The following is a 57,671-nucleotide window of genomic DNA, read 5'->3' on the forward strand; positions in this document are numbered from 1 at the left end:
TGGCTATGAGTACAGATTCCTATGTAGTGACACCACATATTTTCCCCGGTGGCAACATTGGTAAGTTAGCTGTATGCGGTACAGTAAATGATTTAGCTATGATGGGCGCAGTGCCTCAGTATTTGTCGTGCGGGCTCATCTTAGAAGAAGGATTGCCTATTTCGACATTAGAAACTGTGTTGCAAACCATGTCAGATATGGCACAACTTTCAGGGGTATCCATTGTGACAGGGGATACGAAGGTAGTAGAAAAGGGGTCTGTTGACGGCATCTACATCAATACTGCCGGCGTAGGTATCGTACCAGACTATGTACAGTTAGGTACTTCCTATATTGAAAGTGGTATGAAAGTTATCATTTCCGGCACCTTGGGGGACCATGCGATTGCTGTCATGGGAACTCGGTATGGATTGGATTTACCAGATACGATACAAACAGATTGTGCGCCTTTACATAAAATGGCTCACAAGTTATTAGAAACCTTTGGTAAAGATATTGCATTCTTTAGAGATCCTACTCGTGGTGGCTTAGCGACGACGCTCCAAGAGATTGCCAACTCCGCACAAAAAGGGATTCGTTTGCAAGAGTCTGCCATCCCTATTAGAGAGGAAGTACAAGCTGTATGCCAAGTGTTAGGGTACGATCCATTGTATTTGGCAAATGAAGGTAAGATGATTGCCATTGTACGTGCTGATGTGGCAGATGAGGTAGTGCAGGTGATGCGTACTTTCACAGAAGGTCGTGATGCGGTGATCATCGGCGATGTGGTGAATGGCAATGCCGGCAAAGTAGGGTTACAAACGGCAGTAGGTGGAATTCGCCTCTTGGATATGCTGGGAGAAGACCAAGTGCCACGAATTTGCTAGAAAATTGTAATAATTCATGAAAAAATCATACATATCCCGTATACTTTGTATAGAATAAAAATGTATTTTTTGATACAATGGAAAGGAAAAGGAGGATATTACGATGAAAAAACAAATCGTAGCTGCTATGGTAGCATTCTCAGTAGCCACTGTAGGTGTTGTTGGCGTTCAACAAGCACAGGCATTTAATTTAGGCAGTCTAGTAGGGGGCGTATTGAAAGTAGGAGGCGTGGGCTTTCTAGTGGATAAGTACGGTGACTCCATCAATAATTTCTTGAACAATTTATTAAAGCAAAATAATTTGAGTACTACGTACTCAACAAAAGTAGTTCCTATTGTGAGTCTAGGTAAAGGCGGCCATATTGGTGCGGCGCAGGTAACAGGCCCTAGCAGTGAAGTGGAACGTGTTGAGGCGGTAGCGCAAATAGAGGCTAGTTTTAATTCCGTAGCTCGCGTAAAAGGACTAGTACCGATTGATAGCACAAACCCAACGACTGCTAATCGCATTCAAGGGGTCGGTGTATCAGCAATTATAGATTTGAAGATTTAATGGATTAGCACGGGCTTGCCCGTGCTATCTATGTGTTAGTAGAGATGAGGAGATACTATGAAACGTTCTGCTGTATTGGGAGCCGTATTCGCTCTTTTAACAACAAGTGTATGGGCTGCACCAGACACTGTTTTAGAAAAAACAGAAGCCTTAGAAAGTACTGTATATGGTAAAGTGCAAGTAGGGGCCTTAACAGATCGAGTGCATCAATTGCAAGATACTATTTTGGGAGCCAAACAACAAGGCAGTATTACTGGTCAAGTGGAATCTTTGTACAAATCTGTAGAAGGGCAAGGTACAAAGGTAACGTTACATCAGGAAGTGAATGCTTTGGAATGGATGTATTTCGATGAAGTTCATAGTGGATCTCTTGTAGAGCGCATTGGGGAAATGGAACGCAGTGTGAATGGGCTAGAAACAAAAGGCTCCTTACAAAGTCGTGTACAAAAACTAAAACAATCTATTTTTGGCACACAAGTAGCGTTAAAAACTAAGACTGGCACAATTGGAGCAGATCAAGTATTTACTCTAGAGTTGACAGAACCTGTGACATCTCAAAAAAATGTAAAAGATGATGTGGTACATGTCAAAGTAGCCGAAGATGTAATGGATGGAGAAACTTTGTTGATTCCTAAAGGTACGGTAGGAACTGGGCATATTACAGAAATTACAAAAGCTCGTTCCTTTGGTCGTAATGCCAAATTGAACATTGTATTTGATCAATTACAAGGTATTGATGGCACAATTTTCACAGCTATCCAAGGGGAAGAAGCAAAAGCGAAAACAAAAGGCGAATTAAAAGCGGCTGGTGCCTCTGTAGCGGGAGCTGTGTTATTGGGGCCAGTGGGCTTAGTAGGTGGTTTCTTTGTAAAAGGTAAATCCATTGATTTGCCAGTAGGAACTCTTGTATATGTACAACCGGAATCTTCTGTTACTATTTCTGGTATAGAAATACATGGTGTGGATACCGGTGTAGCTCCTAAAGCTCCAGTGGAGCCAGTGGTGGCGCCAAAAGCAGCAGAGCCAGTTGCTACACAAGTAAAAGCTGCAAAAGCAGAACCAGTACAAGTAGTACCAGATGATACATTAACAGAAAAACCTGTTATTATTGTAAAACGCGAGCAAAACTAGGAGATGGGCATGAAAAGATATTCTGTAACAGCCGCTGCCATTTTGACGGCATTGGCATGTACACAAAGCCATGCACAAGCAGTAGATACGACAGCTCCAGTATTTGAAACGGAGCCCCAAGTAGCTACGGTTCAGTATGTGCAAACGCCTATGGGTTCCACTGTATCTACGGATACAAAGTATGTACCAAATCTGCAAGTGAAGCCAGTATCTCCTAAAGAAAAACAAGAGGTACAGAAGCCAGCTGTGCCAGTTCGTATTGATGCAGATAAAATGTATTATAATGATACCACTGGTCGTGTATGGGCCAATGGCTCTGTAGAAGTTGAACGTGGCAATCAACAATTATTGTCGCAAAACATAGAAGGCAATGTGAAGACACAACAGTATGAAAGTACATCAGACTATCGCTTTTTAGAAGATAAAGGGGACACAAAAGATTTAAAAGGTTCTCATATTACCTACAATGCGACTACTGGTGAAGCGCATACAAAGGATGTATTTGGCTATGCGGATCCCTATTGGGTGAAAGCTGAAGTGGGTGACTTTGATGGTAAAACAGGTCGTATTGAAAAGGGTTGGTTAACTACAAAACATGCGATCGCTTTCAAAGGAGCCCCTGATTATCGTGTGGAAGGGGATTATATTGAAGTATTCCCTGGCGATAAAGCAGTCATTCATAATGCAAGCTTTTATATTAAAAATAAACGAATTATTTCTGTAAAAAAATATACCGTGTCTTTGCGCCAAGATAAACAAGGAGAAGTCAGTGTATTTTCCTTTGTACCAAGACCAAAATACAATTCTTCTGATGGATTGAGCTTACATGGTAAGATTGACTATCCTGTATCTAAGCATGGAGAGTTATTCTTGCATTATACTTGGGGTACCAATATTGGGTTTAAACCGTCTTTTGGGTATGTACAGTTCTTGCCATGGGGTGAAGCAAAGATTGCATATAGTCGTGAATCAGCTACATTAAATGCTAAAAAGGTATGGGTAGAAAAGAAACCTGAACTGTCCATAGATACGCATGCCTATCATATAGGTACTACGCCGTTTACCATTCGTGGTGGTGCTAGCTATGGTAGATGGGTAGAAGGCCATATCAAGGGCTCACATGCTAAGTATTTTGGGGAACTTTCTCATGACCCAGTTCACGTTGGACCAAAGACAGAGGTAAAATTCTATGGTGGTTACCAACGGGACTATTATGGATATGATTCATCCGTACGGTCTATGCCATATTGGGGCGTAGGAGCGACTACAAAATTAGGACCACGAGTGGATGCATGGGCTGGATATCGTCAAAGTAATGTATCGGTTTCAGCAGATTCTCCATATCCATTTGACCAAATCGATGTGAAGTATAATCTGTACTATGGTTTAAGTGTACAAGCTACACGATTAGACCGTTTTAGTATACAAATGCAACGAGACTTGCAAACCCATGAATTACGCTATGTAGATTTGACGTGGCATAGAGATTTGCATTCCTTTGAGGGCTCTTTGACATATCGCACGAAACAAAAGAAATGGGAATATACATTGGTAGCGAAAGATTTTTAATCTAAGGGGACGCCATGAAAAAAGTTAGAAAAGCAGTCATTCCAGCGGCAGGCTTTGGAACGCGCTTTTTGCCAGCCACTAAGGCACAACCAAAAGAGATGTTGCCTATTGTGGATACACCAACTATACAATATATTGTGCAAGAGGCCATCGATTCAGGTATTGAGGATATTCTAATTATTACGGGGCGCAATAAGCGGGCTATTGAAGATCATTTTGATACTAGTGTGGAGTTGGAACAACTATTACAACAACAGGGAAAACAACAACATCTAGAGATGGTACGAAACTTGGCGAGTATTAAAGTTCATTACATTCGTCAGAAAACAGCCCGTGGCTTAGGTGATGCGATTTACTGTGCGAAGTCTTTCATAGGGGATGAGCCATTTGCTGTTCTCTTGGGGGATGATGTGGTGTATAATCCACAAAATCCATGTTTGAAGCAGTTGATTGATTGTCATTACGCCCATGATGGCGTAACAATTTTAGGTACTCAATTTGTAGCTCCCGAAAAAGTTAGCTCTTATGGTATTGTGTCGGGACATGAAATTGAACCGAATGTGTACGAGGTAGCTGGGCTAGTGGAAAAACCACCACTTGAATATGCCCCATCGAACTTGGCCGTATTAGGTCGTTATATTTTGACTCCAGACATATTTGACGAGTTAGAAAAAACGCCTCAAGGAGCGGGCAATGAAATTCAGTTGACCGATGCTATTGCGAGACTTTCATCGAAAATTCTAGCCTATTCCTATGAAGGGGTACGCTATGATATAGGTGATCGCTTAGGCTATTTAAAAGCAACTGTAGAATACGGCTTGCGAAATCCACAGTTGGCAGAGGCTTTCAAAACCTATTTACAAGAACTAGACATCGATTCTGTTATGAATCTTAAAGCGTAGTTGTATATATGTAAGTAACGGATGTTATGAGGTGCATACCTTGTGATATCCGTTTTTGCATATCTACTCACTGCATAGCAAGAATGCGTTGTGATACATATCACAGATGCTTGGATTTACTAAGGCTAATGCAGTGTATATGATGAGGCTCATATTGTGAAATACTTAATTAAATGTTAGAATATAAGAGAATATACATAAGTATAATAAGTTACAACGAATGAGGAAACTATGGCAACAAGATTAAAATGGAAACAGTCCGAAATTAAAGAAAACCCGCTTTTTTCTAAATTGAGAAGTACGATAGAAACAGCGTTTTATGGAAATAATGTAACACCTGTTAAATCCATTGCACAGGCCTATGAGTTAGCAGCTAAGGAACCTGGTGTCATTGTATTAGATATGCCAATCTACCGTGCGGAAGAGCAAGGTTTACCACAAGATGCAAAAGTATTAGTTACTAATAATGGTAAAACTACAGGTCGTTATGCAAAAGCACGTCGTATCATCGGTGATGAAGGTATTAACGAAGTAGAATTATGTGATATTGCTCGTGAAGCTGTGTATGATAGCCGTCATAAAGAGTGGATTTCTGCGCAAGCTATTGTAGGCTTGGATGAAGCTTTCACCGCTCGTGCACATTTAATGATTCCTAAAGAACATGCTTCTATCTTGTACTCCTGGGCTATCAACTTCCAATTTTTCAATGAGGAAGTAAAGGCTTTTTACAGAGAGAGTAAGGAAATTCCTGAAGGGGATATTTTTATCTATTCTGATCCAGATTATGTGGTAGAAGGATACCCTGGAGGACTAGCTATTTTTGACCCTGCTCATAACTGCGCTATGATTTTAGGCATGCGCTATTTTGGGGAACATAAAAAAGGCACTCTTACATTAGGATGGTCCTTGGCAAATCGTTATGGTTATGTGGCATGCCATGGTGGTATGAAGCGATATAATTTACAAGATGGTTCTTCCTATACAATTGGCGTATTCGGATTATCCGGATCGGGTAAATCTACCTTAACCCATGAACAACATGATGGACGATATGATATTTCTGTGTTACATGATGATGCGTATATCATTCATACAGAAGATTTATCCTCTATTGCTTTAGAACCAACATATTTTGATAAAATGCAAGACTATCCGGTGGAACATCCTGCTAATAAATATTTATTAACATTGCAAAATGTTGGGGTCACCTTAGATGAAGATGGCAACAAAGTTGTTTTAGCAGAAGATGTGCGTAATAACAATGGTCGTGCTATTAAATCGCAATTCTGGACAGACAATCGCGTGAACTTTGTGAAAGACCCAGTGAATGCTATCGTGTGGTTGATGAAAGATAAAACGTTACCACCGATTTTAAAAATTGACGATCCAATTTTGGCGGCTACTATGGGTGCTACGCTAGCAACACGTCGTTCTACAGCGGAAAAATTAGATGACAATGTAGATCCTAACGCATTGGTCATTGAGCCTTATGCAAATCCATTCCGGACCTATTCCTTGCGTACCGATTATGAAAGCTACAAAAAATTGTTCACTCAATCTGGTGTAGATTGCTATATTATGAACACTGGTTTCTTCTTGGATAAAAAAATTCCAAAAGAAGTCACATTAGGCTTGTTAGAGGGCTTAGTTGAAGGTAGCCTTAATTTTGAACCATTCTATAAATATGAAAACTTAGAATATGTAAAAGTAGAAGGTTTTGAACCAGATTTTACAGTTCGTGAGTATCATCATATTCTTCATAAAGCATTTGAGTTCCGTTATGATTACATTGAAAACTTAAAAGGAACAAAAGATGAGTTGCCTGACGAAGTATTAGATGTGTTAAAAATCATTATGTAGGGGGACTGACAATGAAGCAAACATTATCTTGGGGTTCCGTAGCCTTTATTGGAACTATGCTGTTCGGCATGTTCTTTGGGGCAGGTAACTTAATTTTCCCAGTTCACTTGGGGCAAGAAGCAGGTCAAGCCTTATGGCCAGCTATTATAGGTTTTTTAGTAACAGCTATCGGGCTACCATTCTTGGGTATTGTTGCTATGGGCGTGTCTCGTAGTAATGGCTTACAAGATTTAGTGAGTCGCGTACATCCAATGTACGGAAAAATCTTTACCTTATTATTGTACATTACCATTGGTCCTGCATTTGCCATCCCAAGAACGAGCACAGTATCCTATACTATTGGATTTGAACCATTTCTTGGTGGTGTCAATCCAGAGCTTGCATTAGGAGTATTCTCTGCAGTGTTCTTTATCATTGCTATTTTGTTCTCTTTGAACCCAGGCAAGTTGATGACCTACATCGGCAAGGTATTAACACCATTATTCTTAGTATTTCTAAGTATTTTATTGATCACTGTAGTGGTTATGCCAATGGGCGATTACACATCAGTGGCGCCACAAGGGGAATATGCGACTCATCCGTTCTTTAAAGGTTTCACTGAAGGTTACAACACGTTAGATGTATTGGCATCCTTAGCATTTGGTATTATTGTCATCCGTGCTCTACAAGGAGTAGGAGTGACAGAACCTAAGGATATTGCTATGGGGCTTGTGAAAGCTGGACTTATTGCGTGCTCCATTATGGCTGTTATCTACGGTTTCTTAGCCTACAGTGGTGCTACTAGTGTAACCACATTAGGCCTTGCGAAAAATGGTGGTATCACCATGGCGCAAATGAATGCGTTCTACTTCGGCAATATAGGGGCTGTGTTATTGGCGATTATCGTTACCTTAGCTTGCTTAAAAACCTGCGTAGGCTTAATCGGTGCTTGTGGTGAAACATTTGATGAAATGTTCCCGAACACATTGGGCTATCGTGGCTATGCATACTTAACAACAGCAGTGGGTTTCTTAATTGCTAATGTGGGATTAACAAAAATTATCGAACTCGCCATCCCTGTATTGATGTTCTTGTACCCATTGTCCATTACGATCATTTTGTTATCCTTTGCAGCACCAATCTTCAAAGGAAGACAAGCGGTATATGCTTGGACAACAGCTTTTGCTTTATGGGCGGCACTAGGCGATGCTATGGCAACGGCGCCAGCATTTATCAATCAATCTGGATTTGTCCAATGGGCATTACCATATTACGGAATGCTTCCATTTGCCTCTATCGGCATGGGCTGGATTGTGCCATCCATTATCGGTTTCTTTGTGGGTATGGTGCATATTGGTATTGTGCGAAAATAATAGTATATGCTTGTACATACACTAGTTGATATGTTTAGTGTCGCGGTGTAAGTATCTTGTAAGACAAATTAATAGTGTAATATAGATAAACGACTAGGTTGTAAGAATCTAGTCGTTTTGTCTATCTTGACAAGTATGTTTCTATGTTCATTATTATAAACATGGGCATTAATTTTCCGGGCCTTAAATATATTTTACATAAAAATATTGGATTCTATAGAAATTTCAAATTATATATTTTCTATTACTTTCACATGTGGTATAATCTCTATATCTTTCCCATAGAAAGACTGTAGGAGGTAGCGCGAGGCTACCAATGTAGTATAGTAGAAAGGAGATTTTTATGTGGAAAAAAGGACTGGCCCTGTTGGTGGTCTGTCTGGTGGGGTTCTCGGTATGGCATGAATCTTCACTAGAAGCACCAGGAGGAGGCAAGATGTACCGAGTAGGTATCTTGCAATTAGCGGAGCATCCCGCATTAGATGCAGCAAACAAAGGTTTCGTAGATGGATTACGTGAAGAGGGATTTGTAGACAATGTGATTCTTGATCACCAAAATGCGCAGGGAGATCAATCCAATCTAAACACCATTGCCCAGCGATTTGTGGCACGTAATTCCGATTTAGTGGTGGCCATTGCGACCCCAGCGGTACAGGCTATGGCGAATGCGACGAAGGACATTCCTGTATTAGGCACTGCGGTGACGAGCTTTACTACAGCACGACTTGTGGATAGTGATGAACATCCAGGTGGTAATGTGTCGGGCACCACGGACATGGTACCTATGGAAAAACGGGTCGAACTAGTGCATCAATTATTACCGAATGCGAAAAAAATCGGTACTATCTATTCATCTAGTGAAGTGAATTCACAATTACAAGCAGAGAGTTTTCGAAAAGAAGCACAGAAATACGGTATGGAATTAGTGGAAATTACCGTATCTAATGTGAACGATGTACCGCAAGCAGCGAACCAATTGGCGATCATGGGCATCGATGCAGTGTACTTTCCAACGGATAATATCATCGCTTCATCTTATGCGAATATCGTCACCATATTTAGTAGCGCCAACTTACCAGTGTTCCCCTCTGATGAGACATGGTTAAAAACAGGTGGACTTGCAGCCTATTCTGTAGACTTTTATAGATTAGGGGTTCAAACCGGACATATGGCGGCCCGTGTACTTCGTGGTGAAAGTACGCCGGATAGTATGCCAATCGAGATGCAAGAGCCTATTAAATTTGTATTCAACCAAGACGAAGCGGATCGCTTACATATCCAAATTCCAGAGTCATTGCGACAACAGTAGTATAGTAGTGGGGGCAACCCCGAGTAGGAGGATCTATGACAAACTTAATTATTAGCACCATTGCACAAGGCCTATTATGGGCATTGTTGGCATTGGGTGTATTTATTACTTTCAGAATTTTAGACGTAGCTGATTTAACAGTGGAAGGTAGTTTCCCTATGGGCGCTGCTATTTCAGCGGTATTGATTACCATGGGTGTGAATCCTTGGCTGACAGTTGTGATAGCAGGTATTGGTGGTATGGTTGCCGGTGCTGTGACGGGATGGATACATACAAAATTAAAAATCCCTGCATTACTAGCTGGTATCTTAACCATGATTGCCTTGTATTCTGTGAACTTACATATTATGGGGAAAGCAAATATCTCCTTATTGCGCATGGATACGGTGTACTCCGCCATTCATAGCATGGGTATTTCCAATGCGGTAGCATTGACTATCATTGGTGTAGTGGTAACTGTGGTAGTGGGATTATTCTTATTCTGGTTCTTTGGTACTGAACTAGGCACATCTATCCGCGCTACTGGGGTAAATCCACAAATGATTCGTGCCCAAGGGGTAAACACAGATTCCATGATTGTTCTTGGATTACTATTATCCAATGGTTTTGTAGCTGTATCTGGGGCGTTAATTGCTCAATCCCAAGGTTTTGCAGATATCGGTATGGGCGTAGGAACTATCGTTATCGGCCTCGCATCTGTTATCATCGGGGAGGTACTATTTGCTTCTTCTTCGGTAGTGCGCAAACTATTTGGTAATTCTTCCTTCGTGTTGAGCTTAGTAGCCGTTGTATTCGGTTCCATTATTTACCGTATCGTTATTGCTACTGTACTATACCTAGGTATGCCTCCAAATGATTTGAAATTATTTACCGCTATATTAGTAGCTCTTGCCCTATCTTTACCAACGTGGCAAGGTAAATTTCGTCGTGGTTAAGAGGAGGGTGCGCACATGTTAGAATTAAAAGGAATTGTGAAAGCCTTCCATAAAGGCACTGTGAATGAAAAAATTGCTCTTCGTGGCATTGATTTACGATTAGAAGATGGAGATTTCGTGACTGTTATCGGTGGTAATGGAGCTGGTAAAAGTACATTGTTGAACTCCATTGCCGGTGTATTCTCCGTCGATGAAGGTTCATTGCATATTAATGATGTAGACGTCACTCACATGGCGGAATACAAACGGGCCAAATACATTGGTCGTGTCTTCCAAGATCCTATGTTGGGCACAGCTGGCAATATGCAAATTGAGGAGAACATGCTCCTTGCCTTACGCCGTGGTAAACAAATGGGATTGTCTTGGGCTTTTAAAGAAAATGAAAGAGAATTATTTAAACAGCAATTAGCTCGTTTGGATTTGGGTTTAGAAAATCGTTTGTCATCCAGTATGGGATTATTAAGTGGTGGTCAACGTCAATCCATTACTTTGTTGATGGCCACTATGTTGAAACCGGAAGTGCTGTTGCTAGATGAACATACGGCAGCCTTAGACCCGAAAACGGCAGAAAAAGTATTGCAGCTCACAGATGAACTAGTAAAAGAACATCATTTGACTACCTTGATGATTACCCATAATATGCGTGATGCCTTACGATTCGGCAATCGTTTGATCATGATGGATAATGGTAAAGTTATCTATGATGTACGAGGAGAAGAGAAGGCTAGCTTAACCGTACAAGATTTATTAGAGCGCTTTGAAGTAGCCAGCGAAAATACCCTCAGTGACCGCATGATGTTGGGCTAAGTACTTTACTTTTACCACAAAGTATAGTATTATAGATACCGATGTATTAACCTAGGCGAGGTAATTGAGTCTCCGCCCATTACTTTGGCCTATGGAATTGTAATTTTTAGGAGGACATGAAACATGTTAACTACAGAAGCTAAAGCAGCTATTATTAAAGAATTCGCTGTTCACGAAGGTGACACTGGATCCCCAGAAGTACAAATCGCGATTTTAACTAACCGCATTGTATACTTAACAGAGCATTTAAAAGAGCACAAAAAAGATCATCATTCCCGTCGTGGTCTTTTAAAATTAGTTGGTCAACGTCGTAACATGCTTGACTACCTTCGTCGTAAAGACATCGAACGCTACCGTGCGATCTTAGAAAAATTAGGCTTACGTAAATAATTTTACGTACTTACAAAAAGCGGCTTCGGCCGCTTTTTTGTTATATATGAAGATATTTTCACAAAATGATTTGCAATATTGAAAATGAATGGTATACTAATAGAAAACTTAATGTTTGTTTTATAGTAAGAAGGGAAGTACTAATGAAACAAGTTAAACGAAATGCAACGCGGTTACTATTATTATCTATGGTTACGGTAGCGCTGGGCAGTTATACAGGGTATGCTCATGATGCGCAAGCGGTAGAAGAAACGGTGACCTTGCCAGATGTAACGGTAACGGCAACGAGAACCTTACAAGATATTTCAAAAACGCCTAGTTCTGTGTCTGTGGTGACAGCGAAGGATATTGAAAATCGCAAGGTGGATACGGTTGCAGATGCGATACAATTATTACCAGGGGTGTATAAAAGTCAAGCTTCGGCAGGTGAAATACAAATCCGTGGATTCGATTCTAAAAATATATCGGTACTCGTTGATGGCGTGCCGATGAATAATTCTTTCAATAATAAGGTGGACTGGGAAGTGATTCCCGTGCATTCCATCGATCGAATTGAATTGGTGCGTGGTGCTAGTTCCTCCTTGTATGGTGGTAAAGGGGTAGCAGGTGTATTAAGTATTACAACGAAACAAGTGGCACCGAAGGCAAATCGTCAAGGGATTCGTTGGCATGGCAAGGTCAATGGCGGGACTTATGGTACTTGGAACAACGAACTAGGATTTGATGCTCGAGTGTCTGATATGGTAGCCATTGGTGTATCTGCAGAAGAGCGTCGCACAAATGGATTCCCAGGATTTTTTGTGACCGATAAGAGCAAAGCAATTACTAGTAAGGTAAAAGCGATTACACCAGATATGCCGTTGGAACAATTGAAAAGTGGCAAATATGTGTTAGGGAATCGTGGGGATAAATCACTTCATAATAAAAATCTATCAGCGTATGTGACGATGAACTTAGGTGAGAAAGAAACATTAACCTACCGCTATACTTACGCTAATAATAAGTATTCCTATCATAATCCAATCACTGCCGTTACAGTGAATGGTAAGACTATTTTTGATGGGGATATAAAAGTAAATGACAAACAGTATGTGAAACTAAATGGCAATAGTTTCTTAGGTCATGATGCAGAGCGAGAATATCATTCTCATAGTTTGCAATATAAAAATGAAGCGAACAAATTACAGATTTCCTTGGGTTATTTAGATAAAAAGAAAGATGGCTATTCTGTGCCAACAAAAGCAACTTCAGGAGATTATGAAGGTCCAGGGACGCACTCCTTCTATCCAGGCAAAGCGTACAATCTAGATGTGCAAAAAGCATGGAAACCTGAAGGAAAACATCAAATTGTAGGGGGATTGAATTGGAAACAAGAGCGGTTTGATCAAGAAAAGATTTCTTTGCAACATTGGCGAGATAAAAACTCTAAAGATACTAAGGTATTCCCTAACGGTGTGAGTGAAACGAATACAGGGGCATCTCGCACGATGGCAGTTTTTGTACAAGATACGTATCGCCCTAACGATGATTGGGCTATTTATGCCGGACTTCGTTTAGATCATTTTAAAAAGTACGATGGGTCCCACGGGGAGTACAATAAGAAAACAAAGTCCTACGATGTTGCACATCATAATGATGGATCTTACACAGAGTTGAGTCCTAAGTTGTCCGTAGAAAGATACCTTGATGATTCTACCAACGTCTATGCATCCTATGGTCACTCCTTTGCACCGCCAACCTTGTACCAAGTGTACCGCTTCGGTCAAACATCTAAAACTCCTATTCATGCAAATCCAGAGTTAGATCCAGAACATTCCGATACCTTTGAACTTGGTTTGAAAAAATCTTGGAATGAAAGTACAAAATTAAACGTAGCAGCCTTTTATGTGAATACAAAGGATAAAATTCAATATGTTACATTTAAAAAGACAGATGGTACTGAGGATTACAAAAAGTATATCAATATAGGATCAGAAACACGTCGTGGTGTAGAATTAGAACTTCGTCACAAGTTGTCTAACAAATGGTCTGTCTTTGGAAACTATACATGGCAAATGGGATATATAGAAAGTAAAGCTTTGGACAATACAGATCAAAGTGATGGAAAAGAACAAAACTTTGAAATTCCAAGGCACCTATTCCATGGTGGTTTGGAATACAATAGTGGCAAGTGGAATGTGTTGTGGGATATGCAATACGTAAGCTCCCGCAACAGCAAAGATACCGCAGGTGGCGAGCCAGAGTCAGAAGATGCGTACTTCTTGACTAATGCGTCCGTAAATTATAAAGTATCCAAAGAAGCGACATTGCAATTCGGAGTACAAAATATCTTTAATCGTGAATACTATGCGAGAGAAGCAACAGGCGGCCGTACGTATAATGTAGGCATGAAATTTAAATTCTAATATAGAAATCTGTAAAATGAGACGTTCCGACGAGGGGCGTCTCATTTTGTTACCTACTAGATGTTGTATGACCAATTGGAATAGCACTACCATAGGCAATGGCTCTTACCAATGGTATACTAAAGAGGATATAAAGATATTCATAGTAGAGGTCCAAGTGATTCGTAAGGGGAGTATGTATGAATTATAAGCGAAATGTACTAGCAGGACTTGTTATGGCATGTTTGAGCACTGTACCATTTGTGTATGGAGCGTCGGCAGAGGTAGGCTTTCAACAGGTTGTGACGCAACCAGAGCTCATTGAGGTAAGCACAGCGGGGCGAGCTGTGGCGATGCGCAAATACCACGAGGTACTCAACTATCCAGAGGGACTGCATATTAAGGTAAATGGTGTAGGGTATGACACGGTGCAGCAGAAGCACCATAATGTAACTGGTATTTATGTATTGGATGGTACTAAGTTAACTGTCCACAAGGGCTTGCAAGTAGATCTAAGTAATGCTCACCCTTATGACCAAGCCGATGAAATGGCACATTATTACATGAGCGGTATCTATGCCGGCTTTGGTCGAAAACATGTTGATGACCCGAAATATGATACAAAGGTGGTCGTTCATGGGCCCACGGTGATTCAAGCCGTTGGCAATGGGGTACAAGCTAATAAAGATAGTTATATTACGTTAGACGGTCCTGTGAAAATTGAAACTGTGCCATTTGAGCAAGCAGATGTGTATGCTGCTATTGTCGAAGAAGGTAGCATTGGTATTGGCACTAGTCGGTTGGCTGATACCTATACGGGTACAGCCCCTGCATCTACTCCGAAACCATCCCAGTATGCAACGGTACAAGTAACAGGCAATGTAGGGATATTGAATAAAAACTATGGATTGAATCCTAATCCTGGACGTCATGGTTCGTATATTGTGATGAATTTAGGGACGAAGGACTCCGTGTGGACTGGGGCGGCATTAAATGAATTTGCTGAAAGTGGAAATAACCCTCACCAGTCTGGCGTTACACTAGAATTGAAAAATCAGGCAACGTGGCATAATCGATGGATAGGAGCTAAGCGACATCGCAGTGGACATGAAGAATTACTGCTAGCAACTGGCAAAGGATATACTTTTACAGGTAGTCATATTCAAACATTAATCGGCGGTGATACGCCAGAAACGGCAGGTATTATTTACCAAGAAGATACAGAACCTATTGTAGTAGATGTATTGCAGGGGTATGTAAAAATAGTAGATCGTAGGCCTAATGCAACAAATACAACTGCGCCCATTCGAGTGATAAGCAATAGAGGACAACTTACCATTCTCAAATAAGTATGCATATTTTGCATAGGAATCAAGAAAAGCTTGCATACTATTATCATTTTAGAGTATAATTGTATGGAAGTATTATTACTTGGTCATAAAAGGTGGTTATATGAGTCGTATAAAGAAGGAAGAACGACAACAGTTATTGCGCGAAAAACTGAATATAAGTCCCTTCACGACGGATGAGGAATTGGCCACATATTTTGGAGTTAGTGTTCCGACCATTCGATTGGATCGTTTGGCATTAGGCATTCCTGAGTTACGTGAACGGATTAAGGCAATGGCACAGGAGCATTCTGATGACAGACAGCATATTGATCGGGCAGATGTAGTAGGAGATGTCATTGATTTAGCAGTAGGACAATATGGCATCAGTGTTCTTCGCACTACAAAAGAGATGCTAGATCGATCAGGCTATGTGGAGGCACAATATTTATACGCCCAGGCTAACTCGTTGGCAAGAGCTATTGTAGGGGTTCCTACAATGATTGCTGGAGTTGGAAATATTAAATATAAGAGTCTCGTTAAAAGCGATGTTAATTTAGCAGCAAAAGCTGAATTAGTGCGACAACGAGGAGAAAAATTCTTTATAAAAGTAACAATCAAAGATACCATAAAAGAAGTGTTTCGCGCTAAATTTATTATGGAATCTGTGATAGAATAAGGGTGAATTATGAAGATTGCAGTAGATGCTATGGGTGGCGATTTTGCCCCCCTCGAAATAGTCTTAGGCTCTATTGCCGCTGTGCACGAATACGATACTATGGATATCGTGCTTGTCGGTGATAAAAATAAAATAAAAGAAATTTTGGAAGCAGAAGGTGAACTGGATAATCCAAGAATCTCCATTCATCATGCTAGTGAAGTCATAGAAATGCATGAGCATCCCAGTATTGCCTTGCGCAAGAAGAAAGATGCGTCCATTGCAGTGGCTACACGTTTAGTTCGTGAAAAGGTATGTGATGCGGTGATTGCACCAGGTAGTACTGGAGCAGCTGTAGCATCGGCTCTATTAGGTTTGGGAAGAATCAAAGGGATTGAGCGCCCTTGTATTGCTACACCATTACCAACAGCGAATGGCGTGACAATTATGCTAGATTCTGGTGCTAATGCGAATAGTAAGCCAAAACATCTAGTGCAAGGGGCTATCATGGGATATAACTATGCGCAGTTATTACTTGGTAAACCTAACCCAACTGTGGGCTTGTTAAATATTGGTGAAGAATCCACTAAAGGAAATGAAGTTGTCTTAGAAACCTATCCGTTACTACAAAAACTGAAAACAATCCCTTTTAAAGGAAATGTGGAAGGCCGTGATATTCCAAAAGGAACGGTAGATGTAGTAGTATGTGATGGATTTGTAGGTAATGTGGTGCTTAAATTTGCAGAAGGTCTTGTATCTGTGGTACAAGATATTCTAAAAGAAGGCATCAAACAAAGTAGCATTATCTCTAAACTAGGAGCCTTATTGATTGTTCCTGTGTTTAAGAAAATAAAAAAACGACTAGATCACACAGAAAATGGCGGAGCACCTCTATTAGGGGTAAATGGTGTATTTATCATTTGCCATGGTAGCTCCAAATCTAAGGAAATTATGACAGCAATTAAAATTGCTGGAGATCTAGTAGAACGGAAATTAATTGAACATATTTCCTCAAGTATTGAAGAAGAAGGGACCCTAACATATGACAATGCTGAATAAGCCAGTCGGAATTATTGGTACCGGTAGCTATGTGCCAGAAAAAGTTCTTACAAATGCAGACTTAGAAAAAATGGTAGATACTAGCGATGCTTGGATTCAAGAAAGAACCGGCATTAAAGAACGTAGAATTGCACCAGAAGGTGTAAATGCTTCAGATATGGCTACAGAAGCGGCAAAAAAAGCCTTAGAAGCTGCTAAGTTAACAGCAGAAGATATCGATTGTATCATTGTTGCCACATTAACAGGCGATATGGCAATTCCATCTACAGCATGCTTAGTCCAAGCTAATTTAGGCGCTACAAAAGCAGCAGCCTTTGATTTATCTGCAGCTTGCTCAGGATATGTATACTCTTTGATTACAGCTAGTTCTTATATCAATGCTGGATTGTTTAAAAATGTGCTTGTAGTAGGCGTTGAAGTATTATCTCGTGTGGTAAACTGGGAAGATCGTAATACATGTGTTCTTTTCGGTGATGGTGCTGGAGCCGCTGTAGTATCTTCAGTAGAAGAAGGCTATGGTATGCTCGGTATGGATATGGGGGCTGACGGAAGTGGCGGAATGCATCTATGTATTCCATCTGGAGGTACGGCATTGCCACCAACCACAGAGCGTCGTGAAGAGGGGCTTACCTTCATTCATATGAATGGACAAGAAGTATATAAATTTGCTGTAAAAACGATGGGTAAAACTGTATTGAAAGCTCTAGAAATGGCAAATATGGAACTGGAAGAATTAGATTTCTTCATTCCACATCAAGCGAATACTCGCATTATCAAATCTGCAGCAGATCGTTTGCATCTGACAGAAGATAAAGTATTTATTAATTTACCTAAGTATGGAAACACATCAGCAGCATCCATTGCGATTGCTTTAGATGAAGCAGTGCGTGCAGGAAAATTGCAAAAAGGTGATAATCTTGCCGTTGCTGGATTTGGTGCAGGATTAACTTGGGCAAGTCTAGTAATGAAATGGTGCTAAGGAGGAAAAGATGATTAAGACTGATATTTGTGATTTGTTAGGGATAGAGTATCCCGTTCTTCAAGGTGGTATGGCTTGGTTAGGTACAGCTGAATTAGCAGCTGCTGTATCTGAAGCAGGTGGTTTGGGAATTATTGGTGCAGGACATATGCCTCCTGATGTATTCCGTGCAGAAATTCATAAATTAAAAGAACGCACAAGCAAGCCATATGGTTGTAACATTATGTTAATGTCTCCATTTGTGAATGAAGTTATGGAAGTTGCTTTAGAAGAACGCGTACCAGTCATCACAACTGGAGCAGGTAATCCATCCGCATGGGTACCAGCTTTCAAAGAAATCGGTACAAAAGTAATTCCTGTAGTAGCTTCTGTATTATTAGCGAAACGTTTACTTCGTGGCGGTATCGATGCAGTCATTGCAGAAGGTACTGAGTCTGGCGGTCACGTAGGAGATATTACAACTATGTGCTTAATCCCTCAAATCGTAGATGCTGTGGACGTACCTGTTATTGCAGCTGGTGGTATTGCAGATGGTCGCGGTATGGCAGCAGCCTTAGCATTGGGCGCTAGTGCAGTTCAAATGGGTTCTCGTTTCGTAGTATCTGAAGAATGTATTGCCCATGAAAACTATAAAGAAGCTGTATTGAAAGCAAAAGATCGTTCCACAGTGATGACAGGCTTGACAACAGGTCATCCAGTTCGTATCATTGAGAATTTATTAGCTCGTAAATATCAATCCCTTGAGTTCAGTGGCGCACCAAAAGAAGCTCTTGAAAATCTAGGTGCTGGTACACTTAGAAAAGCTGCCATTGAAGGGGAAACTAAAAACGGTTCCGTTATGATTGGACAAATTGCAGGTATGTTGACTGACATTAAACCTTGCGCAACAATCATTCAAGATATTGTTCGTGAAGCAGAAGAAGTAATGTTGAACTTAAAATCTGTTATCCGATAAGCAGGAGGAAACCTTATGAAAACAGCATTTGTATTCCCTGGTCAAGGGTCTCAAAAAGTGGGTATGTTGAAAGATTTGTACGAAGCGTATCCTATCGTAAGAGAGCGTTTTGCACAAGCAGATGAAGCATTGGGATATTCTATTTCACAATTATGTTTTGAAGGTCCAGATACGGAATTAGTAAAAACAGCAAACACACAACCTGCGATTTTAACAGCTAGTGTGGCATGCTATGAAATTTTAAAAGAAAAAGGCTTTACACCTGATATCGTAGGTGGTCATAGCCTTGGTGAATATAGTGCCTTAGTAGCAGCAGGTGTTCTTGATTTTAAAGATGCTGTGTACGTAGTGCATAAACGTGGAGAATATATGCAAGAAGCTGTACCATTGGGTGAAGGCGCAATGGCTGCGATCTTAGCATTACCTCGTGAAGACGTAGTTCGCATCTGTGGAGAAGTAAACGATACTGTAGGCTCTGTGCAAGCGGTTAACTTCAACTGTCCAGGACAAATCGTGATTGCTGGTGCTACAAAAGCCGTAGAAGTAGCAGCTGAAAAAATGAAAGAAGCTGGTGCTAAACGTGCTGTTATGTTGCCAGTAAGCGCTCCTTTCCACAGTCGTTTAATGGAACCAGCAGCAAAACGTTTACAAGAAGAATTAGACAATATTGAAGTGAAAGATGCTCAAATTCCAGTTGTAGCGAATATTACTGGGGAAATCTTAAAAGATGGAGCTGCTATTAAAGCGGCCTTAGTAAAACAAGCAGCAGCACCAGTACTTTGGGAAGATTGTGTAGCTACAATGGTAGACTTTGGTGCTACAAGATTTGTAGAAGTAGGTCCTGGTAAAGTGTTAACAGGATTCACTAAAAAAATTAACAAAGCAATGGAATTAGCCAATGTTGAAGATGAAGCATCCTTAGCAGCAGCGATTGCATTCTTACAAGGAGAATAAAATGAATTTAACAGGTAAAGTAGCTTTAGTTACAGGTGCTTCCCGTGGTATCGGACAAGCCACTGCTATTGAATTAGCAAAAGCTGGAGCAGATGTAGTTGTAAACTTTATTGGTAATGAAGCAGTAGCACAAGAAACTGTTGAAAAAATTGAAGCATTGGGCCGTAAGGCTATCAAAATTAAAGCTAATGTAGGCGATGCAGACGATGTACAAGCCATGGTAGATGAAGCAATTGCGACATTTGGTCATATAGATATTCTTGTAAATAATGCAGGCATCACTCGTGACGGATTATTGATTCGCATGAAAGATTCCGATTGGGATGAAGTATTAAACATTAACTTAAAAGGTGTATACCTTGTGACTAAAGCAGTTGCTAAGCTTATGGTAAAACAACGTGCTGGTCGCATTATCAATATGACATCTGTATCTGGTGTTACTGGTAATGTGGGTCAGGCCAATTATGCCGCTGCTAAAGCAGGGGTAATTGGCTTTACCAAAACTTGTGCCAAAGAATTAGCAGCTCGTGGTATTACTGTAAATGCAGTAGCACCAGGATTTATTGAAACAGCAATGACAGATGTGTTACCTGAAAAAATTAAAGAAGGTATTGCAGCTACTGTGCCGTTTGGTCGCATGGGTCAACCGGAAGAAATTGCTAGTGTAGTAACGTTTTTAGCGTCTGACTTTGCAAGTTATATTACTGGCCAAGTTCTCAATGTAGACGGCGGAATGGTGATGTAAACGCAAGATTCTATACATAGACTACATGAAAGGAGGTGTACGTAATGAGCACATTTGACAAAGTAAAAGCTATTGTTGTTGAACAATTGGGCGTTGACGAATCTGAAGTGGCTATCGATTCCACTTTCATCGATGATTTGGGCGCTGACTCTCTTGACATCGTTGAATTGATCATGGCATTTGAAGAGGAATTCAATATTGAAATCCCTGATGATGTTGCTGAAAAAATCAAAACTGTAAAAGATACAGTTGATTACATCGATTCTACAAAATAAGTCTAAGCACTTATGCACCACAAAGGGGGCCTCGGCTCCCTGAGTGGATTTGCACATAGGAGGAATAATAGTGAAACTCCCTGAACTTAAAATAGGGAAATTGGTAGCCAAAGTACCGGTAATTCAAGGTGGAATGGCAATCCGATTGTCTACAGCTCGGTTGGCTGCAGCAGTTGCAAATGAAGGTGGTATCGGCCTGATTGCAGCATCTGGCATGCCTTTTGATGAATTACGATACGAAATACAATTAGCAAGAAAATTATCGCCTACGGGCATTATCGGTATAAATGCAATGGTAGCCGCTACAGAATTTTTAGGCCTTGTAAAAACGGCCATTGAGGAGGGCATTGACCTCGTAGTAGCTGGCGCTGGATTTTCCAGAGATATGTTTGCCTTAGGTCGTGAATCTGGTACACCTATTGTACCAATCGTATCCACTCCTAAATTAGCTCGTATTTCTGAAGGATTAGGAGCCTCCGCTGTGATCGTGGAAGGTTGTGAAGCAGGTGGTCACTTAGGTACAGATCACTCCTCTCGTGAATTAGTACCTGAAGTAGTGGCGGCTGTGAAAAATATTCCAGTCATCGGTGCTGGTGGGGTTCTTGATGGAGCAGATATTGTGGAGATGATTAAACTTGGTGCTAGTGGAGTGCAAATGGGAAGCCGTTTTGCTGCTAGTGTGGAGTGTAATGCCTCTGATGAATTGAAAAAAATGTACGTTCGTGCAGATGCTCCAGATGATATTGTCTTGATCCAAAGTCCAGTAGGACTTCCAGGACAAGCGTTGCGTAATAAGTTTGCAGAAACAGTATTAGACGGTACAGTACCGCCACCTACAGAGTGTCATCGATGCTTAAAGCATTGTTCTCACAAATTCTGTATTATTAAAGCCCTTTCACGTGCTCAACAAGGTGACGTGGAAACGGGATTAGTGTTCTCGGGTAATAATATGCGTAAAGTAGACTCCATATTACCTGTGAAAGAGATTTTTGCTCGCCTAGTTTCAGAGGCAGCAGCCATTGATTAAATGAGATTATAAAGAGGTGGAATAATGGAAAGACGTGTTGTTATTACTGGTTTAGGTGCTGTGACACCAGTGGGAATCGGTAAAGATGACTTTTACAATGCATTGCTACGTGGCGAATCTGGTATCGGTCCAATTACTCGATTTGATGCAAGTGATTATGCAACTCGTATTGCAGGTGAAATTAAAGATTTCGATCCAACACAATTTGGAATTGATAAAAAAGAAGCGCGCCGTATGGACCGCTCTGCAGCATTTGCCATTGCAGCGGCAGTGCTTGCGCAAAAAGATGCTGATTTAGATTTAGACAAAGAAGAAGCAGATCGTTGTGGTACTGTAGTTGGTACTGGTATTGGTGGTATTGATTCTATCCATGATGTATATGTGACTTTATTTGAAAAAGGTCCAGGTCGTGTAAGTCCATTTGCAGTACCTATGATGATTGCAAACATGGTATCTGGTCGTGTATCTATTCAATTAGGCTTAAAAGGACCAGTAGAAACTGTTGTTACAGCGTGTACTTCTGGTACAAATGCGATTGGTGAAGCATTCCGCATGATTGCACATGGTCAAGCAGACGTAATGTTTGCTGGTGGTACAGAGGCGGCAGTTTCTCCAGCAGCAGTAGCTGGTTTCGCATCTATGAAAGCTATGTCTACACGTAATGATGAACCTACAAAAGCATCTCGTCCATTTGCAGCTGATCGCGATGGATTCGTAATGGGCGAAGGTTCTGGTATCGTTGTATTAGAAGAATTAGAACATGCAAAAGCACGTGGTGCTCATATCTACGCAGAAGTAGTGGGATATGGTACAAATGGTGATGCATATCATATTTCTTCTCCAGCACCAGGTGGTACACAAGCTCGTAAATGCATGGAATTAGCATTGAATGATGCAGGTATCAAACCTGAAGAAGTTGATTATATTAATGCCCATGGTACATCTACATCCATCAATGATGCAAATGAAACATTGGCAATCAAACAATTATTTGGAGATCATGCTAGTAAATTAGCAGTAAACTCCACAAAATCTATGACAGGTCACTTATTAGGTGCTGCTGGTGCTATTGAAGCCATTGTTATGGCAATGGCTATTGAGACTGGCAAAGTGCATCCAACAATTAACCTTGATAATCCAGATCCAGAATTGGATTTAGATTATGTATCTGACGGAGCTCGTGACATGAAAGTTGATGTAGCTCTTTCCAACTCCTTCGGTTTTGGTGGACACAACGGTACTATCGTTGTTCGTCGTTACGAGGCGTAATTGTGAATGCTCCTAAAAGTAGCAAAGTAACTAGCAAGGCTCGTGAAGCATTACTTCACGAGCTTATTGCGAATTTATATTTGCCTTTACGCAATATAAGTACATTAAATCGTGCTTTGACACATTCTTCCTATGCGAATGAACATAAATTATCCCATGAATATCATAATGAACGATTAGAGTTTTTAGGGGATGCAGTGTTAGATCTTATTATAGGAGAATATTTATTTACTACATATCCAGAAATGACTGAGGGTGAACTGACCCGTTTAAAAGCATGCACCGTCTGTGAAGGTTCTTTAGCAGAATGTAGTCGTACTCTAGACTTAGGAAAATATTTACGCTTAGGTAGAGGCGAGCGGCATTGTGGTGGAGCCAATAGAAACTCCATTTTGGCAGATACTTTTGAGGCTGTCTTAGGGGCTATCTACCTAGAGTGTGGTTATGATGTGGGAAAACAGTTTGTTTTGAGTCATTTGCATGGATATATGAATATGGCACTTTCCGGGAAAGTAGGAAAAGATTTTAAAACATTGCTCCAAGAGTTAGTACAACAAAAAGGAGAATCTGTGATACGGTATCATGTTATCGATGAAGAGGGACCGGATCATGATAAATTCTTTACTATGGAAGTAGTCATCGATGGAGTCCCATCAGGTGTAGGTTCTGGGCGAAATAAAAAAGTGGCAGCCCAAGCAGCAGCTAAAGAGGCTTATGAAAAGCTTATACAATAGTAAGGATTGAGGGGTGGGGAACCACTCCTTTTTCTATATGATACATAGGAGGCAGTTATGAGGAACAGCAAAAAAGAGAAAACTAGATTACTTCCATTTTTTATTCCTCATATTGGCTGCCCATATATTTGTATATTTTGTAATCAGCCACGTATATCAGGACAACAAGAGATGGTCAGTCCAGAAATCATTCGTTCTTCCATACAAAGAGCCGTATCAGAACAAGGATATAGTGGACAATGGGAAGTAGCTTACTTTGGTGGTAGCTTTACGGCGATACCACAAGAAATGCAAGATACATTATTGGAACCAGCTAAAGAAGCATTTCAACAAGGAATAGTTCAAGGAATTCGTTTGTCTACTCGTCCTGATGCTATCAGAGAAGATCGATTGAAAGAGCTCTTTACTAGTGGTGTAAGAACCATTGAATTAGGAGTACAAACATTAGAGGAATCCATGCTAGTAGAAGCTAAACGAGGGCATACGGTAGAAGATGTGGAACAGGCGTGTAAAATGATACGTGAAGAAGGAATAACTTTAGGTATACAATTACTCCCTGGGTTACCTGGCGAAACCTGGACTACTTTAGTAAAAACGGCGGTGAAATCCGGTCAATTGCAGGCTGACTTATGTCGCATTTATCCTGTGATTGTCATTGAAGATACAGAACTAGCTGATCGTGTTCATGAAGGTAGTTATGTACCATTAACAATAGAACAAGCGGTAGCCTATAGTGCTTTTTTAAAATCCTATTTAGAAGGCAAAGGTACACAGATTATACGTGTAGGATTACAAAGTACAGAAGATTTTGATGCTGGTCGTGGTATTGTAGGAGGACCCTATGCTCCTGCCTTTGGAGAATTGGTAGTCAATTATGAATGGCTTCAAGCTATCCAGCAAACCATAGAAGAACACCTAGAAGTATTTGGTGTGATTCATAAGGTCATTGTAGAATATCCAAGACCTTTCACATCAAAGATACGTGGATTGAAGAACAGAAATATAGAGTATTTTGGACAGGAATATAAGCAGATAGAATGGACTTGGCAAGAAAAACAGGAAAATAATAATACTGGAGTATTGCATGTCATGATAGATCATATACTATATAGCTTGCCTCTTTAAATAGTGGGTTATGGTTATACAACAATGGATTAACTAATATTCTGTAGAGAGAGTATGTGATGAGAGGTTGGAAATAGGTGTCAGGTTAGGATATAGTATGAACAATATATTATATTGTGTAAATTTGAAACATACCTATGTATACATAGAAAGGAAGCAGTCATGCAATTATTGCGACTAGAAATGAAAGGATTCAAGTCCTTTGCTGATAAAACGGTAGTGTCTTTTTCTCCAGGCATGACTGGGATTGTAGGCCCTAATGGTAGTGGTAAAAGTAATATTACTGATGCGATTCGCTGGGTTTTAGGGGAATCGAATGTACGCCATTTGCGTGGACAAAAAGCAGAAGATATTATTTTTTCTGGCACAGAAGCTCGTCGCCCTCACAATACGGCAGAGGTAAACTTAATTTTTGATAACAGTGATGGCACTTTGGGCAAAGAATTAGCAGAAGTTGTTATCACACGCCGTATGTATCGCAATGGTGAAAGTGAATTCCAAATCAATAAGAGAAATTGCCGGTTAAAAGATATTCATCTATTATTGGCTGATACAGGCTTAGGTAAAGATTCTATGGCCATCATCGGGCAGAATCGTATCGATGCTATCTTGAATAGTAAACCAGAAGAACGTCGCTTAATATTTGAAGATGTGGCGGGTATCTCTCGCTTTAAAATGAATAAAGAAGATGCTATTCGGCGTATCAATAGTACAGATCGTAATATGGAACGATTAGATGATGTGATGAGTACGCTAGGAGATCAATTAGTAGAATTAGAGGCGAAAGCTAATGTAACACGTGAGTACAATACATTATCACAGGATAAGCGTAGCTATGATGGAGCTATTGCTTTTCATGAATATAAAACGGCGGATCGTTTATTTACACGCCAAGAAAATGAAAACTTATCCTACCTTCGTGAGCAAGAAGAATTAGAAACTAGCTTAGATACAATTCAAGAGACTTATAAAACCACACAAAATGAGCTTCAATCATTTCGTGAAACCAACCAAAGTATGGAAGATGAATATGCCACTTTACAAGGTAAATTAGGGGAACTGACTGGACAAATTGAAGTAGCTCGCTTAAAAGAAGCCAATATGGTAGAAGAGTTAAAAGGTGGAGAAGAACAGTTAAGAACTTGGAAGGAAGAACTGAAAGTTAAAGCACAACAATATGATTGTGACTTGACATCTTTGAAAGACCAAGAAAGTAACTTAACATCCATTGGACAAGATGTAAAACAAGCGGAATCTAATTTGCAAAGCACTCGAGACTCTCTTAGTCAAGTGAAGGCTAATTTAGATGGTATGCGCATAGCGGAGCAACATGCTCATGAGCGTCATATTCGTGTTGTTCGTGAGTTGGAAGAAGCTCGCCATCAATTAGCAAGAGCGGAAGAGTTAGAAACACAAAAGAAAGATGATGCGCAACGTTTGAAGGCTACTTTACAAGATATAAAACAATCTGTAGAAGAAACACAAGGGCAATTAGAGGCGCAACAACAGGTTGTTAGTAAAGTAGAGGAAGCGTTGGAGATAGCACGTCAATCATTACAACAGCTAGAGGATACACGCCGACAAAAAAATCAGGAATTAGTAGAAGTACAAAGAACACTGCAAGCTAAAGAAGGTCGTTTAGAACTGTTACATAGTTGGGAAGAGCTGCATGAAGGTTATTTGGAAGGCACAAAACATGTATTACAAGCGAAAGAAACTTGGTCTTCTCATATTCGTGGAGCTATTGGTGATGTATTCACTGTAGAAGAAAAATTCTTAGTGGCCATTGAAACTGCTTTAGGTGGTGCTATTCATCAAGTTATCACAGAGACTGCAAAGATTGCTTCTGAAGCAGTACAATACTTAAAACGCACACAAGGTGGTCGAGTTACGTTTTTACCGATGGATATGGTACGAGGAAAACGACTCGATCATAAAGCCTTAACATCGCCTTATGTATTGGGATTAGGTGTAGACTGCATTCAATTTGATACACAATATACAGGCGTATTTAATCAGCTATTAGGGCGTACTCTTATTGTAGATACCTTGGACCATGGATTAGCATTGCAAAAAGAATATCATCAACAATTGCGGATTGTTACCTTAACAGGAGAGCAATTGCAACCAGGTGGTGCTCTAACAGGTGGTGCTACAAAACGAAAAAAAGTGTCTATCTTGTCCCGTAAAGAAGAGCAAGACACATTACAGCAAGATATTCATGTATTACGAGATACAGCACAGGTGTTACAACAGACTTTACAAGGACTAGACAAAGAAATAGAAGCTTTAACACAGTCTGGTAAGGGATTACGTCAAACCTATGAACAAGAAGAATTGCAGTTACGTAGCTTGCAGCAAGAGCAGCAACGCTCCCAAGGAGAGCAAATTAACTTAAGTGGAATGGTGCAGACCTATAATGAGGAACTACAAAAAGCTGAAGAAAAGCAAATTATCTTAGGGGAGACAATTACAAAGCTGGTAGGTGAGCTTTCACAGTTGGAAAACCGTGAAGGGCATCAAGAGCAAGTCACAACCTTAGTGTCTCAAGAGCAAACTTTACAAGAACAAGAGCGTGACCGAAGTGAAACGTTACAAGGAATACGCTTACGGTGGGAACAATCTCGATTGTTGTTAGAGCAAAGTAAAAAAGAAGTAGCTCAAATTGAACAATATATGAAAGATAAGACAGTAGAGATTGAAAACTTAGATCATCGAATTAGCCAATTACGTGAAGATGTCATACGCTTAGGTGGTGGGCCTGTTTTAACATTAGAATCAGAAAAACAAGCTATAGAAAAACGAGTCATCACCATTGGAGAATCTCGTAAAGGTGGCCAAGACAAAGTACGCACTTGGGAGTTGCAATTAAACCAATTACAAGAAGAACGAAATCAAAAAGAACAGCGACAACGAATTGTGCAGAAGAAACTAGTAGACTTACAAGAGGGCTTAACAAAATATCAATTACAAGGCGAACAAGCATTGGAACAATTAGGCGCTTTAGGGTATACTAAACAAGAGGCACAGAATATACACTTAGGTGGCTCCGTAAATGAGTGGAAACAACAACAGGTGAACTTGGCAAGACAAATTGAAAGCTTAGGTGCTATCAACCCGAATGCTATTGCAGAATATGAAGAAGCGGAAGAAAAATTAGCATTCTATCATGAGCAAAAAGAAGATTTGGTGATAGCTAAAGAACAATTAGAAGGTGTCATCGCTGAAATAGATGGGGCTATGTCTGAACAGTTGCAAGATGTACTTACTGTCATTCGTGAGAGATTCCAACATGTCTTCTCCCAATTGTTTGGGGGAGGTACAGCGCAAATTGTAGCTTCCAACCCAGAATCCATTTTAGAAAGTGGCATTGATTTTTATATCCAGCCGCCAGGAAAGAAACGCCAACAATTAAGCTTGCTATCTGGTGGGGAACGAGCGTTGACAGTTATAGCTTTGCTCTTTGCGCTACTAGATTATCGACCTGCTCCATTCTGTGTACTTGATGAAGTAGACGCTGCGTTAGATGATGCCAATGTGGAACGATTTAGCCACTATTTGCATAATTTAGGGGATGCGACCCAATTTATCGTGGTAACCCATCGTAAGCGGACCATGGAATCAGCCCATGTCTTACAAGGGGTGACTATGGTGGAACGAGGGGTGTCACGTCTATTAACAGTAGCCTTTGACGAAGTAAAGGAGAACAGCGATTATGGCATTTAGTTTTTTTGACCGTGTGAAAGCGGGCTTAGAAAAGACAAAAAATAATTTTGTAAAAAAAGTAGAAACCATTGTTATCGGCTATGCTGAAATCGATGATGATTTCTTAGATGATTTAGAAGCAACTATGCTGACTGGAGATTTAGGTCCTAAAACAACGACGTATTTAATGAAAGAAATCCGCCGCGGTGTTACAGAAGGAATTATCAACAACACTAGCGAAGTGATGCCTTTTATGGAAGAACGCATTACAGAAATGTTAGGAGCTCAAGAGGAAGTGTTGGAGCTTCATAAACCAGAAGTCATCTTGGTAGTGGGTGTGAATGGTGTTGGTAAAACGACAACCATTGCGAAGCTGGCCCATTATTATGCAGAACAAGGTAAAAAGGTCATCATTGCCGCAGGTGATACATTCCGTGCCGCTGCATCGGAACAATTATCCATTTGGGCGGACCGTGTAGGTGTATCCATTGTAAAACATAAGGAAGGTGCTGACCCAGCGGCAGTAGTGTTCGATGCTTGTGCCTCAGCTATTGCAAAAGAAGCGGACTTAGTGATTGTAGATACAGCAGGGCGTTTACATACGAAAGTCAACCTTATGGAAGAATTGAAGAAAATCGGCCGTGTAGCGGATAAACAAATCCCAGGGGCACCGCATCAAACCTTATTGGTGCTTGATGGCACTACAGGTCAAAATGCAGTGAGCCAAGCAAAATTATTTGGCGAAGCTGTGCCTGTAACAGGCATTGTGGTAACCAAATTAGATGGCACCGCTAAAGGTGGTGTAGTTATCTCTATCAAAGAAGAGTTAGGTGTTCCTGTACGTTGGATTGGTGTAGGTGAGCAAATGGATGACTTACGTCCTTTCAATGCAAAAGAATTTGCTAATGCCCTCTTTGATAAAGGAGAACAATAGGCCATGACCAGACAACAATTATATGACTATGTGGTGGACCAAAATGAGATGAATGGTTATGGTATCGACAGTGATAGTATTGAATGTGCTGTAGATATTATGGAATTTGTAGGCGGTGATCTATACAGACCCCTTACACGGTTGCTCTTGAGCAATTGGAAAGAAATTGCTAGCCGTATTGAAAGCTACACCGATGAGCAATGGAATTTTGTTCATCGTATTGCGGAGAATATGAAGCACTCCTTGGAACATGACCACGGCGATGAAAGCCATCATTTATCGGATCATGGAATTGCCATCTTTATCGAAATGCTAGAAGGGGATGACACAGCCACACAAACCTTGCAAGGAGATACACCAATTACAGAAGAAGAGTTGCGACGTATCCGTGGCAAGGGATAGATATCTGGCGCCTATTGATAGGGCTAATACTAATAGCACTTAGTCTGTAGCAAAAGTACTGTAGGGCTCGGGTATACATACTATTACAATAATATAATAGACAGTGAGAGAAAAGTTGGATCTTAGATTCAGCTTTTCTTTTTGTATATAGTGTATGTTTGTAGTGTAAGTAACCATGTGACAAGAAATGATATTACTAGTTGTAGATGTCAATATATTCCATGAGTACACTATAATAGTTGTAATGGATTTGTATCGAACATACAGTACAATAAAATGGACATTCATGGTATAATATAGAAGTTACTAGATATAGAATTGATAGTGAACTTTCACGTTTACAAAGATAGAAAATATAAGGAGGGACTATGAGCGGATTGCATCATTTTCCTGAAGAAGGCATACCCTTTCAAGTAGAGGCGCCGTACTCCCCCATGGGAGACCAGCCGAAGGCTATCGAGTCCTTGGCGGAAGGCATTGAACGAGGGGAATGGGCACAGGTATTATTAGGTGCTACGGGCACGGGAAAAACATATACTATGGCAAAGCTCATCGAGGCCGTGCAAAAGCCGACCTTGATCATCGCCCACAATAAAACACTGGCGGCCCAATTGGCTAGCGAGTTCAAGAGCTTTTTTCCTAAGAACGCAGTGGAATACTTCGTGTCCTATTACGATTATTACCAACCTGAGGCGTATATTGCCTCTACCGATACATATATTGAAAAAGATGCGTCCATCAATGAAGAAATCGATAAGCTGCGCCACTCGGCGACAATGAACTTATTTGAACGGAAAGATGTAATCATCGTCGCATCGGTTAGCTGCATCTACGGCTTAGGGGACCCAGAGGACTATAGCACTCTCTGCGTATCCTTGCGACAAGGTCAGGAATATAGCCGTGATGACATTCTTCGTAAATTGGTATCCATCCAATATACCCGAAACGATATGAACTTCGTGCGAGGTACCTTCCGTGTACAAGGGGATACCTTAGAGATTTTCCCTGCCGGCACTAGTGAAAGAGCCATTCGAGTAGAAATGTTTGGCGATGAAATCGATCGCTTAGTGGAAATTGATGTGCTCACAGGGGATGTGATTGTAGAGCGTAAACACGTGGCCATCTATCCAGCCTCTCACTATGTAACGACGAAAGAAAAGTTAGACCTTGCCATTGGTCGCATCGAAGCAGAGTTGGCTGAACGTTTGGCATACTTTAATGAAAATGGTCGTCTCTTAGAGGCACAACGATTGGAGCAACGAACACGATATGACATTGAAATGATGCAGGAAATGGGCTATTGCTCAGGCATTGAAAACTACTCACGCCTGTTGTCGAACCGTCAACCAGGCGAAGCGCCGATGACCCTCATCGACTATTTTACAGACGATTTCTTAATCATCATTGATGAATCCCATGTGACGTTACCACAAATTCGTGCTATGTATAATGGTGACCAAGCGCGGAAACATAATCTAATCGATTACGGATTCCGCTTACCGTCGGCGGCAGATAATCGGCCCTTAAAATTTGAAGAGTTTGTGGAGCGCATTAACCAAATTGTTTACGTATCTGCTACGCCAGGTCCTTATGAAATGGAAGTACAAACTAATGTAGCAGAGCAAATCATCCGACCTACTGGATTATTAGATCCTATCATCGAGATTCGGCCTATTAAAGGACAAATGGATGATTTACTAGGGGAAATTAAAGAGCGAGCGAAGTCTGATGAACGAGTATTGGTTACTACATTGACGAAGAAAATGGCAGAAGATTTAACGAATTATCTGAAAGAGATGGGTATTCGTGTACGCTATTTACACTCCGATATTGCTACCATTGAGCGTGCCGATATTATCCGTGATTTACGGGCCGGTGTCTTTGATGTTCTCGTAGGGATTAACTTGTTGAGGGAAGGCTTAGACATGCCAGAAGTGTCTTTGGTGGCTATCCTAGATGCAGATAAGGAAGGTTTCTTGCGCAGTGATACATCCTTGATTCAGACCATAGGCCGTGCGGCTCGTAATGAAAAAGGAAAAGTTATTATGTATGCGGACCGCATCACGGGTTCTATGCAACGAGCTATAGATGAAACCGAGCGCCGTCGTGCCTTGCAAGAGTCGTACAACACAGAACATGGCATCACACCTCGTACGGTGCGCAAGGAAGTGAAAGACTTAATTGAATTGACCAAAGTAGAAGGCGAAGCTGCTACCCCTAAGAAAGGACGCAAGCCTAAAGCAGATAGTCCTGTGGTGTATGATAGTACAGCATCTACAGAAGTGGTGGCAGAAGCAGTACAAGCACTTTCACCAAAAACGCAATACGAAACGAAAGAAGATGTGTTCAATGCCATTGAAGAGACCACGCGCCTCATGAAAGCAGCAGCAAAACAATTAGAATTTGAACGGGCTGCAGAGTTGCGTGATGAACTAGGTAGATTACGACAATTGTGGTCGGATATGAACGAAGAATAGGAGATATTTTGAAAGATCAATTAATTATAAAAGGCGCCCGTCAACATAATTTGAAGAATATTGACGTGGCTCTGCCGAGAAATCAATTTATCGTATTAACAGGCTTAAGTGGATCTGGTAAGTCATCCCTAGCCTTTGATACGATTTATGCAGAAGGGCAACGCAGATATGTAGAGTCCTTGTCTGCCTATGCTCGTCAGTTCTTAGGGCAAATGGATAAACCAGATGTGGATTACATTGAAGGGCTTTCACCGGCTATATCCATCGATCAAAAGACAACGAGCTGCAACCCTCGTTCTACGGTGGGAACGGTGACAGAAATTTATGACTATTTGCGATTATTATTTGCTCGTATTGGTCGTGCGTACTGCCCTACTTGTGGAGAAGAGATTGCACAACAGACGATTGAGCAAATTACAGATTTGGTCATGAAATTGCCAGAACGTACTAAAATTATGGTGATGGCTCCAGTGGTGCGGGGTAAAAAAGGGCGTCATGAAAAAGTGTTGGAACAAATTCGTAAAAATGGCTTTGCTCGTGTTCGCATCAATGGAGAGATACATACTTTTGAGGAAGAAATTTCCTTAGATAAAAATAAAAAACATACCATTGAAATCGTCGTAGACCGTCTTGTTATCAAAGAAGGCTTAGAAAGCCGATTAACGGATTCTTTGGAAACTGCCATTCATCATGGAGAAGGCTTTGTCATCATCCAAGAGGTAGATGGCCCAGCTCATCAATTTAGTGTTCATTTTACGTGTCCAAATGGTCATATTTCCTTGCCGGAAATTGAACCTCGTATGTTTTCCTTCAACAGTCCTTTTGGTGCCTGTCCATCCTGTTTGGGCCTAGGTAGCACTATGGAGGTAGATGAGGATCGAGTGATTCCTGATCCTACAGTATCCTTTGCAGATGGTGCAGTAGCTCCTTTAAGCTCCAACCCAAATGCGTGGTTCATGCGCCAACTTGAGGGCTTGTTGAAAGTTCATGGGTATACATTAGATGCTAATTTTTCGGAATTACCTACAGCCTTACAAAAAGAAGTGATGTACGGTAGCACTGAGAAAGTGACCTTCGACTATGAAAATATGCGTGGTGAGGTTAAAACATTCCATACCGAATATGAAGGTATATTGCCAATGGTGAAACGTCGTCATGCAGAGGCCACTACAGATAGCATGCGTGAAGAGTTTGAATCCTATATGTCTATTAAACCATGTACAGCTTGTAAGGGAGCCCGCTTGAAACCAGAATCTCTTGCCATCCGTGTAGGTGAAAAAAATATAGATGAAGTGACACAGCTAACGATTAGTGAAGCGGTGGACTATTTTGGCAATCTACAGTTGACGGAACGAGAGGCTTTCATTGGTGCTCAAATTTTGAAAGAAATCAATGCTCGATTAGGATTCCTGAATAATGTAGGCTTAGATTATTTGACGATGAATCGTAGTGCGGGCACCTTATCTGGAGGGGAAGCGCAGCGCATTCGATTGGCTACACAAATTGGTTCGGGCCTCGTTGGGGTCTTATATATTTTAGATGAACCATCTATTGGTCTGCATCAACGAGATAATGATCGGTTAATTGAAACACTGAAAGGGCTGCGTGATTTAGGCAATACATTACTCGTGGTAGAACACGATGAGGATACAATGTTAGCAGCGGATTATTTGGTAGATATTGGACCTGCGGCCGGTGAACATGGTGGTCAAATCGTGGCGCAAGGTACAGTGCCAGAGGTGATGGCTGTGAAAGAATCCATTACCGGTCAATACTTAAGTGGTCAAAAATATATTCCATTACCAAAAGAGCGAAGAAAACCTACGAAAGCTTGCTTAGAAATCCGTGGTGCTAAAGAGAACAATTTAAAACAAGTGAATGTGAAGTTCCCTATTGGTTTGTTCACTGTTGTGACAGGGGTCAGTGGGTCTGGTAAATCCACATTAATCAATGAAATCTTGTATAAAGGCGTAGCTAATGCACTCTACAAAAGTCATCATAAGGTAGGAGCCCATAAGGAGATTCGCGGTTTAGAGTATGTGGATAAAATTATTAATATAGACCAAAGTCCCATTGGTCGCACACCACGCTCGAATCCAGCCACCTACACAGGTGTATTCGATGCGATCCGTGAGCTATATAGTCAAACAAATGAAGCGAAGATTCGTGGCTATAAAGCCGGACGATTTAGCTTTAACGTCAAAGGCGGTCGTTGTGAGGCGTGCCGTGGGGATGGTATCATCAAAATTGAAATGCATTTCTTGCCAGATGTGTATGTACCGTGCGAAGTATGTAAAGGAGCTCGATATAACCGAGAGACCATGGAGGTGAAATACAAAGGGAAAAGCATTGCCGATGTATTGGATATGGTTGTGGATGAAGCGGTAGAGTTCTTTAGTGCCATCCCAAAAATTCACCGTAAATTGGTCACTCTACAAGAAGTGGGTTTAGGATATATTCGCTTAGGCCAAGCGGCGACTACTTTATCTGGTGGTGAAGCGCAACGTGTGAAGTTAGCTACTGAACTGGCTCGTCGCAGCACGGGAAAAACCTTATATATCCTGGATGAACCGACTACGGGCCTTCATGTGGAAGATATTCGTAAATTGTTAGAGGTGTTGCAAAAACTTACCGATGGTGGGGATACAGTAGTGGTCATCGAGCATAATTTAGATGTCATTAAAACGGCGGATCATATTATTGACTTAGGTCCAGAAGGCGGTTTCCGAGGCGGTACCATTGTGGGCACTGGCACCCCTGAGGAGATTGCTGCTTTACCTGAAAGTTACACTGGTAAATTCTTAGGCCCCGTGTTAGAGAAAACTAGGAATTATATGGAACAACATCCGTTGCCTACTGAGGACACACCATGAATCCTATTGATAGACAATTGCAAGCAGAAGAAGTAAACTTTCAGCCGTCTCGTCAACAAGACATGATGATGGGGGATGCGGAACAGCAAGCGTATATACTGGAAAAGGTCAGTCATCTGCCGACTACGCCGGGGGTCTATTTGTGGCGTGACAAGTACCAGCGTATCATCTACGTAGGGAAGGCCATCAACTTGCGCAATCGAGTGCGGTCCTATGTGCAACAAGATGTGAATCGTTCTGTGAAAGTGACTGCCATGATGCGCCGTGCTTGGGATGTGGAAACAATCCAAACGAAAACGGAAATGGAAGCGCTTATCTTAGAGGCGACCTTAATCAAGGAGCACCATCCGAAATACAATATTATGCTTCGAGATGATAAGACGTATCCTTACGTGAAAGTCACCGTGCAAGAGGACTTTCCACGTCTCTTTATGACGCGCCGTTTAGAACGTGATGGAGCGAAGTATTTTGGACCTTTCACAGATGTGACAGCGGTGCATCATGTACTGCGCATCTTGCGGTCCTATTATCCGTTACGGACTTGTAAAAGTATGAAAGTAGAACGACCTTGTTTGCAATATCATATGCACTATTGTGAAGGGCCTTGCATGAAGTATGTAACGGTAGAATCCTATCGTAAATACATCGATGATATTGTAGCTCTTTTTGAAGGGAAACAAGTTAAGGTCATCCAAGAGATTACGTCCAAGATGGAGCAAGCTTCAGAAGACTTGGAGTTTGAACTAGCGGCCAAGTATCGTGATGATTTATTAAGTATCCAAAAGGTACAAGAAAAGCAACGCATGGTCACACAGCGAGGTGATATGGATGTATTAGGTATGGCTATCGATGGTCCTATGGCGTGTATTCAACTATTTTTTATTCGCAGTGGACGCTTATTGGGACGAGAAAATTACTTTGTTCAGCATGAAGGAGATAGTCCAGAGCTGGTGATGACGGAGTTCATTAAGCAGTATTATGGAGGATCTACATTCATTCCTAAGGAATTGTTATTGCCTATAGATAGTGTGGATCGTGAACTGTTTAGTGAATGGTTTACCTCTATGAAAGGTCAACAAGTAGAAGTATCTGTACCTCAGCGAGGCTATAAAAAGGACCTTATCAAGATGGCGGAGGAAAATGCTCAAAACTTCTTGGCAGAACGTCGTCGCCAGTGGCAATACACTATCGATAAGTCTGGTGGTGCGGTGAAAAAATTAGCGGAAGTACTAGACTTACCACGATTGCCAGAACGCATGGAATGTTATGATATTTCCCATATGCAAGGGGCAGAAACGGTGGCATCCATGGTCGTTTTTGAAGGTGGAAAGCCGGCGAAACGAGAGTATCGACGATTCAAGCTAAAAACAGTACAAGGGAAGCCGGATGACTTTGCATCTATGGCGGAAATTATGGAACGCCGTTATGGAAATGAAAAAGATTGGCCTATGCCAGATTTGATTATCATCGATGGGGGTAAAGGACAGTTAAATGCAGCCTTGCCGGTGATCCGTGCTATGGGTGTTACCGATGTGCCAGTCATATCCTTGGCGAAGCGAATCGAAGAAGTATTCGTAGAAGGAGAATCGGAAAGTATTATTCTAGAACACCATACGCCAGAATTACAATTACTGCAGCAAATTCGTGATGAAGCGCATCGATTTGCCATCACTTACCATCGTAGATTACGTGGAAAGCGGAACTTAGAATCTGTTTTAGATCATGTAGAGGGCATAGGACCAAAACGAAGAAAAGCGCTGTATAAACATTTTGGGAATTTAGATGCCATGCGAGTGGCGGAGTTACATGAACTGGAGAGCGTTGAGGGAATGAATAAAAAAGCGGCGCTTGCTGTGTATGAGTTCTTTCGGCGTTTGAAATAATGGAAACGAGCAACCACTGATTGTGGTTCGTGCCTTGTGGCGTTCTTATGTGAATCAGATAAAGGGAAGAGCACGGTATACCCCTCACAAACGGTATTTCATAATGTTTGTTCGGGGCACACCGTGCTCTTCTTGAGTTGGTTATATTTAAGTAATAAAAAACGCCACAAGGGCGCCATACTTAATAGCATATCTAAATGATGGGTTGCTCGTTTCTTGCATAGATTAATTTTGATGCCTCACGGAAAGCACTCATCCACAGGTGGGGCGCCGAGGAAAAGAGCGTTACTTGTTTTGTTATTAAACCTTATGGCGTTCGGGACTTAAGTAAGCAAAAGGAAGAGCACGACACATTCCTACGCAAATTGATACAGTGGTTAGGTTTGCTCCGGAACATGCCGTGCTCTTTTCATATTTATGTTATTTAGGTAATAAAGGAACGCCACAAGGCTACTACGTATAACTGCGTTCTTTATGATGGTTGCTCGTTTTTGGTGTTGTTTGATTTAGTCAATAAAGGCGCCACAAGATCTTCTACGCTAGTGCTGCGTTCCTTATGGATAGATGGTCTATTTTCTGAAAAATATCTTTTAAAAGATAACGTTTTGTATATTTTATGCTATAATGAAAAAATAGAAGGATCACCGACGTGAGTTGGGCTCATCTCTTCCTAATTATAGGGGGAGGTGGTACTATGAAAAAGTTAGCAATTGCATCTTTATTGATACAAATTTGTATGCTTATCATAGCATTTATCGACTTACTGTTTAAGTAAGGAAAAAGCCTAACGAATAAGGTCTTGTACACCTTAACACGTTAGGCTTATCCATTTTTAAAAGCTTTAGAGATGAGCCTAACGCCATCGACACGTTGGTGGCCCTTCTTTTTGTTACGTATAGTATACCACATTTTGTGGAAAAGATAAAGGTGTGACGTATGGTCACACCTTTTTTGTTTATTTTGTTGTTGTTTCGTCGTCTTCGCTAGGTCCTAACATGGAGTAGAATGCCCATAGTAGAATAAACCAGAATGGTGTAAACATGAGGGCGATGCGTGTGTCGCTTTGTAATGCTAGTACCACCAAGATGAATACGAAGAACGCTAGGATCAGGTAGTTCATGAATGGGTACAATGGCATTTTAAAGGTAGACTGTTTCGCCAACTCTGGTTGCTGTTTACGATATTTCAGATGGCATACGACGATGATGGCCCAAATATAGATAAAGCAGAATGTGGAGATGGATGTAATCATGATGAATACGCTTTCAGGCATAACATAGTTCAAGACTACGGTAAATAGTAAGGCCGCAGCGGAGAATAGTGTTGCCTGATACGGTACGGCATGGTTCGTCAAGCGTTTCATTCGGCTCGGCGCATGTCCACGTTTGGATAATGCGTAAATCATACGGCTCGTGGAGAAGATGCCCGAGTTTGTAGCAGAGGCTGCGGATGTTAGAACAACGAAGTTTACGATGCTCGCAGCAGCCAGGATACCCACTGCATTAAATACAGCCACGAAGGGGCTAGAATTTGGGTCTACTGCAATCCATGGGTAAATACTCATGATGATGGCAAGGGATCCGATATAGAATAGAATGATTCGCAATGGAATATTGTTGATAGCCATAGGGATAACTTTTTTTGGATTTTCTGTTTCCCCAGCTGTAAGCCCTACCAATTCAATACCTGTGAAAGCAAATACTACCATCTGGAAAGACAGGATGAAGCCCATCGCCCCATTTGGGAACCAACCGCCGTAATTCCAAAGATTCGCAAAGGCCGCTGCCCCCGCATTGGTAGTGAATCCTGTAAGGATCATGATAAGACCAATGATGATGAGTGATACGATGGCAATAACTTTTATTAATGCGAACCAGAACTCCATTTCACCAAAATGTTTTACAGCTGTTAAATTCATAATTAGTAAGACTGCCAGTACAACGAGGGCTGGAATCCATTGGGGCATCCAAGGGATCCAGTATTGCATGTACAAGCCGACCGCAGTTAAGTCTGCCATAGCTAGTGAAAGCCAACAGAACCAGTAGGTCCAACCTGTGATGAAGGCGGCTCGATCACCTAAATATTCTTCTACAAAGTCAATGAAAGAATGGTGATCTAAATTGGAAAGCAATAACTCTCCTAAGGCACGCATCATAAAGAAACAGATAATACCTGTAATCAGATACGTGAGGAGGATAGAGGGGCCCGCTAAACTAATAGATCGCCCAGAGCCAAGGAATAAACCTGTGCCGATGGCACCACCGATGGCTAATAATTGAACGTGGCGATTTTTAAGACCACGCTTTAACTCTTGTTGCGAGTCCGTCATAGTAAAACCTCCTTAATACAATATAAACTTTTATATTTGATAATAGTAAACTATTTTCTATAGAATGTCAATTATCTACTAGTAAAATAATAGTATGGTTAGGCGGTAAAAAGGCTTTCACGGGATTCTAAGAAACACCTATGAAAGCCGAAAAATATATGTAATATTTTCGAGTATACTTAAAAACATATTCACATAAATGTGTATGTTGTTTCTCAAGACTAGAGACGATGGTATACATCTGATGTGATAAGATGCAGATAGTTTTATGAAAACTATCTAAGAGTATGCAATCTTGAATGCCTCTATTGATGAGAATTATAGGAAGAAACTAATACAGTATAGATATAAATAGCAAATTATGCCAGATGATTATATAAGTCCTCTAGAATACGTTGAGCCACATTTTCAGGTGTCCCAGTATTTTCAACTTGTACTTGTCGGAATTTTTCATACAGAGGAGCTCGTTCTGTGTACAATTGTTCTAATCGCTCTATCCCACCAGAGGAGAGAACTCGTCCTGCGGTATCTAATTCTTCTAAAGGACGATAGATTTCATAGATACGGCCATTTTGTCTTAAGGGTGCATAGTTTTTTGGTATAGTAACAGCACCGCCACCTGTAGAGATGATGAGTCCAGTTTGTTTGCCTATATCTCCGATAATCTTGGACTCTATAGCACGGAATGCCGGTTCACCGTGAGTCAAAATATAATCACTAATGGAACTGACTTCCTCTGTAATGCGATGGTCTATATCGATTAATGTTCGCCCTGTTAGTGTTGCTAATGCTTCTCCGATGGTAGTTTTACCAGATCCAGGCATACCGATAAGAACAATGTTTTCTTGGTCTCGGCGGAATTGCTTGTATAGATCTGAAAGGATACTTTCATCATAGGTACGATGTAAAAATAAAGCGCTCGCTGTAATGGCTTGGGCTAGCAAGAAGATGAGTCCATTCACATGAGGAATGCCGAGGGATTCCGCCTCTAACAAAATTCCTGTACGATGGGGATTGTACACCAAGTCGATAACGCCTTCTAAGTGCTTAAAAGGTGCTAACTGAATGCTTTGGTTGGGACAGTGCGGATACATACCTACGGGCGTACAGTTGATAATAATCTGTGCTGTTTCGTGAAAGTGGTGAATACTTTCATAGGTAGGTTCTGTATGACGACTGATATGAGTAATTGATTTAGCCCCCAATCGCTCTAAGGCGATGTGAACCGTTTGAGAGGAAGCGCCGTCCCCAAGGATGATACAATGTTTGTCTGTGACGTCAATGTGTGACCAAGAAAGGGTGGCTAAGAATCCGTCATAGTCGGTATTCGTACCATACCAAGCTCCATCTGCTTGGCGCACCATGGTGTTAACGCAACCGATGGCTTTCGCAATGTCGCTAAGATGGTCGCAAGCGTGCATGGCATCTACTTTGTAAGGAATGGTGATATTCAACCCTTGCAAATCAGGACGTTGCAAGAAGGATTGTACATCCTCTGGTTCTATTTCAAAGATGGTATATTGTGGATTCCCTAAAGCACTGTGAATCATGGGGGAATAAGTGTGGCCCAAGGTACGGCCTAATAATCCAAACATTTACACCTCCAACGTACGATGACTGAAATGACGGAATGCTTGTGGGTCATGTTCCAGCACAAAATCTAAGAGAACAAGAGCAGTCAAAGCTTCTACGACAGGTACGGCACGGAGCGCTACGCAAGGGTCATGGCGACCTTGAATTTGCAACACTTCCGTACTGCGGTTACTGAGAGACACAGAGTGCTGCTCATGATAAATAGACGGTGTCGGCTTGATACCTACCTGCATGACAAGAGGCATACCATTGGTGATGCCACCTTGGATGCCACCGCTGTTATTCTTCTCTGTACGAATACCTTCATCGGTGATAATGAAAGGATCGTTTTGCTCACTTCCACGGGAGGTACAGCCAGGGAAACCAGATCCAAAGGAAATACCTTTCACTGCAGGCATACCAAAGAGTGTAGCACCTAAGCGATTTTCAATACCGTCATAATTGGGATTCCCCATGCCAACCGGTAAACCGGTGGCAAATACTTCTACAATGCCACCAGTGGAATCGCCCGATGTTTTTAGCTCTAGTACAAGTTGCTCTGCTGTATGGCGTTGCACACGGTCTAGCATAGGAATGACTTCTGTGCTGATACTAGTAAGCTTGTCCATGGGTGGATTCACATAATCGACCTGTGCATCTTGGACGGTACCCACTTGTGCTAAGTGCGCTCGTACATGAATGCCGATGGATTCCAACAGTTGTATGGCAATACCACCAGCTACGCATACAGGGGCGGTAATACGAGCAGAAAAATGACCGCCTCCACGCATATCCACATACTCGCCATAGCGCATGCGAGCGGTGTAATCCGCATGGGATGGGCGTGGTATATCTCGTAGATTATTGTAATCACCACTTCGTTGTGATGTATTTTGAATCGTGAAAGCCAAAGGAGACCCGCTCAATCTGCCTTCTACAATACCTGCTTGAAACTCAGGGATATCTGCTTCTTTTCGTTGTGTTTGTAATTGATGCTGCCCTGGAGCCCGTCTATTCAGGAAGGCTTGCAAGATTTCTAAATTGACTGGAAAACCACAAGGAAGTCCGTCCACAACTCCGCCAATAGCTTGACCGTGAGAGGCTCCGAAGGTGGAGACTTTCACAGTACGACCGAAATAGGATGCCATAATTACTCCTTTTTGTGTGATAGATACAGTGTAATGGTTACTATTTACATGCTAATAGATACGAATTCTACCATAGTAACATGTGATGATTAAGAAAATCGCATAAAAAAATAAAATATATAATATACGCTTTTCGATAATAGATTAGTTAGAAGATGTATTGTTTGTCATGTGATAGCAAATTATCTACAACTTTTATATTCTATGAGTTTTGCCGCCTAACAATTTCCAATCTGTAAAGAAATGAGGGTACGACTTGCTGATGGCTTCGCTGTCTTTCAAAATCATTGGGGATGTAGCGATGAGTGCATTTAATGCGCCAGCCATGACGAGACGATGGTCGTTTACACAGTCTACAGTGCCTCCCGTAAGAGTGCCTGTTCCCGTAATATATAGACTATCTCCTTCCATGCGAACAGTACCGCCAGAATCACGAACTAACTGTGCTACCGCTTCTAAACGGTCTGACTCTTTCAATCGAAGGCGAGCGCCATTGATAAAAGAAGATTCTCCTTCTATGGAGCAAGCTAAGCTAGATAGAATCGGTAATAGATCTGGCATTTGTTCTAAATTCACATGGATTGGCTGATGTGCTTTGCCAGTAACCGTGACAGTAGTACCATTCCAAGTACAAGTAACACCAGCACTTTCCAAAATGGAAAGAATCCGTTTATCTGCCTGTACAGAATCAGGTAGCAATCCTGTGACAGAGATAGATTGACCTGTCATAGCGGCAGCGACCAACCAAATAGCGCCATTAGACCAATCCCCTTCAATGGGGTATTGCTCAGTGCCGTGAAAATGTTGGTTTTCTTCAATAGTAAAACTTGGATGCCCGTCCTCGGTGGATCCTTCTATTACGTGTACACCAAAGTCTTTCATGGTTTCTATGGTTAATGTCACATAGTCTTTCGATTGTAAGGGACTCGTGCAATTCACGGTGGTGTGTCCTAACTGTGGTGCCGCTAAAAGAAGACCGGAAAAAAATTGAGAACTTACGGTCCCTGTCATGGAGAAGGTACCACCTTGTAATCTTCCTGTCATGGTGAAAGGCGGTGCCTCTTGTGAAAAGGATACTCCATGAGACTTCATTTCACTGAGCAATGGTTCTAGCGGTCGTTCTGGTAAACGTCCTTTGGCATCGACTTTCACAGTGTCGCAAATAGAAGCGGACACAGGTAAGAGTAATCGCAATGTTGTGCCTGATTCGTGTGGTAATACTTGCCCTATAGATGGAGTAGGGCCCGGAGTGACATGAGCCACACCATGCTCATAGGTGATGGTGGCACCCAAAGCTCGCAAGGAATCCATAGTAGCATCGATATCCTTAGAGGAGTGGGAGATTACAATTGTGCTAGGACTCGTAGCAAGGGCAGCCGCAATGAGTGCCCGATGGGCGTGGGCCTTAGCGGGTATGGATGGGATTGTGCCGGATAAGGGCATATTAGAAACATGTTGCATAGGAGTCCTTTCTTCTATTTGGGCATTTTAATACAATGTGATAATTAAAAACACAACTATAATTAGTATTACAGTATGTATTTACTATGGAATATTAGTTACGACACTTATAAAATGCAGTACGTAGCTAGTTCCTCGAACGTCACTTTTTTTAGTACTGACGTACCATAACCAGTAGGAACCACGATGGTAATAGAAGATCCAGAAGCTTTTTTGTCATGACTGGCTTCTTCTAAGATAAGATCTTTTGAAATTGTAGTTGTAGTGGGTAATTCATGGGTTACCAGTAAGTGTTCAATTTTAAGAACAATGGTAGGGTCTAGCTCTTTGTTGGCTACAGCACCTTTTGCCATGATAAGTAATCCCAATGCTACCGAATTGCCGTGAGGGATGGTGAAAGCACTACCATGTTCGATGCCATGTCCAAAGGTATGACCTAAATTCAAGGTCGCACGAAGACCACTTTCCTTTTCATCGACTTCTACTACATAAGCTTTGATACGCACGCATTGTGAGATGATGGAGTCAACATCTTCAGGATACTGTAAGAGCGGTCGTTCACGAAGTTGATCCAACAACTCGGGATGTCCTAAGAAACCGTATTTAATGATTTCACCACATCCATTAATCCATTCTTCCTTCGGTAAGGTAGACAGTGTTTCTGGATCGCAGAGGACAAGGATAGGTTGCTTGAAAGCACCCCATAAGTTTTTACCGCACTCAAGGTTAACAGCCGTTTTACCACCTACAGAGGAATCTACAGCCGCCAACAAGGACGTAGGTACTTGCACATAATCGATACCTCGTAAGTAGGTGGCAGCAGCGAACCCAGCAAGGTCGCCGACGACGCCACCACCTAAGGCGATGATTAGGTCTTTCCGAGTTAACTTTGCTTGTCCTAATGTTTCCATAAGGTCCATGAGACGATGCCCGTTCTTTTCACTTTCACCATGAGGGAACGTATAGGTATAAACGGTGTAGCCAGCTGTTTTTAGAGATTTAGAAACTGTAGATGCATAGAGAGGGCCCACATTGTCGTCGGTAACAATCATGACGGAGCAAGCAGATTTGATCGATTGCAAGTACTCAGCTATACGAGGCAAGCTATTCCGTTCGATAATCACATCGTAAGAAGTGGATGCTTGAATATGAATCGTATTCATAGGAGTGACCTATTTATGACCTAATGCGTCACGAAGTGTGAACACTTGGTTTGCCAAAATAGCGAATTGCTCTGGGCGTAAGGATTGAGGACCATCACACAGTGCTTTTTCTGGATTGTTGTGAACTTCAATCATTAAACCATCAGCGCCACCACCAACAGAAGCTAGGGAAAGGGACGGAACCATACGGCTCATACCAGCTGCATGACTTGGATCCATAATAATTGGCAAGTGGGATAACTCGTGTATGATTGGGATGGCGGTTACATCTAATGTATTTCGAGTGCGTGTTTCGAATGTACGAATACCACGTTCGCAAAGAACGATTTGTTCGTTACCTTCGCTCATGATGTATTCTGCAGCCATTAACCATTCTTCGTATGTAGCACATAGCCCACGTTTTAATAAGATTGGTTTTCTTAATTTGCCGACTTCTTTTAAAAGGTTGAAGTTTTGCATATTGCGAGCGCCGATTTGCAACATATCTACATTGTCGAAATATTCTAATTGAGAGATATCCATGACTTCTGACACAATCGGTAGACCAGTTTCTTTTTTAGCTTCTTCTAATAAAGCTAAGCCACTTGGTCCCATGCCTTGGAAAGAGTATGGAGAAGTACGAGGTTTGAAAGCGCCACCACGAAGAATGCCAGCACCAGCTGCTTTCACAGCCTTTGCTACTTCGATGACTTGTTCTGGTGTTTCTACGGAGCAAGGGCCTGCGATGATAGCGAAGTGACCGCCACCGATTTTTGCATTTCCTACAGTAACCACCGTATCTTGAGGATGGAATTTACGATTTGCTTTTTTGAAAGGCTCTTGGATACGCATAACCTTTTCAACGTATGGAAGGGATTCAATGGTGCGTAAATCGACACGGGATGTATCGCCGATCAAACCGATGATATCTTGTTGTTCTCCATGTACTGGATGTAATGAAACGCCAGTGGCTTCTAACTGTTGACGTAGTTCTGCAATTTGTGCTTCTGTTGCTGTAGTGTGTAATCGAATAATCATAATGTCCTCCTAAAATCTTAACATGTATAGGTATTTGTGAGTGGTGGTATAGGAAGATATATAAAAAGGGCTACCCGCCTATACCTAGTACGGGTAGCCCTTACCACTATTTAAAGCCACTCAGTGATGATACCTAAATTAGCGTAGCTCAAATAGTTCTTTACCCGTAGTTTGGATAAAGAACCAAAAAAATGTATTTGCATTTGTTGTAGCTACATTGGCTTGCTTCATCATTGTAGTGACTCCTTTCTTTCAATAATTGCGTTTAGTATACTCCTTTTATTTAAGTTTGGCAAGAATAAATTCAAATTGGACTCAAAATTAGAAGCAAATGCAAAAATGGATTCTTAAAAAGGCTGAGAATCCAGTGATATGATTATTGGAGGTTGTATCTCTACATAGTGTTTTAGAGTTTCAATTTTTATGATAATTTTTATCAATTATAACTAATTAGCATAATAATGCTTTACTATATAAAGTATGCATAATACCTTGTTTATATGCATATAAGTATGTACGAAGTGCAAATAACGATGTATAATGACAGTATATTTATTGATATATATTATTGGTTTGGGGGTTCTTATGAAAATTACACGTCATGTATCAGCCGTGATGGCTGCATTAGTAGTAACAGGAATGTCTTATTCCGTAATGGCTACAGATATTACTAAGTATAGTGATAAAGCAGAAAACTTAATTGGTTTATCATTAGGCAATCAAAAGCAAACGGAACCTGAGGTTAAGCATATAGAAGATACGTTAACTGTAAATGTACATGGTAAAAGCTTGATGGACACAGGTAAATCTAAAAATGTAACAGGGATTTATACTGTATTTGGATCACAATTGACTATAGATAAAGATCTTATTGTACGATTAAAAAATGATGCACCAGCAGATAAAAAAGATTTGGGGCATTATTATATGAGTGCTGTCTATGCTGGTCTTGGTGGTAAGGTGCCACATCATAACGATAATCCTGACAGAGACTATGGTGATAGCAATATTCATGTGAAAGGCAATATAGATATTGACGCTGTCGGAGTAGGATTGCAAGCTAATCACCGAGGACATATTATTGTTGATGGCGGTGGTCGTATTATAACCTATCCTCTTAAAACGTCAGATACCTATTCTGTTGTGGCAGAAGAGGGCGATGTATATGTGAATGCAGGTACCGATGGTAAACACCCAGGTGCGAAGGATTTAGTAGCTGTTGGTAATGTAGGGTTAATTAATAAAGATTATGGTGAGAATCCAAATCTTAATGAAGCGCCAGCAAATATCGGACTAGCTTTTACAACCTCTAACTCTAGTCTTACTGGTGCTGTGTTAAATGAATATGCTGAAAGTAATAAAAACCCGCATAATTCTGGTGCCGATATATATTTACAAAATGGCGCTACTTGGAATAATGAATGGATTGGTAAGGAACGACCTACACCAAGAAAACCACGTCCATCAGGAGATGATGCAGCTTACTTATATAAGGGGAGTAAAGTTCGTAATCTTGTAGGTGGTGCAAATCCAACCACAGCAGGTGTGATTCGTCCTATTGATGCTCGTCCTATTACGATTCAAAACTACACTGGTTTTGTAAATGTTGATTATAAAACAGGTGTGCCAGCGAGCGAAGCTGGCAATGGCCAAATCATTATCCAACATGCTGCTGATCATAGCCACATCACTGTACAAGGTGATAGTGCTAAGAATTTGACTGATGATGCAAGTTATCGTGCAGAAATGAAATTATTAGCTAATAAATTACAATATACAGGGAATGATAAGAAACTAGCTGCTGCCGTTCAAGTTAATGAAGGTATTACAAGACCGGCTGCTATGATTGAACTTGGTACAAATGCATTTGATGCACAAGGTAATCTTGTTGTTACCGATACCGCGACTGTAACACATGCTAGTGAATCCTCGGTGGTAAATAGTACGAAATCTGCTCTTGCTTCTACAGCGATAGCTTGGAGTGATACTACGAACGATTTACAACGTCGTTTAGGAGATCTTCGTTTGGCTACTACGAATGATGGTGTATGGGCTAAATACATCGGCGGCGAATCTAAAGTGACAGAGGGTGCCGATGCTCATATGAGATATAATGGTGTACAAATTGGTTATGATCATAAGGTATCCAGTGGTTGGACTCTGGGTGGCGCTCTACATTACAGTACGTCTAGCAACTCTTATGGTGTTGGTAACGGAGATAGTAAAATCGCTGGTATTGGATTATATGGTACCAACCAACATGATGATGGAAGTTACTTAGATATCATTGCTCGTGTAAACCGCTTCTCCAATAATTACAAACTTTACCTCGTAGGGAAACAACAATTGAATGGTGATTATCATACATTTGGTACCTCTTTCAGTGCTGAATACGGTAAACGTATTAAGAAACAACATGGTTTCTATATGGATCCTAGTGTAGAATTGATTGTAGGTCGTTTGAATGGTGTATCCTATGATGCTAATATTGTTAATGGTGGATCTATGCATGTGAAAGCTGATGCTGTTAACTCTGCAGTAGGTCGATTGGGATTTGGCATTGGCAGAGAAACAGAAACATCCAACATCTTTGCAAAACTCGCATTGGCTCATGAATTCTCTGGTAAGGTGAATACAACATATTCAGCACCAGGTAATCCAATGGTACATACAGAACTTGATTTGAAAGATACATGGCTTGATGCTGAAATTGGGGGCTCTTGGAGCGTAGGTCCAAATACGTATGTATATGGTACATTCACTAAAAACTTTGGTGCTACTATAGACAATACATGGCGTATTGATGCGGGAGTACGACATAACTTCTAATTAAATCTTGCACTAATAGTCCTTATAGCGTATGCTGTAAGGACTATTGGTATGTAAGGAGGTCAGTATGATAAAAGTCTTATTCATCTGTCACGGTAATATTTGTCGCTCTACGATGGCAGAGTTTTATATGAAGCATATCATTAACAAGGCGGGGTTAACCGATTCTATTTATATTGAGTCCGCAGCTACATCTCGTGAGGAGATAGGAAACGATACCCATTATGGAACTAAACAAAAATTAGATGAAATGGATATTCCTTACACTCGTCGCAAGGCCCGCCAAGTGACGATGGATGATTACCGTAATTTTGATTACCTTATTATCATGGATGAAAATAATGCACGAAACTTGAGTCTTATTATCGATGATGACATTGATCATAAGGTGTATAAGGCTATGACCTTTGCTGGAGAAAGTCGAGATGTAAAGGATCCTTGGTATACGGGGAATTTTGATGAAACCTATGATGATATAAGTCGTAGCTGTGATGCTTTATTAGAGTTGATCAAAGAGCAACTTTAAGAAAAAATATAATGTAATAAGCCCCCAATGGTATCTGAATTAGATATAACATGGGGGCTTTTCTTTTTTTATGGAAATTTAAATTGGGCTCAAATTGGGCTCAAATGCAAAAAAATGGATCCTCAACAACGTTGAGAATCCAGTGATATCAATGGTGCGCCTAGCAGGAATCGAACCTGCGCACCCGGTTCCGGAGACCGGCGCTCTATCCCCTGAGCTATAGACGCTTGTATACCGTTAAAGTATACCATGAAATACTAGGGAGTACAATAGGGAGAAGATAGCACATACTACATTGAAAGTTATCGATTTCTATCATACTCTCGTATACAAGGACATCTTACTTATGTTATAATATACTAATTCGCATGATACATATACAAGATTTTAAAGGAGGACCCTTTTATATATGCAAATTAAATTTGAAGATTTACACATTAGCGAACCCATTTTACGAGCTTTAAACGACATGGGCTTTGAAGAGCCTACACCAATTCAACGTGAAGCGATTCCAGTGGCAAAGTCTGGTCAAGACATGATTGGTCAAGCACAAACTGGTACAGGTAAAACAGCTGCTTTCGGTATCCCAGCGTTAGAGCAAGTGGATGCAACCATCCAAGCTCCACAAGTATTAATTCTTTCACCGACTCGTGAATTAGCAATCCAAGTGGCGGAAGAGTTGAATAAAATGGCGCAACATACAAACATTCAAGCCTTGCCAATCTATGGTGGACAAGATATTGGACGTCAATTCCGTATGTTGAAAAAACATCCACAAGTGATTGTAGCTACACCTGGCCGTTTGATGGACCATATGGAGCGAAAATCTATTTCATTCGACCATGTAAAAGTGGTCATTTTAGATGAAGCAGATGAAATGTTAAACATGGGCTTCGTAGATGACATCAATAAAATTTTGACAGCTGTCCCAGAAGAACGTCAAACATTATTGTTCTCTGCGACTATGCCAAAAGCAATCCAAGAGTTGGCGGAAACATATTTAACAGAGCCAACATTAATCCGTATGAAACCGACACAAGTCACAATGGATTTAATCGAGCAATATTACATTGAAGTGCAAGACCGCCAAAAATTTGATGTACTGTGCCGTTTACTAGATATCCAAGCTCCAGAATTGGCAATCGTGTTCGGTCGTACAAAACGCCGTGTAGACGAAGTAACAGAAGCGTTGAAAAAACGTGGTTACATGGCAGAAGGCATTCACGGTGATTTGTCTCAACAAAAACGTGACTCTGTGATTCGTCAATTCCGTGAAGGTACTATCGATATCTTAGTGGCAACAGATGTAGCGGCTCGTGGATTAGATATTAGCGGTGTCACACATGTATATAACTATGATTTGCCACAAGATCCTGAAAGCTATGTACACCGTGTAGGTCGTACTGGACGTGCTGGTAAAGCAGGCGTAGCGATGACATTTGTGATCCCTCGTGAAATTGAACATTTACATGCCATTGAACGGTTGACAAAACGTAAGATTGCTCGTCGTAAAGCTCCATCCTTAGGGGAAGTATTAGAAGGACAACAAAAAATTGCAGTAGAGAAGTTAATTGCCTTAGCAGATAATCGTGAAGAATTAGCAAGCTATCGTTCTAGTGCAGAAGAATTGTTGAATGATATAGATTCTGTTACTTTATTAGCAGCTGCGTTGAAATTGTTGACAAAAGAGCCAGATACAACTCCTGTTAGTATTACAGAAGAAGCGCCACTTCGTGTGCGCCGTCGCCGAGATAGTGGACGTCGTGATGGCCGTCGCCGTGATGATCGTCGTAGAGATGGTCGCCGTCGTGATGACCGCCGTGATGGAGATAGAAGACGCTCTAGTCGTGATCGTAACCAACGTTCCAATGGTGGAGAACGTCGTTCCCGTGATGGACAAAAACAACAAAAACACCAAGGTAGCGGTTTCAAACCATATTTTAAAGATTAATTCCGTCAAGAGACGATATTTAAAATTAACGAATTCTGATTATTGTTTGGGAATGAACTTTCTGATATAATATAAATAGAGTTACAGTGTTTTAATCTCACAGTTTTGCTTCCAAGTGGAAAGGATGTGCTTTATGGATATTGCACAAAAATTGCGAGAAGAAGGTTATAAAGTAACGCCACAGCGTATTGCTATTTATAATGTTCTTTACGCAGAAAACAACCATCCCACTGCGGAAATGATCTACCAAAGTTTACGGGAAGACCATCCAAGTATGAGCTTGGCAACTGTATATAAAACGATGGAGATTTTTGAACGCATTGGTATAGTTCGTGTCTTAGACTTGGGCGATGATTGTAGCCGATATGATTGGGATACAAGAAATCATCCACACGTACGGTGTACAATGTGTAATCGTATTAATGATTTACACGATGTACAAGTGAATTGTCTAAGAGAAGAAGTGGCACGCCACAGTGAATATGAAATTACAGGACTTCATGTGTCTTTTGAAGGCATTTGTCCAGAATGTTTGCGTAAAAGCTCACATTAATTAGTAATGGAAACCGTCTAGTCTTAGATTAGAAACAGCTCAATAAGGGATAATTGCTTATAATAAACAATTATCCCTTATTTTTATATCTATATAAGTCTTATTGGCTCATGATATACTTACTAGTAGAATAGTGTGTCATAAAGATGAAACCATGTAGGTGTGCTAGTACAGGAAATGCTTTGTAGAGATAGAAGTTAATAAGAACACAGTTTACAATATGGTAGAGATTAGAGTTAATTATACAGAATATTAGTAATAAGGAGTTATACATGAGTCAATTAACAATTGGATGTCATTTATCCATTAGCAAAGGATATTTACATATGGGGAAAGAGGCACTGTCTATTGGTGCCAATACATTTCAATATTTTACGAGAAATCCTCGTGGTGGTAAGGCACGTGCCTTTGACGAAGCAGATATGAAAGCCTTAGATGCATTCCTGAAAGAACATCAATTTGGGAAACTACTAGGACATGCACCATATACTTTAAATGCTTGTGCAGCAGATCCAGGGCTCCGTGAATTTGCGAAAAATTCTATGTGTGAAGATTTAGAGCGATTGGAATATTTGCCAGGTCATTTATATAACTTTCATCCAGGTAGCCATGTGAAACAAGGTGTGGACCAAGGCATCGAATATATCGTAGACATGTTAAATGAAGTGATTTTTCCAGGTATGAAAACTACCGTTCTATTAGAAGCTATGGCAGGGAAAGGTACGGAAGTAGGGCGTAATTTTGAAGAGTTAGCACGTATTATTGATGGAGTAAAACACAAAGAATACATTGGTGTTTGTGTGGATACTTGTCACATTCATGAAGGTGGATACGATATCATTGAAAATTTAGACGGTGTGTTGGAAGAGTTTGATCACTTTGTAGGGCTAGATAGAATCCATGCGGTGCATTTGAACGATTCCAAAAATCCTAGAGGAGCTCATAAAGATCGCCATGAAAAAATCGGGGAAGGTCATATTGGTATTGAGGCCATTGCTAACTTTATTATCCACCCAAAATTACGTCATCTGCCATTCTATTTAGAAACACCAAATGAGTTAGATGGATATGCAAAAGAAATTTCTATCTTACGGGAGATTTATGCAAACGAGGTGTAAGTATGCGCATACTACATACAGCAGACTGGCATTTGGGACGACTATTTTATAATGAACATTTAACAACAGACCAAGCCCATGTGCTGGAACACCAATTCTTTCCTTTGTTGAAAGAGGAAAAGATTGATTTAGTAGTACTCAGTGGGGATGTCTTTGACCGCTCAGTGCCACCTATTGAGGCTATTGAGCTGTGGGATTCTATACTCCATCGATTAGCCTTTACAGAGAAGATTCCCATGGTAGCTATTTCAGGTAATCACGACAGTGGCCCACGTCTTGCTATGGGGCGTAGTGCCTGGGAAACACATGGCATCCATTTGCTAGGACATGCCCACCAAGGCATGAAACCCATAACATTTCAAGATGCACACGGTCAACTTGATGTGTGGGCATTACCCTATGGGGAAGTGCGAGACATACAGACAGAACTGAATCGAGTAGGCATTGTTGGTGAAACTATAGAGTCTACAATGAATGTCGGAGCTAGTAAGCCTAGCAAGAAACGTCGAGTCAAATGTGAATCAGCAGATTTATTTGCTTCTTTAAGTGATGAAAGTATTACGAATCTAGATAATTCTTCTTATATAGATAATACTGAGATTTCTAGCATCAATACTGTGGAAAATGATATACGCATTGATACAAACAAATACAACATGACTATTGCAGATGCGTATCAACAGTGGGCATCCTATGCGACGAGTCGTTCACAGCGCTATCGCAGTGTTTGTCTAGCCCATGCCTTTGTGGCAGGTGGTGCTGAAAGTGAATCGGAACGCCCTTTGTTAGTGGGCGGCTCAGGACAAGTGCCGACTACGGTATTTAAAGACTTTCACTATACGGCATTGGGGCATTTACATAAACCACAACGAATTGGGGCGGACCATATTCGCTATAGTGGTTCTTTGTTGACGTATTCCTTTGATGAGGTGGGGTATAGCAAAAGCTTCACTATCGTTGATATGGATAGTAAGGGGGCTACAACCATCAGTGAAATTCCTATTGTAGGGCGTCGACAGTTTGTAAGCCTTACCGGTTATTTTGATGACTTACTAGCTAATGAAAGTCTCCATACACAGCATCATAATGATTATGTGGAAGTGCGCTTGTTAGATACGGCACCTGTAGTGGATGGTATGCGGCGCTTGCGAAAAGTATTTCCTTATTGCATGCGATTAGAATTGGTAGGTCGCATGGAAGTAGTGCGAGATACAACGGGTGCTAAACGATTCAAGGAATTAAATGAGCGAGATTTATTTGCGCAATTTGCCAAGGAAGCTAGGAATGAAGAACTTTCACAAGAAGAATTAGACTATATGGAAGGTTTGTGGCATCGTGTATTAAGGGAGGAAGAAATATGAGACCCTTGCGACTAGAAATGACTGCCTTTGGTCCCTATCCTAAGGAAGTGATCCTTGATTTTGCTGTGCTAGCCAATCAATCTATGTTTTTGATTACAGGGCCTACAGGGGCAGGAAAAACAAGTATATTAGATGCCATTGTATATGCTCTATATGGTCAAACAAGTGGTGGTCTTCGTGATGGGTCAGATATGCGCAGTGATTATGCAGATGCTACTACACCTACATCCGTGATGTTTGAGTTTCAAGTAGGTGACCATCGGTATCGGATGGAACGAACGCCGAAGCAAGAACTGCAAAAAAAGCGTGGTACTGGTACAAGAACGGTATTGGCTACGGCTGCCATCAGTGAATGGATTGATGAAGATTGGAAACTACTCACTACGAAAGCCCAAGAAATCCGTGACTATGTGCAGCAGATTATTGGATTTCGAGTGGATCAATTTTTACAAGTTGTCCTATTACCACAAGGTGATTTTAGAAAATTATTAGTGGCACCTACATCAGAACGGGAAGTGCTATTACACACGATTTTTAAAACATCTATATATAAACGAATGCAGGATGTACTGAAGGAAGAATTGGCTAAAGCTACCGTAGGGATTCAAGATACATTGCAAAAGGTTGAGTTTTTGCTGAGTACCTATACAGTAGATACGTTACAAGATTTAGTATCGTTGGTGGAAGAAGAGCGTAAGTGTTTAATTGAGCGTGAAGGGGAACGGAAGGAGAAGCAACACCAATATGAGTCATTGCAAGCGGCCTATGTAAAGTATGAAAATTACGTCAATTTATTAGCGCGCAAAGAGCAGTATACTCAGGCGTTAGTTAGCCATCAAGAGGGAGAAGCGGCGCATCTTGCCTTAGGGGGGACTATTAGCCGTTGGGAACGTTTACAAGAAGTTCGCATCCGCATGAAAGAATATGAAAAATTACAAGAAACTTTCAGAAAGAATGTAGACAAGTTAGGTACCTTGGACGATTCCTTACAATCTGTAGAGAACACCTTGCAACAGTGGGACAGTCAATTACAACAGTTCATCGCTCAAGAGGATACCTATACAAAACAACAAGAGCAATACCATCAATTACAAGCTTTGCAACAAGAAGTAGAGCGATATCGTGAGGTTTTTGAAAAACGGAATACCTTAGAAACGGACAAAGTGCAGCAGATGGAAGAACAAAAGGCGTTGCAACAGGCACTTATCACAAGTCAATTAGAGTTGGAACGAAAAGGCACGATTTTTTCAGACATGAACCGTGAGTTACAAAGTTATACTTCGGTAGGTGAGGAGAAATTATGCACCAGTGAATTGCGTAGTTGGTGGGACTCCTTAAAGGGGGTTGTCAACAAACTCGAAACCGCTTGGGATGCTAGAACTTTTCATAGTCAACAGTTGGACAAAGAACGTCAGGTGTGCAGGACTCGCGAAGGGCTGTTCCATCATAATGAGCAATTATTGCGACAACACCAAGCGTATGAAGTGAGTTTGCAATTGGAAGAACAAGCGCCATGTCCTGTATGTGGTTCCCTCGACCATCCACAGTTAGCACAAGCTCCATCGGAAGAGATTGTACGTGAAATGGTAGATAGACTCCGCCAAGAGTTCCAAGAGAGTCAAACACAGGTGGCAACTATAGAAACTAAATTAGCTCACAGTGAAGAAGAAGTGAAACGATATACGAACGAATGGAACCGAATGTGCGAGACATATCCAAAGGTAACAGCAGGCGTTCAAAGAGCGTCTATCTTGCAGTTGGTACATATCTTGGATAGAACAGTACAAGCCAAAGAGATAGAAACGGTAGCGGAACGTCTCTCCTGGTGGGATGCAAATGTGACTGAAACGGATATAGATAAGACTTTCACATTGATACAACAAGAGTTAGTCCAAGGAGAAGCAAGAAAGCTAACATTAGAAAAAAGTTTGGAAGTATTGCAACAGACCATACAAACTGAGGGAAGCGATGTTCACACCAAGCAATTAGAACTAAGAACTCTAGAGGGACAGTTAGAGTCCTTACAGCAAGAAATACAACATGCAACAACAGAAATGATTCGAATTGAAACTAGCATTGCTCCTTTTACAGTGGAATCCTATACAACAGAGGTAAAAGGACTGGCAGAGTCTCTGAAACGGTATGAAGCGGATCGTAAAGCGATAGACGAAGGGCGACAAACATGTCAGGAGCAAAAAACAGTTCTCGCAGCAGAACTAGGTGCCCTCAAAGCGCAACAGGATCGTATGGCGCACGATATAGATAGCATGTGCAAGGATATGGAACAAGTATTAGCAGCGGAATCTCTTACCATCGATACATTTAAACAGGAATCTCATGCATTTGATGAACTGCCAGTGTGGAAAGAAACCTTTAATGCCTATCACAATGAAACATTACGGTTAAACGCCCTGTTAGACGAAGTAGAAAAGAATATAGCAGTTTATGCTACCGTGCCAGAGGAAATAGATAAAGAATTGGTTGACGGCTTACAGCGAGAATTGAAAGATTTAGGGGAAGTCATTGGTATTTTAAAGTCGCAAGTGACTGGTAAGGAAAAAACAATCCAAGAGATTTTGGAGTTAGAAGCGACTACCAAAGTGTTGTCGGACCGTCGGGCCTTTGTTTTTGGGCTAGCCGATTTAGCGAATGGTGGCGATTCTGGCATGAAGGGCGTCAGCTTTGAGCGCTATGTTCTCGGTGCTATCCTGGAAGAAGTGTTGAGTGCGGCAAACTTACGACTTCATGATATGAGTCGTAGTCGTTATCGACTAGAACGATCCTTAGAGGAAGGGGGACGTGGTGCCCGAGGTTTGGACATCGCTGTCTTTGATGCTTATACAGGGGCGAGTCGTCCTGCCAATACGTTGTCCGGTGGAGAAACTTTCCTGGCATCCTTAGGGCTTGCCATGGGCTTGGCGGATGTCATCCAATCGTATGCAGGGGGGATTCATCTAGACACTATGTTTATTGATGAAGGCTTTGGTACTTTGGATCCAGATACACTAGATGTGGCAATGGAAACTTTGGTGGCATTGCAATCCCAAGGTCGACTGGTGGGGATTATATCTCATGTACCAGAATTACAACAACAAATTGGTGCACATTTGGTGGTGGCAAAAAACGATGAGGGGAGCAGGGCTTACTTTCAAGTACAGTGATTGTATTCCCGTAGTACCTATGTTAGAATAATACTGTTATTTACT

Annotated in this window: 43 protein-coding genes and 1 tRNA gene (1 of these 44 only partly in view); 37 read left to right on the forward strand and 7 right to left on the reverse strand. The window is 41.1% G+C overall.

What is annotated here, in order from left to right; all coding sequences use genetic code 11:
• The 30 genes from hypE to uvrC form a co-directional block, all read left to right on the forward strand.
• Positions 1–866: the 3' portion of a hydrogenase expression/formation protein HypE gene (gene hypE / locus EO127_RS07575; RefSeq protein ID WP_127448797.1), read on the forward strand. It extends 142 nt beyond the left edge of the window; 866 of the gene's 1,008 nt are visible here — the last part of the coding sequence; the start codon falls outside the window, past its left edge; it ends in the stop codon at positions 864–866.
• Positions 867–969: 103 nt separating this feature from the next.
• Complete coding sequence (locus EO127_RS07580) at positions 970–1,416, forward strand: hypothetical protein (RefSeq protein WP_127069124.1); 447 nt, start codon at positions 970–972, stop codon at positions 1,414–1,416.
• A gap of 57 nt (positions 1,417–1,473) precedes the next feature.
• Positions 1,474–2,547: a hypothetical protein gene (locus EO127_RS07585; RefSeq protein ID WP_127448798.1), complete on the forward strand. Its 1,074-nt coding sequence runs from the start codon at positions 1,474–1,476 to the stop codon at positions 2,545–2,547.
• Positions 2,548–2,556: 9 nt separating this feature from the next.
• Positions 2,557–4,116, forward strand: a complete 1,560-nt coding sequence (locus EO127_RS07590) for an OstA-like domain protein (RefSeq protein ID WP_127448799.1) — start codon at positions 2,557–2,559, stop codon at positions 4,114–4,116.
• Between the two features lie 14 nt (positions 4,117–4,130).
• Entirely contained in the window at positions 4,131–5,018 is an 888-nt protein-coding gene (galU, locus tag EO127_RS07595) for a UTP--glucose-1-phosphate uridylyltransferase GalU (RefSeq protein WP_127448800.1), read from the forward strand.
• Positions 5,019–5,249: 231 nt separating this feature from the next.
• Positions 5,250–6,878, forward strand: a complete 1,629-nt coding sequence (locus EO127_RS07600) for a phosphoenolpyruvate carboxykinase (ATP) (RefSeq protein WP_127069128.1) — start codon at positions 5,250–5,252, stop codon at positions 6,876–6,878.
• Between the two features lie 11 nt (positions 6,879–6,889).
• Positions 6,890–8,230, forward strand: a complete 1,341-nt coding sequence (gene brnQ / locus EO127_RS07605) for a branched-chain amino acid transport system II carrier protein (protein WP_127448801.1) — start codon at positions 6,890–6,892, stop codon at positions 8,228–8,230.
• Positions 8,231–8,573: 343 nt separating this feature from the next.
• Positions 8,574–9,539 (forward strand): ABC transporter substrate-binding protein, encoded by a 966-nt coding sequence (locus tag EO127_RS07610; protein ID WP_127069130.1) that lies wholly within the window; start codon positions 8,574–8,576, stop codon positions 9,537–9,539.
• 35 nt (positions 9,540–9,574) lie between these two features.
• Positions 9,575–10,474 (forward strand): ABC transporter permease, encoded by a 900-nt coding sequence (locus EO127_RS07615; protein WP_127448802.1) that lies wholly within the window; start codon positions 9,575–9,577, stop codon positions 10,472–10,474.
• A gap of 15 nt (positions 10,475–10,489) precedes the next feature.
• A complete protein-coding gene (locus EO127_RS07620) occupies positions 10,490–11,281 on the forward strand; it encodes an ABC transporter ATP-binding protein (RefSeq protein WP_009353555.1) in 792 nt (263 codons plus the stop codon).
• Between the two features lie 123 nt (positions 11,282–11,404).
• Entirely contained in the window at positions 11,405–11,671 is a 267-nt protein-coding gene (gene rpsO / locus EO127_RS07625; protein ID WP_009353572.1) for a 30S ribosomal protein S15, read from the forward strand.
• A 143-nt stretch (positions 11,672–11,814) separates the two neighbouring features.
• Positions 11,815–14,076 carry a TonB-dependent receptor gene (locus tag EO127_RS07630; protein ID WP_127448803.1) on the forward strand — a complete coding sequence of 754 codons (2,262 nt, stop codon included), beginning with the start codon at positions 11,815–11,817 and terminating at the stop codon, positions 14,074–14,076.
• 179 nt (positions 14,077–14,255) lie between these two features.
• Positions 14,256–15,404 (forward strand): hypothetical protein, encoded by a 1,149-nt coding sequence (locus EO127_RS07635; RefSeq protein WP_127010779.1) that lies wholly within the window; start codon positions 14,256–14,258, stop codon positions 15,402–15,404.
• A gap of 103 nt (positions 15,405–15,507) precedes the next feature.
• On the forward strand, positions 15,508–16,062 hold the full coding sequence (fapR, locus tag EO127_RS07640) for a transcription factor FapR (RefSeq protein ID WP_009353554.1): 555 nt from the start codon (positions 15,508–15,510) through the stop codon (positions 16,060–16,062).
• 9 nt (positions 16,063–16,071) lie between these two features.
• Positions 16,072–17,100, forward strand: coding sequence for a phosphate acyltransferase PlsX (plsX, locus tag EO127_RS07645; RefSeq protein ID WP_062401840.1), 1,029 nt, complete (start codon positions 16,072–16,074; stop codon positions 17,098–17,100).
• Positions 17,084–18,079, forward strand: coding sequence for a beta-ketoacyl-ACP synthase III (locus EO127_RS07650; RefSeq protein WP_127448804.1), 996 nt, complete (start codon positions 17,084–17,086; stop codon positions 18,077–18,079). The genes plsX and EO127_RS07650 overlap by 17 nt, the downstream gene beginning before the upstream one ends.
• Before the next feature lie 10 nt (positions 18,080–18,089).
• Positions 18,090–19,034, forward strand: coding sequence for an enoyl-[acyl-carrier-protein] reductase FabK (fabK, locus tag EO127_RS07655; protein WP_009353568.1), 945 nt, complete (start codon positions 18,090–18,092; stop codon positions 19,032–19,034).
• Positions 19,035–19,049: 15 nt separating this feature from the next.
• Positions 19,050–19,988 carry an ACP S-malonyltransferase gene (gene fabD, locus EO127_RS07660; RefSeq protein WP_062401831.1) on the forward strand — a complete coding sequence of 313 codons (939 nt, stop codon included), beginning with the start codon at positions 19,050–19,052 and terminating at the stop codon, positions 19,986–19,988.
• Position 19,989: 1 nt separating this feature from the next.
• Positions 19,990–20,733 (forward strand): 3-oxoacyl-[acyl-carrier-protein] reductase, encoded by a 744-nt coding sequence (gene fabG / locus EO127_RS07665; RefSeq protein ID WP_009353560.1) that lies wholly within the window; start codon positions 19,990–19,992, stop codon positions 20,731–20,733.
• Between the two features lie 44 nt (positions 20,734–20,777).
• Positions 20,778–21,008 (forward strand): acyl carrier protein, encoded by a 231-nt coding sequence (locus EO127_RS07670; RefSeq protein WP_009353552.1) that lies wholly within the window; start codon positions 20,778–20,780, stop codon positions 21,006–21,008.
• A gap of 70 nt (positions 21,009–21,078) precedes the next feature.
• Entirely contained in the window at positions 21,079–22,035 is a 957-nt protein-coding gene (locus tag EO127_RS07675) for a nitronate monooxygenase family protein (protein WP_127448805.1), read from the forward strand.
• Positions 22,036–22,059: 24 nt separating this feature from the next.
• Entirely contained in the window at positions 22,060–23,304 is a 1,245-nt protein-coding gene (gene fabF / locus EO127_RS07680; protein WP_009353559.1) for a beta-ketoacyl-ACP synthase II, read from the forward strand.
• A gap of 2 nt (positions 23,305–23,306) precedes the next feature.
• Complete coding sequence (gene rnc / locus EO127_RS07685; RefSeq protein ID WP_127448806.1) at positions 23,307–24,038, forward strand: ribonuclease III; 732 nt, start codon at positions 23,307–23,309, stop codon at positions 24,036–24,038.
• A gap of 57 nt (positions 24,039–24,095) precedes the next feature.
• Positions 24,096–25,163 carry an elongator complex protein 3 gene (locus tag EO127_RS07690; RefSeq protein ID WP_127448807.1) on the forward strand — a complete coding sequence of 356 codons (1,068 nt, stop codon included), beginning with the start codon at positions 24,096–24,098 and terminating at the stop codon, positions 25,161–25,163.
• Positions 25,164–25,325: 162 nt separating this feature from the next.
• Positions 25,326–28,889, forward strand: a complete 3,564-nt coding sequence (smc, locus tag EO127_RS07695) for a chromosome segregation protein SMC (RefSeq protein WP_127448808.1) — start codon at positions 25,326–25,328, stop codon at positions 28,887–28,889.
• The gene (gene ftsY / locus EO127_RS07700; RefSeq protein WP_127448809.1) at positions 28,879–29,802 is read left to right on the forward strand and encodes a signal recognition particle-docking protein FtsY; all 924 of its coding nucleotides are present in this window, start codon (positions 28,879–28,881) and stop codon (positions 29,800–29,802) included. Before smc ends, ftsY begins: the two co-directional genes overlap by 11 nt.
• 3 nt (positions 29,803–29,805) lie before the next feature.
• Positions 29,806–30,204: a hypothetical protein gene (locus EO127_RS07705; RefSeq protein WP_127448810.1), complete on the forward strand. Its 399-nt coding sequence runs from the start codon at positions 29,806–29,808 to the stop codon at positions 30,202–30,204.
• A 368-nt stretch (positions 30,205–30,572) separates the two neighbouring features.
• Positions 30,573–32,681, forward strand: a complete 2,109-nt coding sequence (gene uvrB / locus EO127_RS07710) for an excinuclease ABC subunit UvrB (RefSeq protein WP_127448811.1) — start codon at positions 30,573–30,575, stop codon at positions 32,679–32,681.
• Positions 32,682–32,689: 8 nt separating this feature from the next.
• The gene (gene uvrA, locus EO127_RS07715) at positions 32,690–35,554 is read left to right on the forward strand and encodes an excinuclease ABC subunit UvrA (RefSeq protein ID WP_127448812.1); all 2,865 of its coding nucleotides are present in this window, start codon (positions 32,690–32,692) and stop codon (positions 35,552–35,554) included.
• Between the two features lie 68 nt (positions 35,555–35,622).
• Entirely contained in the window at positions 35,623–37,437 is a 1,815-nt protein-coding gene (gene uvrC / locus EO127_RS07720) for an excinuclease ABC subunit UvrC (protein WP_127448832.1), read from the forward strand.
• Between the two features lie 955 nt (positions 37,438–38,392).
• On the opposite strand, the gene EO127_RS07725 is transcribed toward uvrC, so the two are convergent.
• The 6 genes from EO127_RS07725 to aroF all read right to left on the reverse strand — a co-directional run bounded on the left by EO127_RS07725 (position 38,393) and on the right by aroF (position 46,127).
• Positions 38,393–39,766, reverse strand: a complete 1,374-nt coding sequence (locus EO127_RS07725; RefSeq protein ID WP_127069147.1) for an amino acid permease — start codon at positions 39,764–39,766, stop codon at positions 38,393–38,395.
• Between the two features lie 359 nt (positions 39,767–40,125).
• Complete coding sequence (locus tag EO127_RS07730; protein WP_127448813.1) at positions 40,126–41,361, reverse strand: shikimate kinase; 1,236 nt, start codon at positions 41,359–41,361, stop codon at positions 40,126–40,128.
• A complete protein-coding gene (gene aroC / locus EO127_RS07735; RefSeq protein ID WP_127448814.1) occupies positions 41,362–42,486 on the reverse strand; it encodes a chorismate synthase in 1,125 nt (374 codons plus the stop codon).
• Positions 42,487–42,681: 195 nt separating this feature from the next.
• Entirely contained in the window at positions 42,682–43,947 is a 1,266-nt protein-coding gene (gene aroA / locus EO127_RS07740) for a 3-phosphoshikimate 1-carboxyvinyltransferase (RefSeq protein ID WP_127448815.1), read from the reverse strand.
• 107 nt (positions 43,948–44,054) lie between these two features.
• The gene (aroB, locus tag EO127_RS07745) at positions 44,055–45,110 is read right to left on the reverse strand and encodes a 3-dehydroquinate synthase (RefSeq protein WP_127448816.1); all 1,056 of its coding nucleotides are present in this window, start codon (positions 45,108–45,110) and stop codon (positions 44,055–44,057) included.
• Positions 45,111–45,119: 9 nt separating this feature from the next.
• Positions 45,120–46,127 carry a 3-deoxy-7-phosphoheptulonate synthase gene (gene aroF, locus EO127_RS07750; RefSeq protein WP_127448817.1) on the reverse strand — a complete coding sequence of 336 codons (1,008 nt, stop codon included), beginning with the start codon at positions 46,125–46,127 and terminating at the stop codon, positions 45,120–45,122.
• A gap of 585 nt (positions 46,128–46,712) precedes the next feature.
• Here aroF and EO127_RS07755 point away from each other — a divergent pair.
• Together EO127_RS07755 and EO127_RS07760 are read left to right on the forward strand one after the other, a co-directional pair.
• On the forward strand, positions 46,713–48,956 hold the full coding sequence (locus EO127_RS07755; protein ID WP_127448818.1) for an autotransporter outer membrane beta-barrel domain-containing protein: 2,244 nt from the start codon (positions 46,713–46,715) through the stop codon (positions 48,954–48,956).
• Between the two features lie 67 nt (positions 48,957–49,023).
• Positions 49,024–49,482, forward strand: a complete 459-nt coding sequence (locus tag EO127_RS07760; RefSeq protein WP_127448819.1) for a low molecular weight protein-tyrosine-phosphatase — start codon at positions 49,024–49,026, stop codon at positions 49,480–49,482.
• Between the two features lie 152 nt (positions 49,483–49,634).
• Here the strand turns inward: EO127_RS07760 and EO127_RS07765 are convergent.
• Positions 49,635–49,709 (reverse strand) — tRNA-Arg (locus EO127_RS07765).
• Between the two features lie 182 nt (positions 49,710–49,891).
• Here EO127_RS07765 and EO127_RS07770 point away from each other — a divergent pair.
• The 5 genes from EO127_RS07770 to EO127_RS07790 all read left to right on the forward strand — a co-directional run bounded on the left by EO127_RS07770 (position 49,892) and on the right by EO127_RS07790 (position 57,626).
• Positions 49,892–51,433, forward strand: a complete 1,542-nt coding sequence (locus EO127_RS07770) for a DEAD/DEAH box helicase (RefSeq protein ID WP_127448820.1) — start codon at positions 49,892–49,894, stop codon at positions 51,431–51,433.
• A gap of 133 nt (positions 51,434–51,566) precedes the next feature.
• Complete coding sequence (locus tag EO127_RS07775; RefSeq protein WP_062401787.1) at positions 51,567–51,986, forward strand: Fur family transcriptional regulator; 420 nt, start codon at positions 51,567–51,569, stop codon at positions 51,984–51,986.
• A 272-nt stretch (positions 51,987–52,258) separates the two neighbouring features.
• Positions 52,259–53,104, forward strand: a complete 846-nt coding sequence (locus EO127_RS07780) for a deoxyribonuclease IV (protein WP_127448821.1) — start codon at positions 52,259–52,261, stop codon at positions 53,102–53,104.
• A 2-nt stretch (positions 53,105–53,106) separates the two neighbouring features.
• A complete protein-coding gene (locus tag EO127_RS07785) occupies positions 53,107–54,465 on the forward strand; it encodes an exonuclease SbcCD subunit D (RefSeq protein ID WP_127448822.1) in 1,359 nt (452 codons plus the stop codon).
• Positions 54,462–57,626 carry an AAA family ATPase gene (locus EO127_RS07790; protein WP_127448823.1) on the forward strand — a complete coding sequence of 1,055 codons (3,165 nt, stop codon included), beginning with the start codon at positions 54,462–54,464 and terminating at the stop codon, positions 57,624–57,626. The genes EO127_RS07785 and EO127_RS07790 overlap by 4 nt, the downstream gene beginning before the upstream one ends.
• The last annotated feature ends 45 nt before the right edge of the window (positions 57,627–57,671 follow it).

The sequence above is a fragment of the Veillonella sp. 3310 genome, assembly GCF_003999875.1.
Classification (GTDB): Bacteria; Bacillota; Negativicutes; order Veillonellales; family Veillonellaceae; genus F0422.

Bases quoted from the DNA above. Each gene is read 5' to 3' on its own strand.
- aroF (WP_127448817.1), bottom strand. From the start codon at position 46,127: ATGATTATTCGATTACACACTACAGCAACAGAAGCACAAATTGCAGAA.
- aroA (WP_127448815.1), bottom strand. From the start codon at position 43,947: ATGCAACATGTTTCTAATATGCCCTTATCCGGCACAATCCCATCCATA.
- ftsY (WP_127448809.1), top strand. From the start codon at position 28,879: ATGGCATTTAGTTTTTTTGACCGTGTGAAAGCGGGCTTAGAAAAGACA.
- EO127_RS07620 (WP_009353555.1), top strand. From the start codon at position 10,490: ATGTTAGAATTAAAAGGAATTGTGAAAGCCTTCCATAAAGGCACTGTG.
- EO127_RS07690 (WP_127448807.1), top strand. From the start codon at position 24,096: ATGAGGAACAGCAAAAAAGAGAAAACTAGATTACTTCCATTTTTTATT.
- EO127_RS07770 (WP_127448820.1), top strand. From the start codon at position 49,892: ATGCAAATTAAATTTGAAGATTTACACATTAGCGAACCCATTTTACGA.
- EO127_RS07760 (WP_127448819.1), top strand. From the start codon at position 49,024: ATGATAAAAGTCTTATTCATCTGTCACGGTAATATTTGTCGCTCTACG.
- EO127_RS07585 (WP_127448798.1), top strand. From the start codon at position 1,474: ATGAAACGTTCTGCTGTATTGGGAGCCGTATTCGCTCTTTTAACAACA.
- fabG (WP_009353560.1), top strand. From the start codon at position 19,990: ATGAATTTAACAGGTAAAGTAGCTTTAGTTACAGGTGCTTCCCGTGGT.
- EO127_RS07730 (WP_127448813.1), bottom strand. From the start codon at position 41,361: ATGTTTGGATTATTAGGCCGTACCTTGGGCCACACTTATTCCCCCATG.
- EO127_RS07755 (WP_127448818.1), top strand. From the start codon at position 46,713: ATGAAAATTACACGTCATGTATCAGCCGTGATGGCTGCATTAGTAGTA.
- EO127_RS07650 (WP_127448804.1), top strand. From the start codon at position 17,084: ATGACAATGCTGAATAAGCCAGTCGGAATTATTGGTACCGGTAGCTAT.
- EO127_RS07705 (WP_127448810.1), top strand. From the start codon at position 29,806: ATGACCAGACAACAATTATATGACTATGTGGTGGACCAAAATGAGATG.
- EO127_RS07635 (WP_127010779.1), top strand. From the start codon at position 14,256: ATGAATTATAAGCGAAATGTACTAGCAGGACTTGTTATGGCATGTTTG.
- EO127_RS07630 (WP_127448803.1), top strand. From the start codon at position 11,815: ATGAAACAAGTTAAACGAAATGCAACGCGGTTACTATTATTATCTATG.
- EO127_RS07615 (WP_127448802.1), top strand. From the start codon at position 9,575: ATGACAAACTTAATTATTAGCACCATTGCACAAGGCCTATTATGGGCA.
- brnQ (WP_127448801.1), top strand. From the start codon at position 6,890: ATGAAGCAAACATTATCTTGGGGTTCCGTAGCCTTTATTGGAACTATG.
- plsX (WP_062401840.1), top strand. From the start codon at position 16,072: ATGAAGATTGCAGTAGATGCTATGGGTGGCGATTTTGCCCCCCTCGAA.
- fabF (WP_009353559.1), top strand. From the start codon at position 22,060: ATGGAAAGACGTGTTGTTATTACTGGTTTAGGTGCTGTGACACCAGTG.
- fabK (WP_009353568.1), top strand. From the start codon at position 18,090: ATGATTAAGACTGATATTTGTGATTTGTTAGGGATAGAGTATCCCGTT.
- EO127_RS07780 (WP_127448821.1), top strand. From the start codon at position 52,259: ATGAGTCAATTAACAATTGGATGTCATTTATCCATTAGCAAAGGATAT.
- uvrC (WP_127448832.1), top strand. From the start codon at position 35,623: ATGGGGGATGCGGAACAGCAAGCGTATATACTGGAAAAGGTCAGTCAT.
- EO127_RS07610 (WP_127069130.1), top strand. From the start codon at position 8,574: ATGTGGAAAAAAGGACTGGCCCTGTTGGTGGTCTGTCTGGTGGGGTTC.
- rpsO (WP_009353572.1), top strand. From the start codon at position 11,405: ATGTTAACTACAGAAGCTAAAGCAGCTATTATTAAAGAATTCGCTGTT.
- uvrB (WP_127448811.1), top strand. From the start codon at position 30,573: ATGAGCGGATTGCATCATTTTCCTGAAGAAGGCATACCCTTTCAAGTA.
- EO127_RS07785 (WP_127448822.1), top strand. From the start codon at position 53,107: ATGCGCATACTACATACAGCAGACTGGCATTTGGGACGACTATTTTAT.
- EO127_RS07725 (WP_127069147.1), bottom strand. From the start codon at position 39,766: ATGACGGACTCGCAACAAGAGTTAAAGCGTGGTCTTAAAAATCGCCAC.
- aroC (WP_127448814.1), bottom strand. From the start codon at position 42,486: ATGGCATCCTATTTCGGTCGTACTGTGAAAGTCTCCACCTTCGGAGCC.
- EO127_RS07670 (WP_009353552.1), top strand. From the start codon at position 20,778: ATGAGCACATTTGACAAAGTAAAAGCTATTGTTGTTGAACAATTGGGC.
- galU (WP_127448800.1), top strand. From the start codon at position 4,131: ATGAAAAAAGTTAGAAAAGCAGTCATTCCAGCGGCAGGCTTTGGAACG.
- EO127_RS07775 (WP_062401787.1), top strand. From the start codon at position 51,567: ATGGATATTGCACAAAAATTGCGAGAAGAAGGTTATAAAGTAACGCCA.
- fapR (WP_009353554.1), top strand. From the start codon at position 15,508: ATGAGTCGTATAAAGAAGGAAGAACGACAACAGTTATTGCGCGAAAAA.
- EO127_RS07790 (WP_127448823.1), top strand. From the start codon at position 54,462: ATGAGACCCTTGCGACTAGAAATGACTGCCTTTGGTCCCTATCCTAAG.
- EO127_RS07600 (WP_127069128.1), top strand. From the start codon at position 5,250: ATGGCAACAAGATTAAAATGGAAACAGTCCGAAATTAAAGAAAACCCG.
- EO127_RS07580 (WP_127069124.1), top strand. From the start codon at position 970: ATGAAAAAACAAATCGTAGCTGCTATGGTAGCATTCTCAGTAGCCACT.
- smc (WP_127448808.1), top strand. From the start codon at position 25,326: ATGCAATTATTGCGACTAGAAATGAAAGGATTCAAGTCCTTTGCTGAT.
- fabD (WP_062401831.1), top strand. From the start codon at position 19,050: ATGAAAACAGCATTTGTATTCCCTGGTCAAGGGTCTCAAAAAGTGGGT.
- EO127_RS07590 (WP_127448799.1), top strand. From the start codon at position 2,557: ATGAAAAGATATTCTGTAACAGCCGCTGCCATTTTGACGGCATTGGCA.
- aroB (WP_127448816.1), bottom strand. From the start codon at position 45,110: ATGAATACGATTCATATTCAAGCATCCACTTCTTACGATGTGATTATC.